The organism is Mucilaginibacter arboris (assembly GCF_009754915.1).
GTDB lineage: Bacteria > Bacteroidota > Bacteroidia > Sphingobacteriales > Sphingobacteriaceae > Mucilaginibacter_A > Mucilaginibacter_A arboris.
Genome location: NZ_WPIK01000012.1, coordinates 57,672 through 115,342 on the forward strand (window position 1 = coordinate 57,672; position 57,671 = coordinate 115,342).

Genomic DNA, 57,671 nt, shown 5'->3' on the forward strand with positions numbered 1-57,671 from the left:
CCAACTGTTCATCGTTTCATCAGGATAAGGCTTAACTTTATTACCAGGCAAAACTTCAACTAAAGCATATTTATAAATAGCAGGCGTCCATAAAGGATAATCTGTAAACAATCTTCCTTTTGCAGAAATGGCTACGCCAGTTAACTGATAAGTTGGATCTGAAAAAACCTGTTCAAGTTTTACAGAAGAATTTCCGTTAGGGTTATCTGCAGCTTTATGCCCTGCATTGTTGCCGGTGGTAGCATCGCTGTTTTTATTCGCATCACTGGCAGAAGGCTGGTTGCCGGTTTTATTGTTGTTACAGGAAGCAAAACCAGCAGCCAGTACAACCATGATGTAAGTTAGTATTTTTTTCATGATGACTAAACCTGATTTATGACGAAAAGGTTTAGAAATTTCGTGATGAAAGGTTTCAATACTTACCAAAATTACCTTATAAAAGAAGCATGTACAAGTAGCTGTAATTTCAATGCCAGCGATATTTAATGGTGATGTTTAAAAAATACCAGATAAATTTGTTTGATAATATGATAAGCGGCAAAGCTCCAGAATAAAATAGCAATACTTTTATTGATTATTTTACTGCTGAGTGCAAATTTATTTTTGATGTAATTAGCAGACTTTGCATAGATATATAAACATAAAAATGCGCCAAGCGCAGAACCTAAACTAAAAATAATCAGTTCAAAACCAGAAGCTTCTATCCATTCGTGAGTAATTAAATAAGTGCCGGTAATTAACCAGAACGGAATTTGCATTGGGTTTAAAAAACCCAGGATAATGCCATATTTAATACTGTCTTTATCTGAATAATTTTGGCTTGGTTCTTCATTTCTGTTGCGCCAGGTTACAAATCCGAGAACACTAAACAATACCACCATTACCCAATCAATAATAGTAGATAAATTCATTTGTTGCGAAAGCCAGCTGGCGCCCTGCATAATCAGCAAAGTGAAAAAAAACTCGATAACCGAAAATGCAGAAATAAAATAAATCCCTTGCCTTAAACCGCGATTTATAGTGATTTGTACAAGCGTTAAATTGATATTTCCGGGAGGAACATAGCCAATAAAATTACAGAATATGCCCAAAAAAAATGTTAGAAAAATCATGTAGCAAAAGTAATCAGGTTTTTTAAAACAGAAAGTTTATTAGGTTTTGATTATAGCAAGCATATTACAATTTTTAGTGTATAAAAGAAGCATATTTATAAAAAAGAAAAAACCGCTCTGTTTAAGCGGTTTTTCTTTTTTATAATATTCTAAAACAGTTATGCCTGTTTAGCAAACTGCGCGTTGATGATCAGTTTTATATCTTCTCCAACTACTATAGATCCGGCTTCTGTAATACCGTCCCAGGTTAAGCCAAAATCTTTACGGTTAATTTTGCCGCTTACTTCAAAACCAGCTTTTAAATTTCCATAAAAATCAGTTGCAGAACCACCTAATTCAACCTTTAAAGTAACCGGTTTGGTTACATCTTTTATGGTCAAATTTCCGGTCAGGTTATATTCATCATCATCAACTTTGGTAAAAGAAGTTGATTTAAATGTGATTTTCGGATATTTTTCAGCATCAAAAAAATCAGCAGATTTTAAGTGTGTATCGCGTGCTTCCTGTGTAGTATCAATACTATCTACATCTAAAGTAAAATCAATTTCTGCGTTTTCAAAACTATCTTCAGGGGCTTCGCAGCTCCCTTCAAATTTTCTAAAAAATCCTGTTACCGTAGAAATTACCAGGTGTTTAACTTTAAACTGAACTTCGGAGTGTAATGGGTCTAAGACCCATTTAGTTGCTGTTGCCATTTTATTATTTTTTAAAGGATTAAATATTACTTACAAAGGAAATAAAAATGATTGTTTAAACATCTTATTTTAAAACAATAAAATTATTATTTGAATGTCAAATAGTTACCGGCTTTAACCGTTCTTTTAAAAATTTTCCGGTGTAAGATTTTTTATCTTTTATCAATTTATCCGGCAGCCCTTCAAAAACCAGGTTTCCGCCCCGGTCTCCGCCTTCCGGCCCAATATCAATTACCCAGTCTGCACATTTAATTACATCCATATTGTGCTCAATTACTACAATGGTATTTCCCTGTTCCAATAAAGCATTAAAAGATTTCAACAGTTTTTTAATATCGTGAAAATGAAGCCCGGTAGTTGGTTCATCAAAAACAAACATGGTTTTACTGGCATTATTTCCTTTAATCAGGAAAGAAGCCAATTTAATGCGTTGCGCTTCTCCGCCAGAAAGTGTGTTTGATGATTGCCCCAATTGCACATAACCCAAACCAACTTCTACCAAAGGTTTTATTTTGTTGAGGATTTTGGTTTCTTTTTCAAAGAATATCTGCGCTTCATCAATTGTCATTTGTAAAATATCAGCAACATTTTTATCCTGATAGGTTATATCCAGCACATGTTGCTTAAAACGTTTTCCGCCACAAGCTTCGCAAGGCAGAAAAATATCAGCCATAAATTGCATTTCTATTTTTACTTCGCCTTCTCCCTGACAAACATCGCAACGTCCGCCTTCTACATTAAAACTAAAAGCTGCCGGTTTTAAGCCCGCTGCTTTGGCTGCCGGCAATGCTGCAAATAAATTTCGGATATCGTCCCAGGCTTTAATATAAGTAACCGGATTAGAACGCGAAGAACGGCCAATCGGGTTTTGGTCTACCATTTCTATTTGTTCTATTTTGTTGATATCGCCTTCAATCCCATCGTAGCCACCTGTTTTTTCTCCCGAATAATTGCCCAGGCTTTTTTGCAAAGCAGGATATAAAATCCGTTTAACCAAACTCGTTTTCCCCGAACCGGAAACGCCGGTAACAACTGTAAGCACACCAAGCGGAAATTTTACATCAATGTTTTTCAGGTTGTTTTCGCGTGCTCCTTTTATCAGTATAAAATCGTTCCAGCTTCTGCGTTGTGTTGGCACCGGAATTTCTTCACGCCTGCTTAAATATTTTCCAGTTAAGCTAATCTCATCCGTTAATATTTCATCGTAAGTTCCCGCAAAAACCAACTCTCCTCCGTGTGTTCCAGCTTCCGGCCCAATATCAATCAAATGATCTGCAGCTTGCATAATTTCTTCTTCGTGTTCTACTACTAAAACAGTGTTCCCCACATCTCGCAAAGATTTTAAAACGGTAATTAAGCGTTGTGTATCACGAGGATGCAAACCAATACTTGGCTCATCCAAAACATAAACAGAACCAACCAAACTGCTGCCTAAAGAAGTTGCAAGATTAATTCGCTGTGATTCTCCTCCGGATAAAGTATTAGAAAGCCGGTTTAAGGTGAGATAACTTAAACCAACATCATTTAAAAACTGTAAACGATTGATGATTTCCAACAATAAACGTTTTGCAATTTTTTCATCCTGCTGATTTAAAGTTAGGTTTTGGAAGAAACCTAAGCACTCGTCCATCGGCATCAAAACAATATCTGTAATGGACTTAGAATTTATCTTGACAAAAGAAGCATCCTGCCGCAAACGGCTGCCTTTGCATTCCGGACAAGTTGTTTTTCCGCGGTAACGCGATAACATTACACGGTACTGGATTTTGTAGGTTTGCTCTTCCAGCTCTTTAAAATAAGCGTCCAGTCCGCGGAAGTATTTATTGCCGCTCCAAACCAATTGCTGCTGTTTTGCAGTTAACTGACTATAAGCACGATGGATAGGAAAATCAAACTTAATGGCATTGGTAACCAAAGCATCGTTCCATTCCTTCATTTTTTCGCTTCGCCAGGGCGCAATTGCGCCATCATAAATGGTTTTGCTTTTATCGGGAATCACCAAATCTTCATCAATACCAATTGTTTTGCCGTAACCTTCGCATCTTTTGCAAGCACCATAAGGATTGTTAAAGCTGAAAAAATTAGGTGAAGGTTCCTCAAAACGAATCCCGTCCAACTCAAAACGATCACAAAAAAACTGGTCTGTTTCCGGTTCTTCTTCTGTTGGTTTATAGCGGAGGTAACAATCGCCCCGGCCTTCAAAAAAAGCAGTTTGAACAGAATCTGCAATCCGGCTTAAAGTTTCTTCTTCGGAATTGATAATCACGCGGTCAACTACAATAAAAACCTGATGATCTTCCTTTAATTGTGCATCTTTTACGTTGGTATCTTCCAGGATTTGTTCTATCCGCGAAACCTTTCCTTCAAACAAAACCCTTTGAAAACCTTTTTGCAGCAAAACAGCCAGTTCTTCTTTTAATGTTCTGTTATTGTGCGGATGCAAAGGGCAATAAACGGTAACAGCCGTATCATTTGGTAACGCGGCTGCAAAATTTACGACATCGGTTACGGTATCTTTTTTAACAACTTGTCCTGATTTTGGCGAAATTGTTTTTCCTATCCGGGAGAAAAGCAATTTCAGGTAATCATAAATTTCGGTAGAAGTGCCAACGGTAGAGCGCGGGTTAGATGTAATTACTTTTTGCTCGATGGCAATAGCGGGCGCAATGCCACGGATGTAATCAACGTCCGGTTTGTTCATCCGGCCTAAAAACTGACGGGCATACGAAGAAAGGCTTTCTACATATCTGCGCTGGCCTTCGGCATAAAGCGTATCAAAAGCAAGCGATGATTTACCCGAACCAGACATGCCTGTAATTACGACCAGTTTATTTTTGGGAATGGCCACGGTAAGGTTTTTAAGGTTATGCACCCTTGCACCTGCTATTAAGATATGGTTTTTTGAATCGGTATCTGTTTCTATATTCATTTAATAATTATCTATGGTAAAAGAAGCATCGGGCTAAAACTGTTTATAAAAAAACAAAAATACCGTTTCATTGATATAAAATACCTCTTCATCGATACAATATACCGATAGATTAATAGAAGCAGGTATTTTTAATTTAATATTTGATTTGTTTTATAATAAAAATTTTATTTTATTTGATATTGTATTTGTTTAAACTCCTTTTAAAAACGGACTATCGATAGAACTCTACTATTTCAAATTTTTTTCACTTAAAAAGAATAAGGTAGGCAGGTCTATGGAGTTTAGAGAGACGAGTGATCAGGAGTTGATCAATCTGTACATTTCTGGTAACGAAGCTGGGTTAACAGAACTCATCCGAAGGTACCAATCAAAAATATATACATCTATTTATTTATTAGTAAAAGACGAATATCTGGCCGAAGATATTTTTCAGGATACTTTTATTAAAGTTATTAATACACTTAAAGCAGGTAAATATAACGAAGAAGGTAAATTTTTACCCTGGGTAGCCCGTATTGCACATAATTTAGTAATCGACCATTTCCGAAGGGAGAAAAGAACACCTTTGGTTAACAATGGAGAGGACTTTGACATTTTTGAAGTTTTGGGCCAGTATGATGAAAGCGCAGAAGACAAAATGGTACGCGAACAAACCTATATTGATTTAAAAAAACTGATCCATTTGCTGCCATCAGAACAGAAAGAAGTTTTGATTATGCGCCATTACGGCGACCTTAGTTTTAAACAGATTGCCGATATTACCGATGTTAGCATTAATACAGCTTTAGGCCGCATGCGTTACGCTTTAAATAATTTAAGAAGGATGATGTTAAGCAAGGAATTGTTACTGAAAGATTAGTATAATTTTTACACTTTATAATATTTTTTTTGGGTTTCCGTTCAAATGCTAACAGACTTTAAAATCTCTACAAGCTTATGACCGAAACCTCTACAAAAAACAATGTAAACCCTGTTAGCAACAACGGTTGTGTAACCGAAGACATGGATGATTTTCCGGATGAATTAGATGCCAAGCACCAGCAGTTGTATTTAACGATAGCAACACATTTAAGCCTGATTCAAATTCATCCGAAAGAAGAAACTGTTCTTAAAATCATTAGCTACTCCAGGGCAAAAAAATAATTTTTCATACAAAACAAAGCCTGTTTCTTTAAAAAATGAACCGGGCTTTGTTGCTATGCTTCTTTTATGGCATAAAAATTTAAATGAAATTTGTATGGAAATTGGAAGGCTAAAATTTATTTAGGTTTGTAACATGCTTAAAACAGATCGTTATAAAGCTTTTGTTGCTTATTTTTCTGCCCATCAACCTAATCCTGTTACAGAACTTCATTACAATTCGCCTTATGAATTATTGGTTGCCGTTATCCTTTCGGCGCAATGTACAGACAAGCGTATCAACCAGGTTACACCCGCCCTTTTTGCCCGTTTTCCAACACCGGAAAGTTTGGCAGCAGCAACAGTTGAGGAGGTTTATACTTACATCAAAAGTGTAAGCTACCCGAACAACAAAGCCAAACATTTGGTTGGAATGGCTAAAATATTAGTTGCAGAATTTAATGGAATTGTTCCGCAAGGCATAGATGATTTACAAAAAATGCCGGGCGTTGGCCGTAAAACAGCTAATGTAATTTCTTCTGTTGTTTATCAGGAACCTGCCATTGCGGTAGATACACATGTTTTTCGTGTGTCGAACCGGCTTGGCCTTACCTTTAATGCAAAAACACCTTTGGCTACAGAAATGCAGTTAATGAAGTATTTGCCGAAAGAATTACTGGGTGTTGCCCATCACTGGCTTATTTTGCACGGGCGTTATATTTGTGTTGCACGAAACCCTAAGTGCGAAATTTGCCCGCTTACCCATTTTTGCAAATACTTCCAGCAGATGAATACAGAAACGGCGTTGAAGAAAAAGGAACTTCAACAGATGCAAAAAGCAAAGCTAATTCAAAAAAACAGAAAACTGAACCCAATTGCTGCCCGGCTTAAAAAATATACCATACCAAATACAGTTGATAGTATTGATTGAATTAAGTATGTTTACTACTTCTTTTATGCCTGTTTTTATTATATTTTTTTGATAAAAAAATTAGCATAATATAATTATTTCATCTACCTTAGCGCCTGAAAAACTAAAATAATGAGTACAGATAAAAATAGTACAGATAAATTAAAAGCGTTACAGCTTACTTTAGATAAACTTGAAAAATCGTATGGTAAAGGTACGGTAATGAAATTAGGCGATACTGCTATTGATCCGGTAGAAGTTATTTCTACAGGTTCCCTCGGTTTGGATATTGCATTGGGCGTAGGCGGTTTGCCAAAAGGACGTGTAATTGAGATTTACGGGCCAGAATCATCGGGTAAAACCACGCTGGCAATCCATGCTATTGCAGAATGTCAGAAAAAAGGAGGCATTGCAGCTTTTATTGATGCAGAACATGCTTTCGATCGTTTTTATGCACAAAAATTAGGCGTTGATATTGAGAATTTACTTATCTCGCAACCTGATAATGGCGAACAAGCTTTAGAAATTGCAGATAATTTGATCAGGTCCGGCGCAATTGATATTATTATTATTGATTCCGTTGCAGCTTTGGTACCAAAAGCAGAGATTGAAGGTGAAATGGGCGATTCTAAAATGGGATTGCAGGCACGTTTAATGTCGCAAGCGTTGCGTAAATTAACTGGCATGATCAGCAAAACCGGCTGTTGTTGTGTATTTATTAACCAATTACGTGAAAAAATCGGTGTCATGTTTGGCAACCCGGAAACAACTACCGGTGGTAACGCCTTAAAGTTTTATGCTTCTGTCCGGTTGGACATTCGCCGTACTTCGCAAATTAAAGATACGGACGAAGTTTCTGGTAACCGGGTAAAAGTGAAAGTTGTAAAAAACAAAGTAGCCCCGCCTTTCCGTTTGGCTGAGTTTGATATTATGTTTGGAGAAGGAATTTCTAAAGCCGGTGAGATTATTGATTTAGGTGTTGAATACAACATCATCAAAAAATCCGGCTCTTGGTTTAGTTATGGCGAAACGCGTTTAGGACAAGGCCGTGATGCCGTAAAAAATATCATCCTGGATAATCCTGAAATGATGGAAGAACTGGAAGTAAAAATCAGGGAAGCAGTTACCGGCGTAGAAGCTGTAACAGAACAAGAATAAGTATACTTCTTATAAAAAAATACCTGCTAAAAGAAGCATCTGATTTAACAGTCAGATGCTTCTTTATTTTCCGCCTGTTCTGGCATACATATAAATAATAGCAAGGATCACTCCTAAAACCAGGACTATTAAACCGGTAGAACGCCTTTTTTTATCCTGCCACATCACCCAAAACAAAAATGCAACTAACGGAACTACAAAAATTGCCCAAAAAATTAAAGAAGCTGTACTCATTTTATCCTATTAAAATTGCATTCTGGCCAAAGGTGCTATTTGTTGGCCAACGAAATCCTGTTTTAAAAATTTATAATATCCGGTCATGGCAATCATGGCAGCATTATCGGTACAATATTCAAATGCAGGAATATAACAGTTCCAATGCTGCTGATCTGCTGTTTGCTGCAATAAATTCCGCAAACCAGTATTAGCAGAAACGCCGCCAGCCAATGCTATTTCTTTTATTTGATATTGATCTGCTGCCTTTTTTAATTTATTGATCAAAATTGTTGCAATTCTTTTTTCGATAGAAGCACAAAGATCATTCATATTCTCTTTTAAAAAATCAGGATTTGCGGCAACTTTATCCCTTACAAAATACAGGAATGCTGTTTTTAGCCCACTAAAACTAAAGTTCAAACCCGGAATTTGCGGTTCAGGAAAATGAAAAGCTTCGGGATTACCGGTACGTGCATATTTATCAATTAAGGGTCCGCCGGGATAAGGCAACCCTAAAATCCGGCTTGTTTTATCCATTGCTTCCCCGGCTGCATCATCCAGTGTTTGCCCTATAATTTCAAAATCAAAATCAGTTTTAACCAATACAATTTGCGTATGTCCGCCAGAAACGGTAAGGCAAATAAAAGGAAATCTGGGTTTAGGCGCTTCAATAAAATTAGCCATAATGTGCGCTTGCATGTGGTTAACTTCTATTAAAGGCAGGTTTCGGGCAAGTGCAAAAGCTTTTGCAAAAGAAACACCAACCAGCAAAGCGCCTAAAAGACCGGGACCGCGGGTAAAACTAACCGCATCAATATCATTTTTTGTAACTTTAGCCGTTAATATAGCTTGCTGAACGGCAGGGATAATATTTTGCTGATGTACACGGGAGGCTAACTCCGGAACAACACCACCATAAGCAGCATGGATACTCTGGCTGGTAATTACGTTACTAACCACAGAGCTATCTATGCAAATGGCGGCAGAGGTTTCATCACAAGAAGATTCTATCCCTAAAATTACAGGCATTTGTTTATTTTATACTAAGCTGCAAAGTTATTAAAAAAGCACTCAAAATAACGTTACTGGTCCTGCTCCTCCTCATTCTGATGCTGGGGCTGCTTGTATTTTCTTTTCAATTTAAGCCGGTACAAACCTGGGCAGCCAAAAAAGCAACGCATTATTTATCAAAGGAACTAAATACAAAAGTTGATATTAAAAGCTTGTATATCAAACCTTTTTCTTCTGTTGTTCTGGAGGGTTTGTATGTTTTGGACAAGCAAAAAGACACTTTATTAAGAACGCCGTTATTAACCGTCCAGCTTAGCGGTTTTTCTGTTTTTAACAGTATTTCCGACCGTAAAATTGATTTTAAAAACATCACGCTTACAGATGGCTCTTTTTACCTGAAAAAACTGAAGAACAAGCATACCAACCTGCAATTTATATTAGATTATTTCAACTCAGGCAGTAACGCTCCAAAAAAGAAAAGTAAACCCTGGACTACCAATTTTGAAAGAATAACCCTGAACAACTTTCATTTTAGGTATAAAAATCAATTGGTAGATACCATAATTAACGGCGTAAACTTTGATGATATTAATTTGACCGGCTTAAATATTGCAACAAGCCATCTCGATTTAAAAAACCATTTGTTTAAAGCAGCTATCGAAAACTTAGCTTTTAAAGAAAAAAGTGGTTTTATCGTACAAAAACTTGCTTCCTTGGTCACGATTGATACCAACCAGATCGAACTGCAAAAGCTTACGCTAAATACGCCTCATTCCAGAGTAAGAAACTATTTCAGGATGGGCTTTAAAAGCTTTGATGATTTTGATAATTTTGAGCATAAAGTGATGATGACGGCAGATTTTAAAGATGCCCATTTATCATCTGCTGACATTGCTTTTTTTGCTGATAAATTGCACCATGTTAAGTTTGAACTTGGATTGGATGGCGTGGTAAAAGGTAAAGTGGATAACCTGAAAGCTAAAAACCTGGCTGTGCAAGCCGGACAGGCAACCTACATTAAGGGAAATTTCAGTATGAAAGGCTTGCCCGATTGGGAACAGACTTTGATGGAGCTGAACATTGAACAGGTTTCGACCAATAAAAAAGACCTCGATCTTCTATACAAGAATTTTGCCGATAAAAGAAGCAGTGCCATTCCGGCAATCGTAGATAAGTTTGGAAACATTAGCTTTAGCGGGCAATTCACAGGTTTCCAGAATGACTTTGTAGCTTATGGGAAGTTTAAAACCAAGCTGGGCAGTTTTAGCTCTGATGTGAACATGAAGATCAAAGGTGATGTGCCAAGTTACAGCGGCAACATTAAAACCTTTGATTTTAATTTCGGAAGTTTATTAAATGAACCTTCTTTAAACCGCGCTACCATTTCTGCCGATGTTAACGGCGCGGGTTTCGATTTAAAGACGCTTACTGGTAAACTGGATGCAAAAATCCAGTCGTTGGATTTTAACCGCTACCGTTACAGCAATGTAAACGTTAACGGTACTTTCCGCAAAAAATATTTTGATGGGGCAGTTTTGGTTAACGATCCGAACTTAAAATTAAATTTTAAAGGAAACGTAGATTTAAACCCTGCTTTACCTGTGTTTCACTTTAAATCGGATATAAAAGGGGCACAATTGAACAAGCTTCATTTTTTAAAAGATACCCTTTCTGTTGATGCCCAGTTTAGTTCTAATTTTTCAGGGAACAGTATTGATAACATCAATGGCAATTTATTGTTAAGGCAGGTAAGGTTAACCAACCCAAGTAATAATTACCTGGTAGATTCTTTGTATTTTGCTGCTGAAGGAACAGGCAGGTCACGGGAACTTACGCTAAAATCTTCTCTTGCCGACGGAAGCTTAAAAGGCGATTACGATTTAAATACCTTGCCGTCCTACTTTAAAACACTGGTAAAAAAATATATTCCTTCGCTTCAAACTAAATTTGTTCCGCCAAAACCTCAAAATTTTGCCTTCCGCCTAAACCTGAAAAATTTAGACCCGATTACAACAATCTTTATCCCGAAATTAAAAATTCCGGAACAGGGAACTTTTGTAGGTAATTTTAATTCTTTCAACAAAACAGCAACGCTAAATGGTTTGATTAAAACAATCCAGTATGATAAAATGGTTTTTCATGATCTTTTGATCGATGAAAGTACGGTGGATGATTTTATTGGTGTAAATATTTCTTTAAGTAAGGTTAATATTACCGACAGCCTTTTTATCAAAGACATCAACATTACCAACTTTTTAAAGCGCGACAGCTTAAACTTCAACATTAAACTTTCTGATAAAAATGCTATTAACCAATTGGATTTATACGGATTGGTTGAATTTGGAAGGGACACTACTGCAAAACTCAAAATTTTGCCTTCAGACATTATTATTGAACAGCAGAAATGGCGCATTGCAGAACAGGTAAGGATCAGGCTGCTGGAAAATGCACGAACACAAATTGCCAATTTTGTATTATCAAACGGCGTACAAAAAATTGGAATTGATGGCTATATTTCTCCTAAACCTGACGATAAGCTCAAGGTTACTTTTGATAATTTCAACCTCGCTTCTTTAGATCAGTTAACCAAATCTGCCGGTATCAAGCTCAGTGGCGTTTTAAACGGAAATGCTGTATTAAACGCAGTTACCAATAATCCGGGAGTAGAATCTGACTTGCATGCAGATTCCATCAGCATTAATAAAACTTTAATTGGCAACCTGAAGCTTTCGGCCCAATTAGATAATGCCAATAAAACAGCATTAGTCAACCTAAATTTACTAAACAAGGGTTTGGAAACATTGAATGTAAATGGCAAATATAACCTGGCAAGTGAGGACAATAAGCTTGATTTTCATGTTAAAATGAACCAGACAGAAGCTGTAATTCTTGACCCTTTGGTAAATGACCTGGTTTCTAAATTAAGCGGGCATATTTCTGCAGATCTTGACATAACCGGTATGCCGGAAAAACCTCAAATTAATGGCAGCATTAGTTTGCAAAATACGGGTTTAACTATTAACTATTTAAAAACCCCTTACATTATTAACGATAATGTTGTTGTTAAAAACAGCATTATAGAAATTAATAACCTGCAACTGAAAGACAACAGGAAAGGCACTGGTATTGTAAATGGTACGGTCAATTTGAATAATTTATCAAACCCTGATATTGAAGCAACTATTGATGCAAGAAACCTGCTGGCTTTAAATACGGCCTTTAAAGATAACCGTTTGTATTACGGTACTGCTTTTACCACCGGAAAATTCAGTTTTAAAGGCCCGACCGACAATATGCGGATCGATATCAAAGCTAAAACGGAAGAAGGCACCGTGTTTAACATTCCGCTTAACTCATCCAGTACAGCGAGCAATTACGATTTTATTACTTACATCAGCAGGAATTCTTCTAAAAATATAAAAAAAGACCGTTCGTTTAACGGCGTAACACTCAATTTTGACCTTACCATTGATGAAAAAACACTGGTTAAAATCACTACAGATTATGGTCAGTTAGAAGGAAGCGGAACAGCCAATAACCTCCAACTGAACATTAACAGTTCCGGTGATTTTGAGATGCGCGGGGATTATTTAATTTCTAACGGAAAATTTGAGTTTACGGCACAAAACTTTATCAGTAAAGTATTCCAGGTAAACGAAGGAGGAACGATCCGCTGGACAGGCGACCCATCCAACGCAGAAATCAACTTAAAAGCAATTTACGAAGTACGTACAGATATTAACGATTTGTATAGGGCCGCAGGGTTACCAAATGCACAAGAAAGCCAGCAAAAACTGGTAGAGGCAGAAATGATTTTGACCAAATCATTAACCCACCCGGAAATTGATTTCAACTTTAATTTTCCAAACGATCCTGCTATAAAAGATGAACTGGCCGCTTATTTAAACGATGCAACCAACCGCAATCAGCAAGCGTTAAGTTTAATTGTAAGACGGAAATTTGCAACCGGAACAGGCGGCGAAAATCTGACCAAAGAAGTTGGCAGCACGGCACAAGATGCTATTAGCGAGTTTGCTTTTAATAAACTGAACAATTTTATTTCGCAATCGAATATTAAAAACTTCGATCTGAATATCCGTTCTTTTAACGATGCCAGTGCATCTTTTCGATTATTTAATAACCGCTTGTTGTTAAACGGAAGTCTGTACAATAACCAGGTAGGAAACGACCTTTTTAATCAGAATACAACAACTCTTTTCAACTCAAATTTCAGTAATTTTACTAAAGATTTTGAAGCTCAGTATTTGATTTCTAAAGACGGAAAGTTAACGGCCAAATATTCTTACCGGGCTTTAAACAGCACGACTTTAAATACCATTAACGACCAATTGGGCCTGCAATATGTTAACGGTTTAGGTTTGGTTTACCAGCAGGATTTTGATTCCTTTTCAGAATTTTTAAGGAATATTTTTAACCGGAGAAGAAACAGCAGAAAAAATCCGGCACCGGGCAGCGGAACTTCCAAAACCAATACTGTATTGGATGATAATTAAAGCTGAACATAAAAAGCAATGCTTCTTTTATCACCTAAAAATTTTAATTGACACTATTTTTTAGGTGATAAAAGAAGCATCCGGAAAAAATCAAAAACTTATATATCTTTTAAAATGGCATGACCCATTTTATCGCGTTTTGTTTTTAAATACGTTTCGTTATGTGGGTTGGAGGAAATTTCTATGGGTAAAGTTTCTACAATTTCCAATCCATAACCTGATAATCCGGTACGTTTTTTAGGATTATTAGTCAGCAGTTTCATCTTGGTGATGTTTAAATCCCTGATTATCTGTGCGCCTACTCCGTAATCGCGCTGGTCCATTTTAAAACCCAGTTGTAAGTTTGCTTCAACAGTATCAAAACCGTTTTCCTGCAAATGGTAGGCTTTTAATTTGTTAATCAAACCAATACCGCGCCCTTCCTGGTTCATATAAACAATCACGCCTTTGCCTTCTTTCTGGATAATTTCCATCGCTTTGTGCAATTGCGGGCCGCAATCGCAGCGGCAGGAACCAAAAATATCACCTGTAATGCACGAACTATGTACCCTTACCAAAACAGGTTCATCCGGTTCCCATGTTCCTTTTACCAGTGCAATATGATGTTCGCCCGTACTCTTTTGGGTATAAGCAATCATATCAAAATCTCCCCATTGGGTCGGCATTTTTACCGAAATTTCTCTTTGGATAAGGCTTTCCGAATTCATCCGGTATTTAATCAGGTTTTCGATAGAAATAATTTTCATATCAAGCTCCTTTGCCATTACCTCTAAATCAGGCATACGCGCCATATCGCCATCCTCTTTCAAAATCTCACAAATCACACCTGCAGGTTCAAAACCAGCTAAAACAGCCAAATCTGTTGCTGCTTCTGTATGGCCGGCACGCCTTAATACGCCGCCTTCTTTAGAAATTAAAGGGAAAATATGGCCTGGCCGCCCTAAATCAGAAGGTTGGGTTGTGGGATCAATAATGGCTGAAATGGTTTTAGAACGATCTGAAGCAGAAATACCGGTAGTGCAGCCGTGGCCAACCAGATCGACAGAAACGGTAAAATTGGTTTCGTGGGAAGCTGTATTATTGCCAACCATCAGATCAAGTTCGAGACGTTGCGCGATAGAACGGACCACCGGAACACAAATTAACCCGCGGCCATAACGTGCCATAAAATTAATTACTACAGGTGTTGCATGATGGGCAGGAATAAAAAAATCACCTTCATTTTCGCGGTCTTCATCATCCACAATAATGATCATTTTACCGGCTTTTATATCTTCAATAGCTTCTTCTATACTGCTTAACATCTTTTTATAATTAAAAAATAGTTTTACGGATAAATGGGATTCAGGACAGGAATGTTTTATCCGTTATACTTAAAAGCAAAACTAAGTATTAATAAAGATGTGGCAGTCGGCAGATTGTCAAATCAACTGATACTGTTTTTAAGGGATAATTCTGGTTGTTCCGTTCCAATTTTTTGCCGGTAAAAGAAGCATCAGGCTGAAGCAGCATCCGAAGAGCCGAAAATTTTTGATTTTTTTTCGATCAGCTTTAAAAATACTTTTTTATAAATATCTACATCAAAAATGGCAGAATCTGTTGCAGCTTTATAAGTTAAAAATATGCCTAAAGGCGTTAAAACAACAATGGCAATCCACATGCCTATTGCCGGAGGAATATGGCCATCTTTAGCTGATTTTTCTCCAATGGTAGAAATGATATGATAAATGAGAAAAAAAGCTACCGAAACAACAACCGGCAAACCTAAACCGCCTTTACGGATGATGGCGCCTAAAGGTGCACCAATTAAAAATAGCACTAAACAGGCAGCCGATAAAGTAAATTTACGCTGATATTCTACAATCATGCTCCGTATGCCTCTCGAGGTATCTTTTTCTCGTTCAACTTTCGAATCTAACAGATCTTTTAAGGCCCTTGCTTCCCCCAAAGCAACATTAACTGCACCTAAGCGTTCGGTTGGTTTAAAAGAGGACAAAACACCTTTATCAATATTATAACCTATCTGATGCAGCTTTCGCTGGTAAGGAACAGCAAAATACTTAACATAAGGCCTGAAAACCTGAAATTCTGTTCTTAATGCACTATCCAGGCCATGCTCTGCAATTTTTCTGGTTTGGGCTAATTGTTTAATATTCATCATCTGGTAAGCGCTTTTAAACTCACTTTCGGATGTACGCTTAAATTTAAGGTTAGAAAGGTCGAACTTCTGTTCCGTTTCTTTAAACCTTAAACGGGTTAATCGCTGCCGCGGGTTAAAACCTTTATCGCCATTGGTTTCTTCGTAACGGATGCCGTTTTTAAGCTTTAACACTAAAAAAGAGTCATCCGGCGTGCGGTACATGCTTCCCTCCTTTGCAAAAACAACAGAATTATTACCGGTAGATTGATTTTTTTCATAAATCATCATATCATAAAGCCTTTGCCCGTCCGGATCTTTTTTTCGGACACGGATAGAATAGCCGGGAAAATTGCTGCTAAAAATACCTTCGGGCAATAAATTGGTTGACTTTTGCTGACGGGCATCGTAGAGTAACGAATAATACTTGAGGTTGGCCACCGGAAGCATATAATCCGAAAACATAAAAGCAGTTATGCTTAATAATGCTACGACAATAACCATTGGGTACATAGCACGGCTTAAAGATACACCTGCCGATTTGATGGCAACCAGTTCATAATTTTCGCCCAGGCTGCCAAAAGTCATAATGGAAGAAAGCAAAATGGCAAGCGGCAGTGCCATAGCCACATTTGTGGCCGAAGCATACATCATTAATTCCAGGATGATATACCATTCAAAGCCTTTTCCTATCAAATCATCAATGTATTTGAACAGGAACAGCATCAGCAAAACAAACATCACTATAAAAAAAGTGACGAAGAATGGCCGTATAAAAGCTTTAAGTATAAGCAGATGTATCTTTTTCACGAATCGTTTTCCTTTTTGACATGCTTCTTTTAGGCACTTAAATTATGCGCCTAATACACTAATTAAATAAGCAATCTGGTTATTCCAGATCAAAGTACGTTCATTTATATTTTCTTCGGTAGCAAAATCAGTAATGCCCAATGCTACATCGTTTGTTAATTCATCCTGAATAATTTCCATTTCAAAATAACTCTGCGGGTCATCGTCCATCCACCTAAACCTAACAAACTTATTTTCTTTCATTCCTAACAACTTGGCATTCTGCTTTTCATCGTCCCATGAAAAAGTATAAATCTGGTCTTTTATGTTTACATCGTCTGCAAACCACTGCGCCAAACCATTTGGTTCGCTTAAAAAGCTGTACAAAATTTTGGGAGATGAATTTATTTCATATTCAATTTTAAATTTTTTCTTATCGCTCATATAACGTTATACGGAATTTTTAGGTTGAAAATGTAAATTTTAACAATTTTTCTTATTAAAACTAATTTCTGATATATTTGCACCTTATTTAAAACGAGGCGGGGTAGCTCAGATGGTTAGAGCGTAGGATTCATAACCCTAAGGTCGGCAGTTCGATCCTGCTCCCCGCTACATTGTTACAAAGCCTTTAAGTTATAAAACTTAAGGGCTTTTTCTTTTAACGAAAACCTTTTCCGGTTTTTACAATTTACATTTTTATTTGAACTATGCTGCTGAAAATTTACCCTGAAAACCCAAATGAAAAAGCCATTGCACAAGTGGTTGAAGTATTGCGAAAAGGCGGACTGGTTATTTATCCAACCGATACGGTTTATGGTATAGGCTGTGATATTACCAACCAGCATGCTATTGAAAAGGTTTGCCAGCTGCGGAAGATGAACTGCAGCAAGGCTAACTTATCTTTTATCTGTTACGACCTTAGCCATATTTCAGATTACATCAAACCTATTGACAATACTGTTTTTAGGGTGCTAAAAAAAGCATTACCCGGTCCGTTCACTTTCATTTTTAATGCGAGCAATTTAGTACCAAAACTATTAAGTTCGAATAAAAAAACGGTCGGTATCCGTATCCCGGATAATAATATCCCGCGCGAAATCGTAAAAGCTTTAGGCAATCCAATCCTCACTACTTCTATCAAAGATGACGATGATATTCTGGAGTATTCAACCGATCCGGAACTCATCCACGAAAAGTATGAAAACCTGGTTGATTTGGTAATTGATGGTGGTTACGGCGATAATATTGCTTCTACAGTGGTTGATTGTACAACCGGCGAGTTTAATATTATTCGGGAAGGCAAAGGCGATTTGCAGCAATATTTATAAGAATATATTTTTCAGCACGATTTTTTCTATATACTATTTGTATTAATCGTGTTACCAATGAAAAATCTATTTTCTATCCTAAAAACAGTAGTAATCTGCTTCCTGATCTACAAATCTTTGTTCTATGCCTTTCTGTTTTTAGTTTCAGGTATGTGGATTATTACTGTTTTACTGCTCATACTGTTTGCTTATCTATGCACCAGCTTATTTACAGAAGGCATCAGAATAAATAATTATTTAAAAAGTTTTAAACAACAGCAAAGTTTTAAACATATTGATTGGAAAGAAAAGTTTTCAAAACCAAACCTGATCAGTAAGATCAGCAAACGCTTTTCTTCGGAAACTGCCTGACAATCAATACAGCCTACATCTATTTACCTTAACATACTTCTTTTATCAGGCATTTTTTTTATGCCATAAAAGAAGTATACAACTTCCATATTATTAAATTTATAAAGCCTTCTGTTAAGGTTTCCCGCCTTAAAACCGAAAAAAATCTTACTTTTGCATCCCGTACACAAGGGTTTGTTTCAGATATAAATCTGCTACAGCCCATCAAGTTAAAGCATGACTAAGTATATTTTTGTTACGGGCGGCGTTACCTCTTCGTTAGGTAAAGGCATTATTTCAGCTTCATTAGCCAAACTTCTCCAGGCCCGCGGTTACCGGGTTACGATCCAGAAATTCGATCCTTATATCAATATCGATCCAGGAACAATGAACCCTTACGAGCATGGCGAATGCTATGTAACAGAAGATGGCGCCGAAACAGATTTAGATCTGGGCCATTACGAACGTTTTTTAAATACGCCTACTTCCCAGGCTAATAATATTACTACCGGAAGGATTTATCAGAACGTAATTAACCGCGAACGCGAAGGCGATTATTTAGGAAAAACAGTTCAGGTAGTTCCGCATATTACAGACGAGATCAAACGTAATTTCAGGATTTTGGGTGAGAATGGCGAGAACGATATTGTTATCACAGAAATTGGCGGAACAGTTGGCGATATCGAATCTTTACCTTTTGTAGAGGCTGTGCGACAGTTTCGTTGGGAAACAGGTTCAAGTAATTCATTAGTAATTCACTTAACCTTAGTTCCTTATCTTGCTGCTGCAGGAGAATTAAAAACAAAACCAACGCAACATTCCGTAAAAATGTTGCTGGAATATGGTATTCAGCCAGATATTTTAGTTTGCCGTACAGAGCATCACTTAAACCAGGAACTGCGTAAAAAAATTGCGCTTTTTTGTAATGTAAACATCAATGCGGTGATTGAATCTATCGATGCTTCTACCATTTACGATGTGCCTTTACTGATGCTGAAGGAACAGTTAGATAAAACAGTTTTAGCTAAATTAAAGCTTTCGCAAAACAAAGAACCCGACCTGGAAAACTGGAAAGATTTTTTAGGCCGGTTAAAAAACCCGACAGGTGAAATCCGGGTTGGTTTGGTCGGAAAATATGTGGAACTGCCAGACGCTTATAAATCTATCACCGAAGCTTTTATTCATGCTGGTGCAAAAAATGAGTGTAAAGTAAACGTTAAATACATTCATTCAGAAGGTTTAACAATAGAAAATGCCTCCGAAAAAATGCGTGGTCTACATGGCGTTTTAGTTGCTCCTGGATTTGGCCAGCGCGGTATAGAAGGTAAAATTGAAGCTATCCGTTACGTACGGGAACATGAAATCCCTTTTTTTGGGATTTGCCTGGGCATGCAATGCGCGGTAATTGAATATGGCCGGAATGTTTTAAAAATAGCTGATGCCAACAGCAGTGAAATGGATGAAAACACACCAAATCCGGTTATTTCAATGATGGAAGAGCAAAAAAGCATCACCAGTAAAGGCGGAACAATGCGTTTGGGCGCTTATCCTTGCGATATTCGTAAAAACACCAAAACAGCTTCTGTTTATGGCAAAACACATATTACAGAACGCCACAGGCACCGTTACGAGTTTAACAATGCTTATTTAAAGCAATATGAAGATGCAGGCATGGTGCCTTCCGGTATCAACCCCGAAAACGGTTTGGTGGAGATTGTAGAATTAAAAAACCATCCTTTTTTCATCGGCTCGCAATTTCATCCCGAATTAAAATCAACAGTTGCTAATCCGCATCCGCTTTTTGTTAACTTTGTGGCCGCTTCTATGGCCTACGCCAAAAAGAAGAATTTAGCTATATAAATAGGTCACTTTAAAAAAGAATGGATAGAAATACATTTACAGGGTTATTCCTGATCCTGGTTATCCTGGTCGGTTCCACATTTTTGCTCAAGCCATCGCAGGAAGAAATCAAAAAAGAACAGCAGCGAAAAACGTTAGATTCCCTCCGTAAAATAAACGGCGGCAAACTGAAAGCACCAACTACAAATGCTTCTTTTACCCCACAAAAAACGGTAATAGCAGATTCTGCTGTATTAAAAGGGCCGTTGGGCAATGCCATTACAGCAGCACCCAAATTAGTAACGTTAGAGAATAAAGAATTAAAAGTTACTTTATCTACACAAGGCGGACGCATTCTTTCGGTAGAATTAAAAAACGAAAAAACGTTTGATAAAAAACCGCTGATTTTACTTAGTCCGGAGCAAAGCAAGTTTGGTTTAAGTTTAAATGTAGAAGGCAAACAGATTCAAACTAACGATCTTAATTTTATACCAAGCGCACCAGCTTTAAATGTTAGCGGAAAGGATTCAAGTACATTAACCATGCACTTAGCTTATGGCGTTAATCAATCCATCGATTATGTTTATTCTTTAAAAGGCGAAGGTTATAAAGTTGGATACACTTTGATATTGAACAACATGAACAATGTTGTAAATGCCAGAAATAACCAGGTTACTTTGGATTGGGAAGCCAGTTTACGCAAGCAGGAACGCGATATGAAAATGGAGCGTACCTACTCCACCGTTTACCTGGAAGATACAGAAGGCGGAATTAATGATTTAAGCTTAACCAAAGACGATCAGAAAAATTTTACTGATAAAAAAATCCAGTGGGTTTCTTTTAAACAGCGATTTTTCTCTAATGTACTGATTACTAAAGACGGCTTTACCAGCGCTGATGTTGCTGTTGCTACTGATATTAACTCTAACGATGTAAAACAGATGTCTGCCAAAATGCAATTGCCTTATTCTGGTGCTGCTTCTGTTAGTTATCCAATGGAGTTTTACTTTGGGCCAAATCGTTTTTCAACATTAAAAGCGCAAGGCTACCATTTGGAGCGACAGATCGATTTAGGCTGGGGGCCATTAAAATACATCAACCGTTTTGCGGTTTTGCCGGTGTTTAACTTCCTGAAAGCTTTTAACTGGAATTATGGATTGATCATTCTGGTATTGACCGTTTTATTGAAACTGGTTTTGTTTCCGCTTACCTACAAGTCATATTTATCGATGGCTAAAATGCGGGTTTTAAAGCCGGAAATGGATGAAATTAAAGGTAAAGTCGGCGAAGATAATCCAACTTTATTACAACAGGAATACTTGAAATTGTACAAAAAAGCAGGCGTAAACCCATTGGGCGGCTGTTTGCCTCTGGTAATCCAAATGCCAATTATCCTGGCTTTCTTCCGTTTTTTCCCAAATTTATTTGAATTGCGCGGACAAAGTTTTTTGTGGATGCACGATCTTTCGACTTATGATTCTGTCATCAGCTTTCCGTTAATTCCGTTTTTAAATTGGGACCACATTAGTTTAATGTGTTTGCTGATGACGATCTCAACCCTAATTCAAACTTATTTTAACAACCAAACTTCGGGTGCAACCGGGCAAATGAAATATATTGGTTACATCACGCCGCTTATTTTCTTTGGAGTTTTAAACAGTTATCCGGCAGGCTTAAATTATTACTATTTCTGCGCCAATATTTTAACGTTCTCCCAACAGTATTTTATCAGGTTGATGGTAGATGATAAAAAAATTCACACTCAGATCCAGGAAAACAAAAAGAAACCGGAAGACCCGAACAAAAAGAAATCGGGCTTTGCTGCAAAAATGGAAGAATTGATGCGCCAGCAAAGGCAAACGCCAGCTATCCAAACCAAAAAGAAATAGTAATTTTTAGGTGATAAAAAGAGCATTGGAATTTGATTTTTGATGCTCTTTTTGTTTAAAGATAATTATCACTTTTGTTATATTAAAAAGATCTTTTTAGAAAGATCTTTTTAGAAAGTTGCTTTGATTGATTCCCAAAAAACTGATGTAGAATATTTGTCTTGTTAAAACAAAAGATGAAATTTGAAAAGATAAAAGCTTGCGTTTTATGAAAACAATTTCTGTAGCTGAGTTTGAAAATAGTTTTTTAGAAGTGATTGAACAAGTAAAATCTGGAGAACAGATTGCTGTTACTTCTGAAAAAGCAGAGCAAATTATCGGTTATTTCCTTCCAGAAATCTCTTTGCAAAAACCTAAGCCTAAATTAGGGTTATTAGAAGGCAAAGCAACAGTAGTATTTCACGATGATTTTAAGATGACTGATGAAGAATTTATAAGTTTATAATTCTCTGAAGGAAATATTTCTCCAATTGTAACTTTTTATTCACACACCAATTTTTATCCTGTAAAAACAGCATATTTAAGCTTTAACGAAAGTTTAAATCATGCAAAAATTATTACTACTGCCTTTACTGTGTTTTTTGTTTGCTACAACGTCGGCACAAACAACAGCTAAAAAACCATTAGACCATTCAGTTTACGATGGCTGGCAAAACATCGCTAATGACCGTATAAGCGATGATGGCAAATGGATTTTATATGTTGTAAAACCGCAAGTTGGCGATGCAAATCTGGTAATTTCCACTTCTAAAAACAGTAATAAAATAACAGTTCCGCGCGCAGACACTGCACGTATTACGGCTGATTCTAAGTATGCTGTTTTTCTGATCCGTCCTTTCTATGCAGCTACACGTTTGGCAAGGATTAAAAAGAAGAGACAGGATGAATTTCCAAAAGATACATTAGGATTACTTGCATTAGGTTCAACACAAATTACAAAAATCCCATCCGTAAGATCATTTAAAATAGCAGAAAAAGCATCAGTAATCGCTTACTTGGCTTCCAGCGATACTTTAAAAAGGCCTGCTGCTTCGGATACTTCACGAAGAGCTGTTGCACAAACTATTGCACCGCCTACCCGCGAAGGCGCTGACCTCACTTTAAAACAATTGTTAAACAACAAACAGCGTACGTTTAAATATGTAACGGACTACCAGTTAGATAAAAACGGCAAAATATTGGTGTACGCTGTTACAGCTCCGCGGAGAAATAATACCATTAAATCGGGCATTTATTTATATGATATTGAAAAAGATGCGGTAAAAACAGTAAGCACAGGCCGTGGCAATTATCGCAATTTAGTATTTGATGAAACTGGTAAACAATTAGCTTTCATGGCAGAAAAAAATCCAGAAAGAGCTTTAGTTAAGCCTTTTAAGCTTTATTATTATAACAGTACAAAAGACAGTGCAGATGTAATTGCAGCAGCCGGATCGGCAGGAATACCTGCTAAATGGACTGTTAGCGGTGATGGTCGTGTTTATTTCAGTAAAAATGGAAGCAGGCTATTTTTTGGTACAGCGCCTATTCCAAAACCGGCCGATACAACTTTGGTTGAGTTTGAACATGCTAAATTGGACATTTGGAATTATAAAGACGATTATCTGCAACCACAACAACTGAATACTTTGCAACGAGATTTGCGCCGAAGTTATCTTGCTGTTATTATTCCTGCAGAAGCTGAACATAAAGTGATACAATTAGCTAATCAAGGCATACAGGAAGTAATGCTACCCGAAAACAATGATGTACGTTATGCTTTAGCTGTTACAGATACCGGTTCTCGAGTACAAGCGCAGTGGGAAGGCGGCGGAAGCCAGGAAGCTTATCTGGTTGATATTAATACTGGTGAGTACAAAAAAATCAATTCGCGTTTAAAATCAAGATATCAAATATCCCCGGGAGGAAATTATGTAATCTGGTTTGATCCAACCAGTCAAAACTGGTTTAGCTATGCTGTTTTTACTGGCAAAAAAACAAACCTGACAGCAAAAACAGGTGTAAAAATGGGTGAAGAAGATAACGATTTACCTACCGATCCTTCGGCTTATGGCGTTTCCGGCTGGACGAGTGGCGATAAAGCATTGTTAGTTTATGACCGATATGACATCTGGAGTATTGATCCTGCAACTGGGACAGCAACTAACTTTACCAAAGGTTTAGGAAGGAAAAATAAGCTTATTTTCCGTTACCCGATCCAAGGTGCAAACAGACGTTTTAACGCTGCCGGAAATGATGAAGAGCGATACATTCCAACTAAAAAACCATTGATGTTATTGGTTCAAAATGAAGAAAATAAACAGTGGGGATATTACAAAAAAGCTTTCGACAGCAACAAAACTCCTGAAAAAATTCTAATGATTCCTTATAGCTTTAGTGCGCTTCAAAAGGCTAAAAATAGCGACGAATACATTTATACCAAAGGTAATTATGAGTATTCACCGGATTTATATGTTTCTTCTGACCTGAAAAAAGAAACTAAAATAAGTGCAATTAATCCTCAGCAAAGCCAATACAATTGGGGAACAGCAGAATTGGTTAATTGGAAAACACCAAAAGGCTATCAGTCTAAAGGAATTTTATACAAACCAGAAAATTTCGATCCGCAAAAGAAGTATCCAATGCTGGTATATTTTTACGAAAAAGTAAGTGAGACTTTAAACAATTACATTCCTCCTGCCCCAACACCTTCGCGTTTACCAATTTCATTTTTTGTAAGTAACGGTTATCTCGTTTTTACACCTGATATTAGTTATGAAAGAGGTCAGCCAGGTGCTTCTGCCGTAGAATTTGTTAATTCTGGTGTTGAAAATTTAAAGAAGAATTCCTGGGTTGACGGCGCGCATATTGGTATTCAGGGACAAAGCTGGGGCGGATATCAGGTTGCTTTTTTGATCACGCAAACCAATATGTATGCTGCTGCCTGGGCTGGTGCACCTGTTGCCAACATGACTTCTGCTTATGGCGGTATCCGTTGGGAAAGCGGTAACTCCCGCGAAAGTCAGTACGAAAGAGGCCAGAGCCGTATTGGTGCTACTTTATGGGACAGCACGCAATTATATATCCGCAATTCTCCGTTATTCCAGTTGCCAAAAGTAAAAACACCAGTTGTGATTATGTCAAATGATGCAGATGGCGCAGTTCCGTGGTATCAGGGCATTGAAATGTTTACCGCGTTGCGTAGATTAAACAAACCAGTTTGGCTATTGCAATATAATGGCGAAGCACATAATTTGGTGCAACGGCAAAACCGGAAAGATATTTCTATTCGTGAGCAACAGTTTTTTGACCACTTTTTAAAAGGTGCACCCATGCCTGTTTGGATGGCCAATGGTGTGCCGGCTGTTGATAAAGGGAAGGATTGGGGATTTGAACTGACGAAACAATAGTTTTATAAGGAGCAGTATTTTTAAAACAAGGCAGGAAAATATTTTCCTGCCTTGTTTTTGTGTTTTATATGACTTGGTACTGTTTAAGCTTTGTTCGATTTATTTTTTATACTTCTTTTATCACCTGAAAAGCAACAAATCTTCATACTTTTTTGTCCAGGCAAAACAATTTACTGGCCTAAAAGAAGCATTACTATTTCCTGATGAAAATTTAAACCAAATCAATTAACCATTTAAAGGTAGTGTTTAACTTTATTTTTTTCTGAAATTATGGGATGTTTATTATTTATTATTAGCGTAAAAGAAGTATAAAGAATAAATTTAAACACCCTCTTCGATACTATTGTAATTAACCTGAACTTAAGCAGTTTTAATTTCTGAATCCTATCAGTTAATTTTTAATTTAAAAGTCCATTTTTTTACAATTTTACTAAAATTCTTTATGTTATTGATAATCTACTGCAATTATTTCGATTTAATACTTAAGTTAGCATAAAATTATATATGAAAGCATCGTTTGTAATAGTTAATTATAATCGAAAAGAAGAAGTATTACTTACTATTTCAAAAACAAAAAATATTATCAAGTTTGATCCGGCTAATTTTGAAATTATCATTATTGATAATGCTTCAACAGATGGTAGTGCAACTGCTATAAAAGATGAATACCCCGATGTTATTTTAATTGAGAATAAAGTAAATATTGGCATTTCAGCCTGGAATACTGGTTTTTCTATAGCAAAAGGAAATTATTTTATAATTCTGGATGACGATAGCCACATAGACAATGGCCTTGAGAAAGCACTTTTATACTTAGATAATCATACAGATATAGGCGTGCTTGCTTTAAATATTACAGGAGGAGCATTTCAAACTTGTAATTGGAATAACCTTGCCGAATATGCAGGATTTATAGGTTGTGGCGCTATTATGAGTAAAGAGTTATATGAAAAAATTGGAGGATATGCAGACTGGATTTTTCTTTACACTCATGAATTCGAATACGCAATACGTTGCAAACAAGCAGGCTACAAAATTATATTTTTTGCAGATTGCCAAGTTACCCATCGTACAAGTGCTATAAATAGAACATCAAAGAGGCTTATTACATTATCCTTTAGAAATGAGCTAGGAATTGTATATAAATATTTTCAAAAAAAGGATAGAACCCTATACTTAACCAGAGTATTTTTTAACAATATAAAGTATATCTTCAGGCACGGTATCAAATCTGTTTCCTGGTATTATAATGGCTGGAAAGAGTTTAATAAACTAAAAAAAGATATACAATTTACACCAGTTAATGACGATGTTCAAAATTTTTATAGTAGGTATTATCCATCTACACAACCATTTCTAAAAATAATATAAATCATAAATGAAAGCCTCCTTTGTATTAGTAAATTATAACAGAAAAGATGAAGTTCTGATTACAATAGCCAAATCATTAGAATTAGTAAAAAACAATCTTAATGATTATGAAATTGTTATTGTAGATAATGCTTCTACAGATGGAAGTGCTGCTGCAATTAACTCAACTTATCCGGATGTAGTATTAATTGAGAACAAGGTAAATACTGGTGCTCCTGCCTGGAATTTAGGTTTTGAAAAAGCCAAAGGTGATTATTTTATTATCATTGATGATGATAGCCACATAGAATCTGGTTTAGAAGAAGCTTTAGTTTATTTGGATAAAAACAAAGATGTTGGCGTTTTGGCACTTAACGTAGTAAGTGGTCCTTACACCAGCAAAATGTGGGATTGGAAAGATGGGCAGGATATAGTTGGCTTTATAGGTTGTGGAGCAATATTAAGGCGTGAAACTTATGAAAAAGTAGGAGGCTATGCAGACTGGATGTTTTTGTATGTTAACGAGTGGGAATACGGATTAAGAGTTATAGATGCAGGATATAAAGTACGTTTTTTTGCCAATAGTGTTGTACAACACAGGGCAAGTGCTGTTAATAGAACATCCAAACGCTTTAGGGTTTATGTTACAAAGCACGAATTAGGAATTGTTTACAAGCATTTTTCTTATAAAAGATGGAATTATTTATTTCGCGTAGTTGTAAATAATTTGAAAACGCTTGGCAAAGGTGATTTTAAATATGCATGGTGGAATATATTGGGAATGTTTGAGTTCTTAAAAGCAAAAAAGCATCTTAAATATACCCCGGTTTCTAAAGATGCACAAGACAAGTTTGCTAATACTTATTTAACCACTCAAAATTCTGCTTTTGGTTTTTTGTTTAAGAAAAATTAGTGTTTTCGTATAATTTTATACCGATAAAAACAGCATCAACTTTCATACAATCTACCTCCAATTTCATACACTTCCAACAAATGCTCCACACCACATTTTAAAGCAAAATTATTTTTCTGATGACCGACCGGAAAATCAAAGCAAACCGGATAATCATATTCTTTTACTTTTTCCAGCACAATTTCGGCTACGGTTTTTCCGAATACTTCATCCGGTTCATCTGGTTTCAGTTTAAAACCTCCTATAATTAAGCCGTGCAAGTGTTCCAGCTTACCACTACGTTTTAAATTGTAAAACATTCGATCGATATTGTACAGGTACTCACCTGTATCTTCCAAAAACAAAATTTTATGTTTAGTATTGATGTCAGATTTGCTTCCTGATAAACTTGTTAGCAGACTTAAATTTCCGCCAACCAGCCCTCCTGTTGCTTTACCTAAACGGTTAAATTCCGAAGCTGGCGAAGTATAACTTAGCTTTTCTCCTGTTAGCGCTTGTTTAATGGAAAGGATTGTTTCTACCTGAATTGGTTCTGCTAAATTCCAATCCGCAGGAAAACTGTTGCACATTTTAGAATGCAAGGTTGCAATATGATAATTGCGATTGATGTGGCTATGCAAAACAGTAATATCACTAAAACCAATGATCCATTTTGGATAAGTTTTAAATTGATGAAAATTTAGCTGGTCGATTATTCGTACGGCACCATAACCTCCGCGGGCACACATAATCGCTTTGATGTTAGGGTTATCCAGCATGTATTGCAGATCTGCTGCCCTTTCCTCATCCGTTCCTCCCAGGGTAAAGCTTCTTTTACCGACTGTTTTTCCGACTTCAACCACAAATCCCCAGCCTTGCATTAATTGAACCGCGGGCTGAATATCTTCTAAAGTGATGTAACCGGCCGGACAAGTTATACCAATCGTATCGCCTTGACGCAAATAAGGAGGTATTTTTGAAGAACGGCTTCCTTCAAAAATAACCGTGTTTCCTATTGCTTTTGCAGAGGACAAAGCGAAGGCGGCCGGTAAAAGCGACGAAAGAAAATGTTTGCGGTGCATAGTTCTAAGCAGGTAAATTACATTTTTTATGCTGATTTGCCTGCTTAATTTTTTACACCGTTTTCTATTTCTTAAAAACGAAAAATAAAATAGGACCGTTATTGAACTGCGGTTTGTATATTGAACAAAAAAATTAAAACTTTAGCCGGAATTTTAACAGGCCCTGATCCTATTTATGAAATACTCAAAACGAATAATACTTCTTTTACCACTATTTTTTATGCTGATAAAAGAAGCATCGGCACAAAGAAAAGTAGATTATACTAAACTCGTTGATCCGTTTATTGGCACCGGCGGACACGGCCATACTTATCCCGGCGCAGTTGTTCCGTTTGGGATGGTGCAATTAAGTCCGGATACACGTTTAGAAGGCTGGGACGGCAGTTCCGGTTATTACGCTACCGATTCTTTGGTTTACGGCTTTTCTCACACACATCTCAGCGGAACCGGTGTTCCTGATTATTGCGATATTTTGTTTATGCCCACCACCGGAAAGCCGCAGTTAAACAACAAGGATTACCGCTCGCCTTTCCAGAAAAAAAACGAGGATGCTTCGCCGGGTTATTACACAACTGTTTTGGATAAATACCAGATTACGGCCGAACTTACCGCAACTACGCGTGTTGGTATCCACCGTTATAGTTTTCCATCCACAAAAGAAGCAAATATTATTATTGATTTGCAGCATCGCGACAAAGTGTTGGATTCCTGGATTGAAGTAGTGAACGACCATGAAGTCCGTGGTTTTCGCCGTTCGTCTTCCTGGGCAAAAGACCAGTCGGTTTACTTCTACGCAAAATTCTCCAAACCTTTTAAAACTGATGGAATTGCTTCCGACGATCAGTTGAAAGAAGGCGAAAAGAAGTTGCAGGGAAAAAATATCAAAATGTACATGCAGTTCGATAATCCTGGAGAAGTAATTGCAAAAGTTGGCATATCTTCCGTAAGCGCAGAAGGCGCATTAAAAAACCTGGATGCCGAAGTTCCGGATTTCGACTTTAAGAAAGTAATGCGTGCAGCAAAAGATACCTGGCAAAAAGAGTTGGCAAAAATTCAGGTAGAAGGCGGCGCACCTGTTGCTATGCCTGTGCCTCAATCTTCTAACATGAATTATGGCGGAGGTTTTGGCGGATATGGCAGGCCTCAACCCAGAACAAAAACGGTTGATTATGCACGTCAAAAGCAAACCATTTTTTATACCGCTTTATACCATTGCATGCTGGCGCCAAATATTTACAACGATGTTGACGGACAATACCGGGGCATGGACCAGCAAATCCATAAAGCAGAAGGTTATAATTATTATACTGTTTTTTCTCTGTGGGATACCTATCGCGCCGAACATCCCTTGCTTCTTTTAATCGATAAAAAACGCAGTTTGGATTTTATTAAAAGCTTTATGGCGATGAACGAGCAGGGCGGATTGTTGCCCATCTGGCCTTTAGCTTCCAATGAAACTTACTGCATGATTGGTAATCATTCTATTCCGGTTATTGTAGATGCTTATGCAAAGGGTTTACGCGGGTTTGATGCCGAAAAAGCATTTAAAATGATGAAAGATGCGGTAAATAGAAACCAGTTCGGGCTGGATTCGTATCGAAAGAACGGGTTAGTTTTGGCGGAAGATGAAAATGAATCGGTTTCTAAAACGCTGGAATATGCTTACGATGATTGGTGCATTGCGCAAATGGCCAAAATGCTAAAAAAAGACCAGGATTATGCCGAATACATCCAGCGGGCGCAATACTGGAAAAATGTGTACAACAAGCAAACAGGTTATGTGCAAACGCGTGCAAATGGTGGCTGGCTTTCTCCATTTAAACCTTCTGATATTGATAATAATTTTACAGAAGGAAACGCCTGGCAATTCTCCTTTTTTATGCCGCAGGATGTAAATGGTTTAATTTCAATGCTGGGCGGAAAAGAAAACCTGGAAAATAAACTCGACGCTTTGTTTGCTGCAAGTTCTGTAATGACTGGAAGAAGTTTGCCTGATATTACCGGAACTATCGGCCAGTATGTGCACGGAAACGAGCCGAGCCATCATATTGCTTACTTGTATAATTTTACAGATGACCCTTACAAAACGCAGTATTATCTCAACAAAATCATGAACATGTTATACAAAGCTGCGCCTGATGGTTTAGCCGGAAATGAAGATTGCGGACAAATGAGCGCCTGGTATGTAATGAATGCTTTAGGTTTTTATAATATTGCCCCCGGTCAGAATAACTTTCAAATTGGTATCCCAATTTTTGATAAGGCAACTATTAATCTTGAAAACGGAAAAAAATTTACCATCAGTTCATCCGGAAACGCAACCAATAGTTATTATCTGCAAGGCATGCAACTCAACAAGAAACCGTATAATAAGCTGTTTTTATCGTATGAAAATATAGAAAATGGCGGCGATTGGGATGTTTTTATTGGCAGGCTTCCAAATAAATTATACATGGAAGATTTGGAAAAACCCGTTTCTGCAATTACCGATAACCTGATTGTTGTAAACCCTTATTTAACAGCTTCAACCAAAACATTTACTAAACCGATAACCGTTACTGCTAATTCTGTGCAAGACAGCGTGCAAATTTATTATACTTTGGATGGCAGCACGCCAAACCTGCAATCAAAGGTTTACACCAGTCCTATAAGTATCAGCAATACCACTACCATTAAAATTATTGCTGCCAAAAACAGCATGCTTAGCAAGGTAGTAACAGGCACTTTCACTAAAATAAAAGAAGACGTAAAGGCAGATGTGCCACACAAAACCGCGTTAACAAGCCAAACGGTTAATTAATCAGTATAAATAACGAAACACAAAAATTGCAGACACGCGTATTTTAATTACTACGTTTGTACACCTTGAAAATTCTGTTTAAATATGTTTGAGCGCTTAAAGAATCCGATATTACGATACTTTGTTTATTTGGTTTATTTCATCATTATACTTTTTTGTGCGGTTGAATTGAACTTTCTATGGCTGTTTGGCCATTCTCCAAATACAGGTGATATTAAAAATCCAACACTTTCTATTGCTTCCGATGTCTATACTGCAGACGGAAAACTGATTGGCCGTTATTACAAGGAAAACCGTTCGCCGGTTGATTTTCAAAAGATTTCGCCCAACCTTATTCACGCTTTGGTTGCAACAGAAGATACACGTTTTTACCAGCATCATGGCGTAGATTTTTATGGCTTGTTCAGCAGTATGGTCTCTACGGCAACCGGAGATCGCCGTGGCGCTAGCACCATCACGCAGCAATTAGCCAAGAACCTGTTCCAAACACGGAAAAAGAAATATCAGGGGCCAATTTCTCATGTTCCGGTTTTAAGCACTATCGCTTATAAATTTAAAGAATGGTTAACAGCTTTTAAAATTGAACGTGCTTACAGCAAAAACGAAATCCTTACATTGTACTTTAATACAGTCCCTTTCGGCAACAATTCTTTCGGCATAAAAACAGCATCACTTAAATATTTCGATAAAAATCCGGATCAGGTTAATCCCGCAGAAGCAGCCACTTTAATTGGTATGCTGAAGGCTACTTCAACATATAATCCTATTAAAAATCCAGGAAAATCGATGGAAAGGCGAAATGTAGTGCTTTCGCAAATGGAAAAATATGGCTACATCAGCAAGGCAGATTTTAGCAATTATAGCGCCAATCCAATCCAGTTGAATTTGAGCTATGTGGAAAACGAATCGCAGGGAGATTCTTATATCCGTTCTGCGGTAGATAAATGGCTGGAGAAATGGTGCAATGATAACGACTATGATTTGTATGAAGACGGCCTGAAGATTTACACAACCATTGATTCCCGTTTGCAGCAATATGCAGAAGAATCGGTTGCCGAAAAAATGAAAATGCTGCAAAAACGTTTTGATGGCGTTTGGGGAAAAGAAAACCCGTGGCGCACATCTGACGGAAAAGAAATTGTTGATTTTCCGCAAAAAGCTGCCCAGCGTTTGCCTATTTACAAAATGCTGGAAAAGAAGTTTAAAAACAATCAGGATTCTGTTGATGCTTATTTTAACCGTAAAAAAAGAATGAAGGTTTTTACCTGGAAAGGCGGCGATCAGGATACTACTTTTTCTACTTTCGATTCCATAAAATATTATGCAAGATTATTAAACACGGGAATGATGACGATTGAACCATCTACCGGAAAAATTAAAGTTTGGGTTGGAGGCATCAATCACCAGTATTTTAAATACGACCATGTAAACCAGGCCAAACGCCAGGCAGGTTCTACGTTTAAACCTTTTGCTTACGTTGCTGCAATTGATAATGGTTTTACGCCTTGCGATAAATTTACTGATAAACCGGTTTCGATTAAATATATTAACAACGAGGGAAAACCAGATGTTTGGGAACCAAAAAATGCTGATTTTCATTTTTCCTATAACGAAATGAGCTTGCGTTGGGCAATGGGGAAATCTGTAAACTCCATTACGGCACAAGTAACCGAAAAAGTAGGCTGGGATAAAGTAGTAGAATATGCGCATAAATGCGGAATTGATAGTCATTTGGAATCTGTTCCTTCTGTTTCTTTGGGTTCTAATGATGTTTCTGTTTACGAAATGGTCCGTGCTTACAGCACTTTTTTAAACAAAGGCCAGCGGATTGACCCGATATTAGTTTCCAAGATTACCGATAACAACGGTAACGTTTTAGCTGAATTTAAAGCAAAAAATACACCTGCGTTAAGCGAAGAAACTGCTTGGTTAATGCTCTATATGTTTCGTGGCGGAATGGAAGAACCGGGAGGAACATCGCAGGCTTTATGGGAATACAACGATTTGTGGAAAAACAACAACAACCAGATTGGCGGCAAAACTGGTACTTCTTCGGATTATGTAGATGGCTGGTACATGGGCATTACCAAAGATTTGGTTACCGGTGTTTGGGTTGGAGCGGATGAACGTAGCGTGCATTTTAAAACTTCTCAAACGGGTGAAGGTTCTCGTACAGCACTTCCAATTTTTGGTTTATTTATGGAGAAAGTTTATGATGACCCAAAATCTGGTTACGGCCCCGGCCCTTTCCCAAAACCCTGGAGCAAAATTACCAAGGAATATAACTGCCCGACACCAAGGCCTAAAGTTGATACCACACGGACAGACAGTAGCACAATTGCGCCTATTGATACCACATCCGTAACCTTGCCCGAAATTGAGCCACAATAATTTTTTATTAATTGAACTTATTGTTTCCGCAGTAGTCTAAAGCCTCATTGTAATACAAACAGGTGCATAAAAAAGTACCGTAAACAAAGCATCTATCCAAAAAGGGTATCTATGGAAAAAACTAACTTATCCACCTACTCCTACAAAAAAATATTTTTTTTCTTGTCCTTTCTGTCAATGCTGTTTTTACTGCATCAAAATGTGCAAGCGCAGTATTTCGGGCAAAATAAAGTAAGGTACAAAAACCTCAAGTTTAAGGTTTACAAAACGCCGCATTTTGAAATTTACTATTATCTAAAAAACGATAGCGTAATTAAACGTTTCGCACAGGAATCAGAGCTTTGGTACACAATTCACCAGCAGGTTTTCCAAGATACTTTCAGAAAAGCAAACCCCATTATTTTATATGCCGATCATCCTGATTTTGAACAAACAACCGCTATTCAGGGAGAAATTGGGGTTGGAACAGGCGGTGTTACAGAAGGCTTGAAAAACCGGGTGGTAATGCCTTTAATGGAAACCAGCCAAACAACACGGCATGTAATTGGGCACGAATTGGTGCATGCTTTTCAATATCATGCTTTGCTAGGCGATAATCCGGGAAATGGTAATGGTAATATTGGAAATTTGGGTAATCTGCCCTTATGGATGATTGAAGGTATGGCAGAATATCTTTCGCTGGGCAAAAAAGATGCTTACACTGCCATGTGGATGCGCGATGCTTATCTCAACAAAGATATCCCGACTTTAAAAGAATTAACAACCAGCAGCAAATACTTCCCATATCGTTACGGTGAGGCATTCTGGTCATTTGTTGGTTCTACTTATGGCGATTCTGTTATTGTACCTTTTTTTAGAAATACAGCTCGTTTTGGTTTGGATTATGGTATCCGCAGAACTTTTGGTTATGATGAAAAAACGCTATCCAGTTTGTGGAAAAACTCTATAGAAGCTACTTATAAACCTTATTTAAAAGATACGGTACAGGTTCCGGTTGGCGTAAGGGTAATTGATGACAAGAACAGTGGTAAAATGAATGTTGCCCCGGCTATCAGCCCGGATGGCAAGTATATTGCTTTTTTATCAGAAAAAAACCTGTTTACCGTTGATCTTTTCCTTGCTGATGCAAAAACTGGTCGGATCCTCAGAAAGCTCACCAGCAAAGTTTCAAACACACATATTGATGAATTTAATTTTATTGAATCTGCCGGAACCTGGTCGCCCGATGGGAAACGTTTTGCTTTCAGTGTTTTTAACGAAGGACGGAACAAGCTGATGATTGTGGACGTAAACAGCGGACATGTTTTACAGGAAACTTCGATGGGGAAAGCCAAACAGTTTAGTAATTTATCCTGGTCGCCAAACGGAAATGATATTGTATTTAATGCACTGGCAGAAGGACAAAGTGATTTATATCTCTATAATATTCCTTCTAAAAAAGTTATCCAGCTTACTAACGATAAGTTTACAGATTATCAGCCAAGCTTTTCCCATGATGGTAAAAAAATAGTCTTTTCAAGTGACCGTACCACTTACGATCAATCATTAACGCAAACTATTCCGTTTAATCTGGCTGTTTATGATCTGGCTACCAAAACCACAACCGACATTACAGTTTTTAATGGTGCAAATAATCTCAACCCAGCTTTTTCTTCTGATGATAAATACATCTACTTTTTAAGCAACCGCGATGGTTTCCGGAATATGTACCGTTATAATCTCGGTACTGCAACTACAGAACAGTTAACTAATTTATTTACTGGCATTTCTGGTATTACCGAGTTCTCTCCTGCTTTAAGTTTATCCGCTAATAATGATGTAATTTATTCGTATTACCGTGCACAAAAATATGCTATTTACAATGCTAAGGCGGCTGATTTTAAACCTGTCCCGGTAGAAAACCAGTCCCTTAATTTTGATGCGGCTTTGCTTCCGCCGCCAAAATCTGTTGGTGTTGACTTGATTAATACTAACCTGAACAATTTTCTGGCTTATCAGAAAATCCCTACAGATTCTATCCATAATATTCCTTTCCGCCCGCAGTTCAAACTGGATTATCTGTCAAGCAGCGGCGTTGGTGCAGGCGTAAGCCGTTTCGGCGCAGGGTTAGCAAGCGGGATACAGGGTTTATTTAGTGATATAGTTGGCCAAAACCAAATTTATGCAGGTGCAGCCGTAAACGGACAAATTTATGATTTTGGCGCACAGGTAGCTTATATCCGTCAGCGCGGACGCTGGAATTTTGGTGTTGGCGCTTCCCATATTCCTTATCAATATGCAACTTATCAGGAAGGTTTAAGTACCATTACACTAAACAACAAGCCAACGAGCGTTTACGAATCCCGCTATGATATTACCCGGACTTTTGAAGATGCTGTACAGGTTTTCACCTCTTATCCTTTTTCTAAAGTTTCCCGTATTGAGTTTGGGACCGGTGCTTCGCATTATTATTACCGTGTAGATCGCTACAGCACGTATTACAATTATTCCACCATCAACAATGAAATTACACCAACTTCGGGTTTATATTCTGAGCATGAGAAGATCTCCCGGGACCAATACCGCCAGGAAACAGGGTATGACCTAAAGCCTTTTTCCTTGTTCCAGGTGAATACTGCTTTGGTTGGAGATAATTCTTATTTCGGTGTTGCCTCGCCTTTGGCTGGTTACCGTTACCGGATTGGAATTGAAGGTGATGTAGGCGATTACAAGTTTTTTGCCCCAACTATCGATCTTCGGAAATATGTGCGTACAAAACCTGTAACTTTTGCCGGCCGTATTTATGGTTATGGCCGTTTTGGCAACAGCAGTGAAGCTTTGTTCCCGTTGTTTATCGGTTATCCTTATTTAATTAGAGGTTATGAGGCCACCAGCTTTTATAATCATAATTCCAGGAATACAGGCAATTTCACCATCGATCAGTTGCAGGGAAGCCGTACCGCTGTAGTTAATTTTGAAGTAAGGTTACCATTTACCGGACCGGAAAGGCTTTCTCAAATCCAGTCTAAATTTCTGTTTTCAGAGCTAAACTTCTTTTTTGATGCTGGTTTGGCATGGAATGCAGGCGATAAAATTGCTTTCAAAAAAGAACCTGATGCAAACCAATATGAAGTTGATGCAAGCGGAAACCCAGTTTACGATAGGTTTGGACAATTGGTTTATCCGGCTGGTTATAATCGCGTTCCGGCTATGTCAACCGGTATTTCTTTGCGGATAAATATTTTTGGTGCTTTTGTGCTTGAACCTTATTTAGCCATTCCTTTTCAACGAACAGATGTACAAAAACCTGTGCTGGGCTTAACATTTGCGCCAGGCTGGTAATGCTTCTTTTATGGCATAAAAAAAGCGGTTAAAATTTTAACCGCTTTTTGTGTAAAAATTAATTATTAAAAACGTTGTATTTCTGAGGGAGAAGGCGTTCCGGGAAACTCGGGCTGAATAATTGGGACCGGATTTTCTTCTGGAACTAAATCTGGTTCTGGCATTTCCGGTGATCGTAAAGGAGCCGGGTTTTCTGTAGGGATTTCTGGTTTAGGGTTCTCTTCCGGCAACTGGTCCGGTGTAACTTCCGGATCTGGTTCTGTATTATAAATTGATTTCGCGTTCATAATGCTTCTTTTATCAGCATAAAACTGGTATAAATGATAAATGTTTTCTGTTAAAACTTATCATCTTTACCCTTTCTACAATTTCATTTCTGTGAAAATTAAACAACAGCTTTACCAACTCTGCGCCGAACAGATCTTATCCAGGATAAAAGATGCTGAAACGGCTATTGCAGAAGCCCGGAAAGCATCCGAAAATGACACTAAAAGCAGTGCCGGCGATAAATACGAAACCGGCAGGGCCATGATGCAGCAGGAAATCGACCTAAACTCGCGGCAGTTGTTAGAAGCAAGGAAATTACAAGCATTGCTACAACAAGTTAATGTGGATACAATTCATACCGAAGCACAAGCCGGAAGTTTAGTAGAAACCGACCAGGAAAACTTTTATTTGGCTGTAAGTGCCGGTGCTTTGTTTATCGATGCAAAACGTTATTATGCTATTTCTGTGGCTTCGCCGATTGGATTACAGCTAAAAGGCAAAAAAGCTGGAGAAATTTTTAAGCTGAATGGTAAGGAGTTTAAGATATTAAAGGTTATGTGAGATTTTAAACAGTTAAGATCAAACCAAATTTTTTGCTAACTTAGAACAAACAAAATAAAAAGCGATGTTGTACGGACAAGTAAGTATAGACCTTGAAGTTATGAGTGGTGCGCCGGTTTTTGCCGGTACAAGAGTTCCTATTCAAAATCTTTTTGATTATTTAGAAAGTGGTGAAGACTTGGCTGAATTTTTAGACGATTTTCCATCAGTAACAAAGGAAGCAGCATTGGCAGTCCTGGAAATGGCAAAACGATCGATTACAACAGAAAAACTGCTCCATGAAAATTTTGCTTGATGAAAGTGTGCCTCGAAAGCTAAAATACGATTTTGAAGGCGAACATCAAGTTGTGACGGTAAGAGACATGGGTTGGTTAGGAAAAAAGAACGGTGAATTACTTAAACTGTTGACAGAAAACCGTTTTGAACTATTTATAACTGTTGATCGAAATTTGCCTTATCAGCAAAATTTACAAAGGCTTCCGTTAACTATTATTGTTTTAAGGGCTAAAAACAACACAAGAGAAATGTTACAAAGGCTAGTACCAAAAATATTTATATGTATTTCAGAAGGCAATTTGCAAAATATTATAGAAATATCTTAACTACCGGTTTTACAATTTTAGTAGGTTGCTAATTTTAGGTGATAAAAAAAGTATTTCTACTTCCGCTTAGATTTCTCCCAAGCCGCACTTTGTTCTCCGAATAAATACCTGAAAATTCCTGCCATAATGGCGTAATTCATCATACCAAAATAATATGGGATAAACAAAGCTTTGATCTTGATCTGCTGCTTTTCCATTAGCCAACCTAATAAAGCTAACGTGTAAAAAAGCACCTGAGCAGTTAAAATCAATTGGTAAATCAGCAAATGTGTTTGTGCAACGATGAAGAAATTTAATATCAAAGAGGCAATCATTAAAAACGGAACAACCGTCCAACGTAAAACACGGTGGCTTATATACTGAAACGATAACAACGGTTGTTTAAACGGCAGCAATAAACTTTTAAGCCAGATGATGGATTGCAAACCACCTGCGGCAATTCTGATCTTTCTTTTTAGTTCTTCTTTAATATTTGCTGAGGAAGTTTCTGTGGCATAAGCTTCCGGCTCATAAACAATGCGATAACCTTTTTTGGCGATTAACATCGAAATCATGAAATCATCAATGATACTATCTGGATGAACAGCTTCGTACAATACTGTTTTTACACTGAACAATTCTCCGGCTGCACCAACAACTGAGTTCAGTTCAGAGTCCCAGACTTTCAGTTTCGATTCGTACTTCCAGTAAAAACCCTCTCCTGCTGTTGCATCTGATGTTTCATCAATCTGCACCCGTTTTTCTCCGGCCACTGCCCCTACTTTTGGATCAGCATAATGGCGGCAAAGTTTTATCAGTGCATCCGGGTTTAAAAAAGTATTGGCATCTGTAAAAACCATCACTTCGGTTGTTACGGCTGCCACTGCCCGCTGTACGGCTGCAATTTTACCCTTCCTTTTTGCTACATGCATTAGTTTTATTTGCGGATAGTGGCTGATAATTTCCGGTGTTTTATCAGTAGAACCATCCGTAACAAACATAAAACGGATCTTATCCGCAGGATAATTTAAAGCGAGCGTATTTTTAATTTTCTCCTCTATAAAATCCTCTTCATTATAAGCGGCAACAATAAGCGTACAACTTGGCAAAGCATTTTCTACTCCAGCATTAATGCTTCTTTTACCGATAAAAAATTGGCGAAGCTTTACCAGAAAAAACAAAACCAAGCCGTATCCTACAAACGCATAAAAAATAAGGAACAGGCTGAACCAGAAAAAGAAAATCATTTCATCTCTGTTGGATAGCCTAAATATTGACTGCTGGTTGGGTTTGTAAAATTCCACCAGATGGAACGGAACATAATACGAACGTAAGCTAAGTTGTTTTCGCGCAAATAAGCAATTAGGTTGCGCGGTGTTACCAGGAACAGAAAGTGCAGGTAAAAGATAACCTGCTTAAAAAATGGTGCATTGCGGCGGATGTACAACATGCGGTTCCGGTTCATAAAATAGGTTTTCAGCATACTGTTTTTACCTGTAGAAACTGATTCTTTATGATAAATTACAGCCTGCGTATCTACCCAAATTTCGTAGCCGGCACGTTTAAAATGATCGCACCAGTCCAGTTCTTCATAATATAAAAAAAATTGTTCCGGCATTAAGCCTGCTTTTCTTAAAGCACATTTACGTACCATCATGGCAGCGCCATGAGCAAAGCCGGTTTTGCCTGTTAAATGGTCGTACTGGCCGTTATCTTTTTCAAACTGACCAATGCACTCGTTACGCGCGCTGTAATAATTCATGCTGGTAAAGCCTGCATATTGTATCACATCGGGCGTATCAAAATATTTTATTTTAGGGGAAATGATACCAATTTGCGGATGCTGCTCCAACTGGTTAGCTAAACGGCCAATTAAACCAGGCGTAACTTCTGTATCGTTATTGATGAGGAAAAGATAATCGCCTGTTGCTTCGCGGATACCTAAATTATTTCCTGCTGCAAAACCCAGGTTCTTTTCTGATCTTACAAAATGTACCCAGGGAAATTTAATCTTCCAGTTTGTGACAGGGTTTTGATCGCTTCCGTTATCAACCACAATCATTTGTATGGCTTGATAATCGTTTTTACTGATAACCGATTGCAGTAAAGCTTCGGTAACTTCAGGTTGGTTGTAATTTACAGTGATGACGGAAACAAGGTGCATAAAAAACGTATAAAGCTTCGTTTAAACAACTAAACGAAACTTTATACGCCACAAAAAAATTTAGGTTGTTAAAAGACAGTTGTTTATACTGCTTTTATCATATTAAACGTTGAGTTTACCTTCAACAGAATCATCAAAAGTTTTACCGATAACCGAAGAAGCAGCTTGTTTAATAAAAGCAATAGCATCGCCGTGTTTGTTGTCCCAGTAATAAGCTTCTGCCGGTACTACTTTTATCACACTAATTCTTGGGTCGTCTTCGCCTTCTGTAAACCAGGCTTTCAAAATCGGGTCCCATAATTCTTTAATTTTGGCTTTGTCGTCGCTCATAAAAGCTTCGCCATAAATATTTAAAAAACCGGAATGGTGGCTTTCCTGAAAAAACAAATGTACATGGTCGTCCTGTTTAATTTCAGAATCTTTATGACTGTCTTTACTACTTAAAAACCACAAATTACCATCATCGTCCACTTTTTGTACCTGCATTGGCCGAACTGCCAGCGGCGAACCTGTTTTAATATTCGTACAGAAAAAGCAGGTTTGTGCACCTTCTGCAATTTCTTTCATCTTTTTTAACGCTTCTGTTCCGGCAAGGCTTTTTAAATTATCTTCCGGCTGATTTGAATTGATGCTATCCATATTTATGTTTTGATTAGTAATTATGGTAACAGGTTTTTACAAAAGCTGTTTGAATATAATTTGCTCGTTTATCGTTTTTTAGTTGATAAAAGAAGCATTGCTCCTATTGTCATTTCTCCCTGCGGTCGAAGTCTTATTTCAATAATATTTTCCCTTTGATTAAGATTTCTCCCTACGGCCGGAATGACAAAATAATGGTAAAAATTCCTCCAATTCTCTTAACGACAGCTTATAATGCTTCTTTTACCGGCAAAAAAAATGCGCCTTCATTTTTATAAAGGCACATTTGATATTGGTTTAGGTTGAAGAATTAATCAACAAAAGGATCAATCATTTTAATGCTTCCATCCGGATTATGGATCAGTTCGGTAACCTTTACATTGCGCAAATGGTTTTTGCCCGAAAGCTGTGTATCATGGTAAAAAAGATACCATTTTCCCTTAAATTCAATGATCGAATGGTGCGTTGTCCAGCCTTGTACTGGTTCTAAAAATGTTCCCTGATAAACAAACGGACCGTAAGGTGTTTTGCCAATAGCATAAGCCAGAAAATGGGTATCGCCGGTAGAATAAGTTAAATAATATTTGCCTTTGTATTTGTGCATCCAGGAACCTTCAAAAAACCGTTTATCATGGTCTTTTCCTAACAATGGTTTTCCGTTTTTATCTACAATAACACCATCGCGCGGTTTTTCTGAAAATTCGAGCATGTTGTTGGTCAGTTTTGCTACTTTAACAGTTAATGCCGGTTTTTCGTCCTGCTGCAAATCTGTTTTAGAACCGTTTGCATCATATTTTCCGTCTTTCCAGCGTTGCAATTGTCCACCCCAAATCCCACCAAAATACATGTAAGTAGAACCATCTGTATCGGTAAAAACAGCCGGATCAATACTAAAACTGCCTGCTATCGGTTTTGGTTCCGCTTTAAACGGACCTGTTGGTTTATTAGAAACAGCAACGCCAATATGGAAAACATCGTGCTTATCCTTCACCGGGAAATACAAATAATATTTACCGTTTTTAAAGGCAGCATCCGGCGCCCATAATTGCTTGCCAGCCCAGGGAATGTTTTTAATATCCAGTGCCACGCCGTTATCGGTTACTTTTCCGCCAATTTTATCCATTGACAAAATATGGAAATCCTTCATGGCATATTGGTCGCCATTGTCATTATCCGGAATGCCGGCATCATAATCATGCGAAGGATAAATATAAATTTTACCGTTAAAAACATGGGCAGAAGGATCGGCTGTATAAATGCTTTTAATCAGCGGCTGCGATAAATAATGCTTTCCGTTTGGTGCTTTTGGTGATGCTGTTTCCGTTTTAGTTTGATTGCTTTTGGCTGAATTTTGAGCAGATGCAGTACCCATAAAGGCAAAGGCAATTACAGTCGGCGCAATTGCGGCAGGAATTTTCAGTTTAATCAGTTTTAACATATAAGTTTCAAGTTGGTTTATAAATGCAATCGATTGCTAAAAATAGGTATTAACAATGAGATGTGCTACAACTAAATAATTTAGAAAGAAAAATAAGCAGGAGTAGAAAGCCAGAGCGGTGAGAAATACTGTTTTTAGCAACCCAAAAATTAGGACAGGGATAAATAGAGGGCAGATAAGATGACGAGCAACCAGCCTGCACCAATAGCAACCCAATAAAACTGATTGGATTTTAGGCTGGCATCTAACTGTTGCTTTAACAAACTCATTGTATTACAAAACTACGTTTGTTGTTTAACGAGATTGTTAAGAAAAAGTTAAAGTTTTTTGGTGGAAAAAATAGAAAAAAAATAAAAATCAGCTCCTATCCAATGCTTCTTTTATCACCTAAAAAATAGTCTGTCTTTGTAATAAATTGAAATAGTTTGAAAAGTAAACGAAGTCTGTTAGGCTATAATACAATGAAGGACATCTAAAAAATTACAGTATGTTTTATAGGAAAAACATACTGTAAAAGAAGTATTGGTGCCCACGGAGAGACTCGAACTCTCAAGAGACAATCCTCAACGGCTTCTGAGACCGCAACGTTTACCAATTTCGCCACATGGGCAGGTTTATCATCAGGAAAAGAAGCTAAATTTTAACAACAATAAAGCTGCTTAACCGCACTCAAACTGTAATAACATTGAGGCTGCAAATATAGAGTAGTTTAGGATAAATGGTATAAATAAAAACATAAATTATCCGTTATCTGCTGCTGTTATCAGCCGTGCATTAGTTCTTTAAGTAACGCAACTTTTTTTGCAACCGGTACATCTGGCACCAATATCACTAATAATGAAATTAAAAACTGGAAGTAAATTGATACAGCCAGCTATAATTTTTGCCGGAAAGAAAACATGGAAACTAAGTTTTATTAGCGGAAGATCAAGGTAAAACAGCCATATTTAAAAATTAGTAACTTGACGATAAAGTATTTACTCCGTTCGTTGCAAAATATTTTAACTTACGGCTTGCAAGCAATTATAAATACTTCTATATTTGCACCACTTTAAAAAACACCAACGTTTTATAAAGAAAGCCGATTCCGTAGCTCAGCCGGTAGAGCATAACACTTTTAATGTTGGGGTCCTGGGTTCGAATCCCAGCGGGATCACCTGATGGGACAACACAGAATTTCTGTCGCTTGTCCCATTTTTTTGCTTTTAATTCCTTATTAATTGTGCATGGTGCAAAGTTCAAGCGATTTAAGATTGTTTACGACTTGGTTTGGAGTTGCTACATTTGATTGGAGGAAAAAATAGTCAGATTTAAATAAAGATTAAATTTGACTGGAAATGAACAAACGGGTTTATAAAGTAGCAACTCCATTTTCCACAAGTACCGATTATAAACACAAAATTTACAGGCATAAAAGAAGCACTATAAACTTTTGTGTTTTGCGGATAGAAATTTAAACAGGCTCTATTTTCTATACAAATTCTCTATGATCTTTTTTAATCATATTATGGAAATTTAACCGACCGGTAGCTTGCCACATTAGCCAATGGAATATTGGAACCATATTGGGTATTAATAGCTTTAATAAATTGGTTGGCTACTACTGCATATCCCCTCGGTGTTAAGTGCACACCATCCAGAGAAAACAAACCACCGGTGATGTAATTTGAACTCAGGCTCACGCCATCAACCACCAAACCATTTGCTTTAATATTATTCAGGAAAGTGTACATATCATTTACTGCAATTCCTTTTGATGCAGCTACTGCTTTAATGGTTGTATTGTACGATATTACAAAGTCTTTTGTAATAGCAACTTCGTTATTATCAAGTACATATTGATTTTCAATCGGTGAATAAGGCGTTAAACCATAAGGCAGCATACCTGCAACGGTACTAACCAGCGTGCCGATTTTTGAAGTAGGAAAAGTAAGCACGATCAGATCATTGGCTGTAGCTGGCCTTGCAGCATAAGTTGTATTGCTATTATCATTATTACTTTTTGCGTTGATGTAAATGGCTTGGACACTTGGACTTGATTTTTGCACAGTTGCTAAAATCAATGCAGGGGTAACTGTATTGAAATAAGGTATCGCTGTAACATCCGGAATGGTTGCCACCACGCCTTTCTGGTTATTTGCAGTAAGCCGACTTATCAACAAGGTATATAAGGAAGCAAAAGTTGCTTTATCCGTCAGCACGTCGCCTACACCGCCGGAAGTTGCGTAGCCCAGAGCATCATTGTTTCCTAACCAGTTGCTAAAAAAAGTAAAAGATTTTGCAGTAACAAAATCAAGATATGTTGTACTATTTGTACCAGCAGCACCGGGCAACAGCCTTTCATAATAACCATTTAAGTTACCATAAGGCGCGTAGGTGATGTTTAGCAATTTTATGCCCGGTACACCATAATTGTTAATGTCGCCGCTATATTTAGTGTAGGTAGTTACGTCACCAAAACCAGGGATAGTTACAAAGCCTCTTATTGCCAGTTTATCGGTTACATTTGCAGTTATAGGCGAGCCGTTGGCATCAAAACCAGTCAGCTTTATATAACCTGAGCCATTAGATTGGGCATCCGTAAATAAAGGCTGTGTAAAAGCACCGCCGCCAATTTGCTGCATTTGCTTGCCAATGATAGATGGATACGAATTTTGCTGTCCTTCCAGGTATAACCCACCATCGGCATAACCTGCAGTAAGTGAATTGCCTACAGCAATATATCTTGAAAAATTTGCAGCACCAGTATTGGGCGCAGGAGTTTTAAACTCTGGTTTGCAGGCAGCAAAGCTTAATATGCCTGCTGCTAAAATGAATATATTTTTAAACTTGTTCATGTATCGTTTTTTTTGATATTACCAGTGATAAGAAAGTGACAGGCCGGGAATGTAAACATCCGACCGAAAAGTACCAGCGAGTTGAGATTCTATATTAGTTTGTGTACGTGAAAACAGGTGCTCAAACTCAAAAGAAATATCTACATCTAACCTATTAGCAATTTTGTACCCAAGTCCACCGGTTAAATAATACCTGTTGGCATCCGGAACTTCAGGCGTTACATAACCATCCGGTGCAGCAGCAGAGGCATAACCCCCTCCTGCCCTAATTGCAAATTTATCGGCTGCTTTATACTCTGCACCGCCTCTCACACTAAAAGCATCTCTGTATAAACGAGGAGAATAGGTGTCCTGTAGGGTGGATGTGTTCGAAGCATAATCAAAAGCAAGCGCTTTATAAACATGCCAGCCAACTAAATTGGCATCCAACGCCAAAGTCCATTGTTTACTTGGATAAAAACCAAAACCTAATGTAGTGGTTGACGGCAGCGGTATGCCCGATGTAAAAGTATTAGGCTGAGGGAAATTAGCCTGAACCGATGCCGGCACTTTAAAAATAGCATTACCGCTGTTAATGGTAGTGTTTACTTTAGACCGATAATCAATACCAATGGTAATTCCAGCTTCGGTTTTGATAAAAACCCCGGCATTCCAGCCGTAACCCTTGCCATTACCTGTAAGTTGCGCCTGTCCGTCGGCACCTGTTGCATCGGCTAAAGGTATCGCTCTGGTCAGGTTAACACTGGCCCGGTTATATACAAACCCACCGCCGATGCTTATAAAATCTGCAAGTTTAATACTTAATGTAGGCTGAAAATAAATTGCTTTCAAGTCGAGGCTTTCCAGTACATATTTACCTTCCCAGCTATTGCCCCAATTGGTTAAACCACCAAAAGGTGTATAAACGCCAAGTCCTAATTTCCACCAGGAGGATTTCGGGCCAAAAACAGCATATCCGGAAAATGGCGTCGCAAGTTTATCCGCATTATGATAAACATCATTGGTTCCCGAAGGGTTGAAAGCTGACTTAAAAAATAGCGGGCTCATACCTGCCTGTATATAATTTTCTGGCAGCATGGCCATTGCACCGGGATTAAAATAAATGGAGGCACCGTCTTGCAGCAACCCGGTCCCAGTATGTCCCATTCCGATCTGTTTCTGACCTGCAAGGTTAACCTGAAAGCCCTGCGCGCATGCAATTACCGGCAAAAATGCTATCATTAAGAGTAGGAGTTTTCTCATAATAAGTAAAAATAGGTTTGATTGTATATTGTTATAATTGGATTTTCGAACATACAATATTTTGGTAAAAATAACCTCGTTTAATTTCAGAAAAAGGGTTGAATTTCGGAGATATTAGTCAAAAAGCCGGAAAATATTTATCCTGCAACTTTATTTCATTTACTGGTAATGCTTCTTTTATCAATACAAATTATATATTGGTAGTTGAAAAACTTAGCAGTTGGTTGATTTTTAGTTGATAAAAGAAGCATCTAAATCAATCATCCAAAATAAACAATTGCTTAAATCCCGTTTAAATTTAATTAATGTATAGTCAATGCTTCTTTTATCCTGCAAAAACTTGTGATGTTCCTGTAATTTTTATTTAAACGTCATCCAAACACCAACTTTTTATCGATAAAAGAAGCATTGTATTTCTTATGCTAAAAATTTAAACAGGCCCATAATTCAACATAAATTAAATATGTTTGGCAAACAGGCTGCAGCGTTCATCTACATGCCTGAAACTTGTAAGGACCGTTATTATTTGAACCTGCATCATTTCACATGAGTAAAAAAGTTGCACAATTAAGCTTTCCAAAGTTTGCTGATTTATATGCAGACAAGGCCATCGGTACTGATTTTTTTATTACAGAAGAGAAACATTTACTGGCTTTAAGCGAATATCCTTATCGCTCCGAAGGATATATTGTTGGGATTTGCACCCGGGGGACTGCCGAAGTGGAAGTGAACTTACAGGTTTACCATGCTAAAAAAAATGCGATATTGCTGGCAACACCCTTTCACATTTTAAGGATTTATAACAGCAGTGAAGATTTTTTATGCCGGTTCGTGGTTTTTTCGAAAGCGTTTTTAACAGAGAATAATATCAACAGTCACTTTTTAGAATCTTTTAGTTATTTCAAAACTTCCTCCACGCCGGTTATTTATTTAGAACATGAAAATGCAAAAGTTTTGCTGGAAGTTTTTACGTTGATCCAGCAGAAACTGCAGCGGGAAGGCCATCCTTATCACACCGAAATAGGCCGAAGTATTTTAACTATGCTTTTATATGAGGTTGCGGCGGTTTATGAGCATCAGCGTGTAATCATCAAAAGCAAGCAAACCCGGAAACAGGAGTTGAACAGGTTATTCCAAAACCTGGTCTTTCATCATTATAAAGAACACCGAAATGTACAATATTATGCTGATACGCTGTGTGTTTCTTCCAAACATCTTACCGAAAGCATTAAAGAGGTAACCGGCAAAACAGCTGGCGAATGGATTGATGATGCAGTGGTTTTAGAAGCCAAAGTTTTATTGAGGAACCTTGAAAGGAGCATTGCACAAGTTGCTGATGAGATCCATTTTCCAGACCAGTCAACCTTTGGTAAATACTTTAAGAAACAAACCGGGCTTTCACCTTCCGAATACCGTATCAAAGCCAATAGTTAAATTAATAAGGTTCAGGCTTGCTGTTTGCTTTGGAAAGGTTACAAATTTCTCAACTGGAATTTTTGACCAAAATCCCCGCAATTCAGCCCTTTTTTTAATTGTTGCTGAAGATAATTTTACACCGGTAAAAGAAGCTCGGGCCAAAACCTTTAATTTGGGAGCTTCAGCCAAAAAACTTATAAAATGAAAATCTTAATTTGTATTTGTCAGGTTCCTGATACCGTGACCAAAATTGTTTTGAAGGATAATAATAGCACGGTAGAAGAGAACGGGACCACTTTTATCATCAACCCTTATGATGAATGGTATGCACTGGTACGTGCATTGGAATTGAAGGAAAGCGGCGCAGCAGAGAGCGTTCATATCATTAATGTAGGCCGGGCAAATGTGGAGCCGGTGATCCGGAAAGCGCTTGCTCTGGGCGGAGATGAAGCAGTTAGAATTGACGCTGACAGCACAGACTCTTATTCAATCGCTTATCATATTGCTGATTATGCCCGTGATAAGGGTTATGATTTAATTTTATGCGGAAAAGAATCCATCGATTACTTAAACGGTGCAGTGGGGCCAATGCTTGCAGAATTGCTGGATATTGATTATATCGGCTTTGCAACCAGTATCAATATTGAAGGAAATTCTGCTGTAGTAAAGCGTGAAATTGATGGTGGCGAAGAAACAGCTACTTGTAATTTTCCGTTGGTGGTTTCCTGTCAGAAAGGAGTTGCAGAAGCACGGATAGCAAATATGCGCGGTATTATGACTGCACGGACGAAACCGTTAAAGGTGGTTACACCAACTGCAATAGCAGCATTAACAACTATTGCTTCTTATGAATTACCGCCGGCAAAAGCGGGTGTAAAATTAATCGATCCAAACCAAATGGACGAACTGGTGAATTTGCTTCATACTGAGGCTAAAGTAATTTAAGGCGTAAATAATTTAAAACTCATGTCAGTAATCGTATTAGTTGAACATACAGAGGGCGTTATCAAAAAGAAAAGCCTCGAAGCTGTACAGTATGCATCAGAAATTGCAAAAAAAATGAATACTACGGCTGCAGCAATTGTAGCAGGAAAAGCAACAGACGAGGAAATGAAAAACCTTGGCCAGTACGGCGCGCAAAAAGTTTTGCATGTTCAGGACGACCGTTTAAACGAATTGCATGCCCGTGCTTTTACTCGGATCTTGGTCACTGCCGCTAAAAAGGAAAGCAGCCAGGTAATCATTACATTGCATGATGTGAATGGATCGTCCATTGCGCCGCGTGTTGCCATTCAGTTAAATGCAGCTTTAATTACAGGAGCGCTTTCTTATCCTGATTTGGAAAAAGGTTTTGTGGTTAAAAAATCGGTTTTCTCAGGCAAAGCATTTGCTTTTGTGCAGGCAGCAAGTGATAAAAAAGTAATTACCCTGATGCCCAACAGTTTTCCGTTAATAAAAAATGAAGGAACTGCAACCATAGAAAAACTGGAAGTTGCCTTTGAAGAAAAAGATTTTGGGGTGAAAGTAAAAGAGGTAAATAAAATTACCGGTGAAATTCCATTGTCTGATGCAGAGCTGGTTGTTTCTGGCGGACGCGGAATGAAAGGGCCTGAAAATTGGGGGTTAATAGAAAACCTTGCTCACGAATTAGGTGCGGCAACAGCCTGTTCCCGGCCGGTTGCAGATGCGCACTGGCGGCCGCATCACGAGCACGTTGGGCAAACCGGTACCACCATTCGGCCAAATTTATACATTGCGGCAGGAATTTCAGGTGCAATCCAACATCTTGCAGGCGTAAGCGGTTCTAAAACGATTGTTGTGATCAACAAAGATCCGGAAGCGCCATTTTTTAAAGCTGCAAACTACGGCGTAGTTGGTGATGTAACGGAAATTTTGCCGCAACTGACAGCAGCTGTAAAAAAATTCAAAGAACAACAACACTAAAATAATCAATGCATATTTATTATGAAGGCCAGGTAATCTGGTCGCAAATAGATGCCAATCAGCACATGCGGCATTCTGCTTATGCTGATTTTGCTGCACAAGCCAGGTTGTGTTTGCTTGAAAGTGTTGGCTTAAACCCAAAAACACTCTTCCAGCAAAAAATTGGTCCGATATTATTTAAAGAAGAGCTTTTTTACCTGCGGGAAGTAGCCATTAACGATTATATAAAAGTTACCTGCGAGGTAATAAAATCCAGGGCCGACGGTTCGCGCTGGGCCATCAGGCATGAGATTTATCGCGGCGACGGCATAAAAGCTGCGATCATCCATGTAGAAGGTGCCTGGATCGATATGGAAAAACGCAAGCTGACTGTTCTGCCTTCGGACCTGAACAACCTGTTTCTGCATTCGCCCAGAAGCAGTGATTATGTCGAAGAAATCCCCAAACCTAAATCAACCTAAATAAATGATACATTTAAAAGAGCGGGATTGCGATAAAAGAAAGCAAGGAGCAAAAGAATGTCGGCAGAAACTTCTATAAACGGATACATTAAAAGTATAGATCAATTAAAGCAACTTAACTTGTAATTATATAAAGTTTTGGTTTGATAATTACAATGCTTCTTTTATCGATAAAAAATTGAAGCTTGTATATGTAGTTATAAAACGTTGCTAATTTTAAGGCGATAAAAGAAGCATGTAAAAAAGTTAAAATTTTTTTGATCAAAGTTGATTTTGAATACCGAACTTTTGACAAATCATTCCGAAATACAGACCTTTTTTACGCCTTTTTAAACATGATATTTGTTTAAAGAAACCTAATAGTAAACTAATTTCCATTTTAACAATAGCTTCTTTTATAAACAGTGATTTAAAGCTTTCGTAATCCACAAATCATTATTTGTGATTTTTTAAAATTTCCTTTATAAAAAGGATAATGTTTTTACAATATAAATTATGAAAATATACCATCTAAAAAAGCGTTTAATATTGTGTTTATCGATCTTGATTTGTACCCTATTATCATTCAAAATTGCACATGCACAAAATGACAAGATTGAAGGACTTTGGTACAATGATATCAAGACGGCGAAAATTTTAATATCCAAAGGGAGCAACGGTAAATTTAGTGGCAAAATTGTTTGGTTAAAAGAACCAATGGAAAAAGGAAAGCCAAAAGTTGATGAAAATAATCCCGAAGAAAAGTTGCGCAACCGACCGATTATAGGCTTGCAAATACTTTCTGATTTTGAAAAAGATGGCGACAACAAATATGTTGACGGAACAATTTACGATCCTAAAAATGGTAAAACCTACAGTTGTAAAATAACCTATAAAGGAAAAACTTTGGATATCAGAGGTTACATCGGCATTTCTTTATTAGGAAGAACTACTGTTTGGGAACGCACCAGTTAAGCTTCTTTTATTTGCTAAATATTGTATGGACCCGAAAAGAATTATAAAAAAAGTAGCTGTGCTTGGTTCTGGTGTAATGGGCAGCAGGATTGCCTGCCATTTCGCCAATATTGGGTTGCAGGTTTTGTTACTTGATATTGTACCGAAAGATGCTGCAAATAACCCTGCTTCCAGAAATAAGCTGGTAAACGAAGCATTAAATGCAGCATTAAAATCGAACCCCTCTCCTATTTATTTGAAGGCCTTTGCTAATCGCATCATAACCGGAAATTTCGAAGATGACCTATCTAAAATTGCTGATTGTGATTGGATTATTGAAGTAGTGGTAGAACGGTTGGACATCAAGCAAAAAGTGTTTGAAAATGTAGAAAAATTCCGCAGACAAGGCACATTGGTTACTTCCAATACTTCAGGGATTCCAATCCATTTAATGGCTGAAGGCAGAAGCGAGGATTTTAAAAAACATTTCTGCGGAAGCCACTTTTTTAATCCGCCGCGCTATTTAAAACTGCTGGAAATTATTCCAACAAAAGATACTTTGCCAGAAGTAGTTAAATTTTTACTGAATTACGGCGAGAAATATCTGGGCAAAACTACTGTTCTTGCTAAAGACACGCCTGCATTTATTGGTAACCGCATCGGCGTTTTTAGCATCATGAGTATTTTGCATTATGCAGAAAAAACCGGGATGAGTATCGAAGAAATTGATAAACTGACCGGACCGGTAATTGGCCATCCCAAATCAGCCACTTTCCGAACCAGCGATGTTGTTGGTATTGATACAATGGTACACGTTGCAAATGGTTTAAGCCAGAACGTACCTGATGATGAAGCAAAAGCCTTGTTTCAAATACCAGATTTTGTAAATAAAATGGTTGCCAATAACTGGCTGGGCAGCAAAACCAAACAAGGATTTTACAAAAAGGAGAAAGTTAACGGTGCAGACGCTTTTTATACGCTTGATTTAAAATCGCTTGAATATCAGCCTGCGCAGAAAGTAAAGTTTCCTTCACTTGAAACTACAAAAACAGTTGATAATTTGAAAGACAGGATGAACATCTTGTTTGCAGCAAAAGACAAAGCCGGAGATTTTTACCGCACAATTTTTTATCAGCTTTTCGCCTACTCCAGCAACCGTATTCCTGAAATTTCGGATGAGATTTATAAGATCGATGCCGCTATGAATGCAGGCTTTGGATGGGAAACCGGGCCATTTGAAAAATGGGACGCATTAGGTTTAGAAACCACAGTTAAACAGATGGAAACTGCCGGTTATCCGCCAGCAAAATGGGTTTATAAAATGCTTCAAAGTGGTGTAACAAGTTTTTACAAAGTTGAGGACGGAAAGCGTTTGTATTACGATATTTCTTCAAAAACTTATCAGGTTATTCCAGGTACTGAAGATTTTATTTTGCTTGACAACATCCGCAGCACAAACACCATCTGGAAAAACAGCGGAACTACAATTATTGATCTTGGTGATGGTATTTTAAACCTTGAATTTCACACTAAAATGAACACCATAGGCAGTGAAGTAATTGAGGGCATAAACAAAGCAATTACGATAGCCGAGCAAAATTATAAAGGTTTAGTTATCTCTAATGAAGGAACTAATTTTAGTGCCGGCGCCAATGTCGGAATGATTTTCATGGCTGCTGTTGAGCAGGAATTTGATGAATTGAACATGATTATCAAGGCTTTTCAAAATACCATGATGCGGATTCGGTATTCATCAATTCCGGTTGTAGCTGCACCTCATCAGATGGCTTTAGGCGGCGGTTGCGAGCTTTGTTTACATGCTGATAAAGTTGTAGCTCACGCCGAACTATATATGGGTTTGGTGGAATTTGGTGTCGGCTTAATCCCCGGCGGAGGTGGCACAAAAGAATTCGCGCTTCGTTTATCAGATGAATTACAATCAGGCGATATCGAACTGAATACTTTCCGCGATAAATTCCTAACCATTGGCCAGGCTAAAGTTTCTACTTCTGCTGATGAAGCTTTTGATTTGGGATACCTCAAAAAAGGCCGGGACATGGTTGTAATTTCAAGGAACAGGCTTCTCTCCGAAGCAAAAAAACAATGTTTAATGATGGCTGAAGAAGGTTATGTACAACCTGTCCAACGCAAAGATATCCGGGTTCTGGGCAACCAGGCGCTTGGTTTGGGTTATGCCGGGGCTAATGCTATGTTCAGCGGTAATTATATCAGCGAGCATGATGTTAAAATCTCACAAAAATTGGCTTATGTACTTGCAGGAGGCAACTTATCACAGCCAACTTTAGTGAGCGAAGAGTATTTACTGAACCTGGAACGGGATGCTTTTGTATCGCTTTGTGCCGAACGGAAAACGCTGGAACGGATACAATCCATTTTAACAGGCGGAAAAATATTAAGAAACTAAATTTTATCAGAACAAAAATGAATGCATATATAGTTGCAGCCTGCCGAAGTGCTGTTGGAAAAGCAAATCGCGGCGGGTTCAGGTTTACCCGGCCGGATACGCTGGCTGCGGATGTAATTAAACATCTGATTGCTTCTGTACCAAATGTTGATAAAGAGGAAATTGATGATGTTATAGTTGGAAATGCCACGCCAGAAGCCGAGCAAGGCTTAAATGTTGCCCGTTTGATTTCTTTGATGGCTTTAGATACAGACAAAGTTCCGGGAATGACTGTGAACCGTTATTGTGCTTCAGGCCTGGAAACCATTGCCATTGCTTCTGCAAAAATCCACAGCGGAATTTCAGATTGCATCATTGCCGGAGGTGTGGAAAGTATGAGCTTATTGCCAATGGGAGGCTGGCGCGTAGTGCCTAATGTTGATGTTGCCCTCGCCCATCCGGATTATTACTGGGGAATGGGACTAACAGCTGAAGCAGTAGCCAAAGAGTTTAAGATTAGCCGGGAAGACCAGGACAAATTTGCTTATCAGTCTCACCAAAAAGCAATCCGCGCAATAGCAGAAGGAAAATTTAAAGACCAGATCGTTCCGGTTAATGTAACAGAAGTTTATGTGGATGAGAACGAAAAAAAGAAAAAAAGGGAGTTTTTGATCGATACAGACGAAGGCCCGCGTGCGGATACATCAATGGATGCGCTGTCTAATCTCAAACCTGTTTTTGATGCGCGAGGCGTTGTAACCGCTGGCAATTCATCCCAAACCAGCGATGGCGCAGCCTTTGTAATGGTAGTAAGCGAGCGTTTTTTAAAGCAAAATAATTTAGAACCGATTGCGCGGCTGGTTAATTATGCGGTTGCCGGAGTCCCTCCGCGCATTATGGGGATCGGACCGATGGAAGCCATTCCGAAAGTGTTAAAAATGGCTGGGATGAAGCAGGACGATATCGAATTAATAGAGCTAAACGAAGCATTTGCTTCACAATCATTAGCAATTATTAATGGTTTGGATTTGAATCCGGAAATTGTAAACGTGAATGGGGGTGCCATTGCGCTTGGCCACCCGCTGGGTTGCAGTGGCGCTAAACTCTCTGTGCAGCTTTTTGATGAAATGAAAAAACGGGACCAGAAATATGGCCTGGTAACCATGTGTGTAGGGACCGGCCAGGGTGCGGCAGGAATATTTGAGCTATTAAAATAAGCTTTTTAAAAAATATTAAATCAAGAATTATGAGCGTAGCAGTAGAAAACAAGCTTTTAAAAGGTGGTGAGTTTCTGATCAAAGAAACAAACGCAGAAGATATTTTTATCCCGGAAAACTGGGATGAGGAACAGTTGATGATTGCACAAACCTGTCAGGATTTTGTGGACCAAAAAGTAGTTCCAAACCTAAACCGTATTGATGCACAGGAAGATGGTTTAATGGTTGATCTGGTTAACCAGGCCGGCGAACTGGGTATTTTAAGCGTTTCTATTCCCGAAGAATATGGCGGTTTTGGCAAAGACTTCCCTACGGCTATGCTCATCAGTGAAAAAACCGGCCCGGGTGCATCTTTTTCTGTTGCCGTGATGGCGCATACCGGAATTGGCACGCTGCCAATTCTTTACTATGGGAATGAAGACCAGAAAAATAAATACATCCCGAAACTGGCTTCCGGTGAGTGGAAAGGCGCATATTGCCTTACCGAACCGAGCGCTGGTTCTGATGCAAATTCTGGCAAAACACGAGCAACGCTTTCTGCCGATGGGAAGAATTACCTTATCAACGGACAAAAAATGTGGATCACGAATGCAGGTTTTGCCGATGTATTTACCGTTTTTGCCAAGGTTGATCATGACGAAAACCTAAGTGCTTTTATCGTTGAAAAAGGGTTTGAAGGGCTTTCCCTCAACCCCGAAGAACATAAAATGGGTATTAAAGGAAGTTCAACCCGCCAGGTATTTTTTAACGATTGCAAAGTGCCCGTTGAAAATATGCTTTCCGAAAGAGGTAACGGCTTTAAAATCGCTGTAAATATTTTAAACCTCGGCCGGATCAAATTGGGTGGCGCTGCTTTAGGGGCGTCAAAATCTGTGATTACGCAATCTATCCGTTATGCCAATGAACGTGAGCAGTTTGGCCGTCCGATCTCTAAATACGGAGCGATTCGTTACAAACTTGCTGAACAGGCCATTCGTGCTTACGCAGCAGAATCAGCAATGTACAGAGCAAGCCAGAATATTGAAGATGCCACGCACCATTTGATTGAAAACGGCATGGAAGCTTCCAAAGCAAAACTTAAAGGCACAGAACTTTTTGCCATAGAAGCAGCGATCATTAAAGTTCATTCCTCAGAAGTGCTGGATTATATTGTAGATGAAGGCGTACAAATTTACGGCGGAATGGGTTACAGTGCAGAAGCGCCCATGGACCGCGCCTATCGTGATAGCCGCATCAACCGGATTTTTGAAGGTACGAACGAAATCAACCGCATGTTAACGGTAGATATGATGCTGAAACGTGCCATGAAAGGTGAACTCGACCTGATGGGGCCAGCACAAAAAGTAGCCGGAGAATTGATGAGTATCCTGGATTTTAACATGGCTGAGGAGGAAGATATTTTCAGCAAAGAAAAAAAATACATTGCCAATTTTAAAAAAGCAGTTTTATTGGTTGCCGGTGCTGCAGTGCAAAAACTAATGATGAACCTTGCCAAAGAACAAGAAGTTTTAATGTATCTGGCCGATATGCTGATTGAAACTTACGTGAGCGAATCTTTACAGTTACGGGTTGAAAAATTGCTTGGACAACGCGGCGAAGAAAGTGTGAAAACGCAGATCGATATGATGCAGGTTTACATACGCGATGCAGGCGATAAAATTTTAAAAGCGGGCAAGGAAGCTTTAAATTCTTTTGCCGAAGGCGATGAACGCAGGATGATGATGGTTGGTTTAAGGCGTTTTACCAAAACTGATGACATCAATACTACAGCAGCACGACGACGGATTGCCGCACAACTGATAGAACAAAATAAATACTGTTTTTAGCGCCTGTTTTTGGTTAATCCTTTTTATCCTAATAATCAGGATCAATGATGCTTCTTTTATCACCTAAAAATTAGTGTTTATATTTGATCTACTGATTTTTAGGTGATAAAAGAAGCATCGAAATAAATCCAATTTAAACAATCGTTACAAACTTGAAACTTTTATTTCTGATCTTTTAAATTATGCTTTCATGAAGAATGCAGCCAGGTTATTTGATTGTATTGATATTCAGAAACAAACTCCGAAAGATGATCTTTTGAACGGTAAATTCAACGGCGTTTGGAAATCGTACAGCACAGCAGAGATGCACGAAAAGGTTTATCAGTTAGCGGCGGCATTTCTTGAAATGGGCATTTCAGCCGGAGACGGAACGACTGAAGGCAGGGATAAAGTTGGTTTGATCAGCAATAGCAGGCCCGAATGGCTGATTGTTGATTTGGCCGTTCAACTCATTGGTGCCATCTTGGTGCCGCTGTATCCCAACACGGGCATTAAAGAAATTGAACAAATTCTGCTGGAAGTGGAAATGAAGTG

General features: G+C 38.1%; 45 protein-coding genes and 3 tRNA genes (2 of these 48 cut by a window edge). 30 read left to right on the forward strand and 18 right to left on the reverse strand.

Annotated elements, in window-relative coordinates; genetic code table 11:
- The 4 genes from GO621_RS13705 to uvrA form a co-directional block, all read right to left on the reverse strand.
- Window positions 1–357, reverse strand: the 5' portion of a protein-coding gene (locus GO621_RS13705; protein ID WP_198170249.1) for an L-dopachrome tautomerase-related protein. Its footprint begins 834 nt before the window's first position; the window shows 357 of its 1,191 coding nt (coding positions 1–357); its start codon is at window positions 355–357; its stop codon lies beyond the left edge, outside the window.
- A gap of 125 nt (window positions 358–482) precedes the next feature.
- Window positions 483–1,112 carry a LysE family translocator gene (locus GO621_RS13710; protein ID WP_157567989.1) on the reverse strand — a complete coding sequence of 210 codons (630 nt, stop codon included), beginning with the start codon at window positions 1,110–1,112 and terminating at the stop codon, window positions 483–485.
- 158 nt (window positions 1,113–1,270) lie between these two features.
- Window positions 1,271–1,807: a YceI family protein gene (locus GO621_RS13715; RefSeq protein WP_157567991.1), complete on the reverse strand. Its 537-nt coding sequence runs from the start codon at window positions 1,805–1,807 to the stop codon at window positions 1,271–1,273.
- A gap of 97 nt (window positions 1,808–1,904) precedes the next feature.
- Window positions 1,905–4,736, reverse strand: coding sequence for an excinuclease ABC subunit UvrA (gene uvrA, locus GO621_RS13720; RefSeq protein WP_157567993.1), 2,832 nt, complete (start codon window positions 4,734–4,736; stop codon window positions 1,905–1,907).
- 277 nt (window positions 4,737–5,013) lie between these two features.
- On the opposite strand from uvrA, the gene GO621_RS13725 reads away from it, so the two are divergent.
- From GO621_RS13725 to recA, 4 genes are all read left to right on the forward strand, one after another.
- A complete protein-coding gene (locus GO621_RS13725) occupies window positions 5,014–5,598 on the forward strand; it encodes an RNA polymerase sigma factor (protein WP_157567995.1) in 585 nt (194 codons plus the stop codon).
- Between the two features lie 77 nt (window positions 5,599–5,675).
- Window positions 5,676–5,882 carry a hypothetical protein gene (locus GO621_RS13730; protein ID WP_157567997.1) on the forward strand — a complete coding sequence of 69 codons (207 nt, stop codon included), beginning with the start codon at window positions 5,676–5,678 and terminating at the stop codon, window positions 5,880–5,882.
- Window positions 5,883–6,015: 133 nt separating this feature from the next.
- Window positions 6,016–6,789, forward strand: a complete 774-nt coding sequence (gene nth / locus GO621_RS13735; protein ID WP_157567999.1) for an endonuclease III — start codon at window positions 6,016–6,018, stop codon at window positions 6,787–6,789.
- A 111-nt stretch (window positions 6,790–6,900) separates the two neighbouring features.
- A complete protein-coding gene (gene recA / locus GO621_RS13740) occupies window positions 6,901–7,926 on the forward strand; it encodes a recombinase RecA (protein WP_157568001.1) in 1,026 nt (341 codons plus the stop codon).
- A gap of 63 nt (window positions 7,927–7,989) precedes the next feature.
- Here recA and GO621_RS13745 read toward each other — a convergent pair whose 3' ends face one another.
- Window positions 7,990–8,160: a hypothetical protein gene (locus GO621_RS13745; RefSeq protein ID WP_157568003.1), complete on the reverse strand. Its 171-nt coding sequence runs from the start codon at window positions 8,158–8,160 to the stop codon at window positions 7,990–7,992.
- 9 nt (window positions 8,161–8,169) lie between these two features.
- On the reverse strand, window positions 8,170–9,171 hold the full coding sequence (gene tsaD / locus GO621_RS13750; protein WP_157568005.1) for a tRNA (adenosine(37)-N6)-threonylcarbamoyltransferase complex transferase subunit TsaD: 1,002 nt from the start codon (window positions 9,169–9,171) through the stop codon (window positions 8,170–8,172).
- Between the two features lie 80 nt (window positions 9,172–9,251).
- Between tsaD and GO621_RS13755 the strand changes: the two genes are divergently transcribed.
- Window positions 9,252–13,667, forward strand: a complete 4,416-nt coding sequence (locus GO621_RS13755) for a translocation/assembly module TamB domain-containing protein (RefSeq protein ID WP_157568007.1) — start codon at window positions 9,252–9,254, stop codon at window positions 13,665–13,667.
- 98 nt (window positions 13,668–13,765) lie between these two features.
- On the opposite strand, the gene GO621_RS13760 is transcribed toward GO621_RS13755, so the two are convergent.
- From GO621_RS13760 to GO621_RS13770, 3 genes are all read right to left on the reverse strand, one after another.
- Complete coding sequence (locus GO621_RS13760) at window positions 13,766–14,971, reverse strand: bifunctional 3,4-dihydroxy-2-butanone-4-phosphate synthase/GTP cyclohydrolase II (RefSeq protein ID WP_157568009.1); 1,206 nt, start codon at window positions 14,969–14,971, stop codon at window positions 13,766–13,768.
- A 191-nt stretch (window positions 14,972–15,162) separates the two neighbouring features.
- Entirely contained in the window at window positions 15,163–16,614 is a 1,452-nt protein-coding gene (locus GO621_RS13765) for an LptF/LptG family permease (RefSeq protein WP_317163448.1), read from the reverse strand.
- Between the two features lie 42 nt (window positions 16,615–16,656).
- Window positions 16,657–17,037, reverse strand: a complete 381-nt coding sequence (locus tag GO621_RS13770; protein WP_157568012.1) for an START-like domain-containing protein — start codon at window positions 17,035–17,037, stop codon at window positions 16,657–16,659.
- Window positions 17,038–17,134: 97 nt separating this feature from the next.
- On the opposite strand from GO621_RS13770, the gene GO621_RS13775 reads away from it, so the two are divergent.
- The 9 genes from GO621_RS13775 (at window position 17,135) to GO621_RS13815 (ending at window position 27,634) form a co-directional block, all read left to right on the forward strand.
- A tRNA-Met gene (locus GO621_RS13775) sits at window positions 17,135–17,208 on the forward strand.
- A 95-nt stretch (window positions 17,209–17,303) separates the two neighbouring features.
- On the forward strand, window positions 17,304–17,924 hold the full coding sequence (locus GO621_RS13780; protein WP_157568014.1) for an L-threonylcarbamoyladenylate synthase: 621 nt from the start codon (window positions 17,304–17,306) through the stop codon (window positions 17,922–17,924).
- A gap of 57 nt (window positions 17,925–17,981) precedes the next feature.
- A complete protein-coding gene (locus tag GO621_RS13785; RefSeq protein WP_157568016.1) occupies window positions 17,982–18,275 on the forward strand; it encodes a hypothetical protein in 294 nt (97 codons plus the stop codon).
- A 216-nt stretch (window positions 18,276–18,491) separates the two neighbouring features.
- On the forward strand, window positions 18,492–20,114 hold the full coding sequence (locus GO621_RS13790; RefSeq protein WP_157568018.1) for a CTP synthase: 1,623 nt from the start codon (window positions 18,492–18,494) through the stop codon (window positions 20,112–20,114).
- A gap of 20 nt (window positions 20,115–20,134) precedes the next feature.
- A complete protein-coding gene (gene yidC / locus GO621_RS13795; protein WP_157568020.1) occupies window positions 20,135–21,982 on the forward strand; it encodes a membrane protein insertase YidC in 1,848 nt (615 codons plus the stop codon).
- 208 nt (window positions 21,983–22,190) lie between these two features.
- Complete coding sequence (locus GO621_RS13800; RefSeq protein WP_157568022.1) at window positions 22,191–22,427, forward strand: type II toxin-antitoxin system Phd/YefM family antitoxin; 237 nt, start codon at window positions 22,191–22,193, stop codon at window positions 22,425–22,427.
- A 100-nt stretch (window positions 22,428–22,527) separates the two neighbouring features.
- On the forward strand, window positions 22,528–25,371 hold the full coding sequence (locus GO621_RS13805) for an alpha/beta hydrolase family protein (RefSeq protein WP_157568024.1): 2,844 nt from the start codon (window positions 22,528–22,530) through the stop codon (window positions 25,369–25,371).
- 504 nt (window positions 25,372–25,875) lie between these two features.
- A complete protein-coding gene (locus GO621_RS13810) occupies window positions 25,876–26,742 on the forward strand; it encodes a glycosyltransferase family 2 protein (RefSeq protein WP_157568026.1) in 867 nt (288 codons plus the stop codon).
- 7 nt (window positions 26,743–26,749) lie between these two features.
- Window positions 26,750–27,634 (forward strand): glycosyltransferase family 2 protein, encoded by an 885-nt coding sequence (locus tag GO621_RS13815; protein ID WP_157568027.1) that lies wholly within the window; start codon window positions 26,750–26,752, stop codon window positions 27,632–27,634.
- Between the two features lie 35 nt (window positions 27,635–27,669).
- On the opposite strand, the gene GO621_RS13820 is transcribed toward GO621_RS13815, so the two are convergent.
- Window positions 27,670–28,695, reverse strand: a complete 1,026-nt coding sequence (locus tag GO621_RS13820; protein WP_157568029.1) for a S66 peptidase family protein — start codon at window positions 28,693–28,695, stop codon at window positions 27,670–27,672.
- 220 nt (window positions 28,696–28,915) lie between these two features.
- Between GO621_RS13820 and GO621_RS13825 the strand changes: the two genes are divergently transcribed.
- The 3 genes from GO621_RS13825 to GO621_RS13835 all read left to right on the forward strand — a co-directional run bounded on the left by GO621_RS13825 (window position 28,916) and on the right by GO621_RS13835 (window position 37,207).
- Entirely contained in the window at window positions 28,916–31,495 is a 2,580-nt protein-coding gene (locus GO621_RS13825) for a GH92 family glycosyl hydrolase (RefSeq protein ID WP_198170250.1), read from the forward strand.
- An 84-nt stretch (window positions 31,496–31,579) separates the two neighbouring features.
- Window positions 31,580–33,886, forward strand: a complete 2,307-nt coding sequence (locus tag GO621_RS13830) for a penicillin-binding protein 1A (RefSeq protein ID WP_157568033.1) — start codon at window positions 31,580–31,582, stop codon at window positions 33,884–33,886.
- Between the two features lie 111 nt (window positions 33,887–33,997).
- Complete coding sequence (locus GO621_RS13835) at window positions 33,998–37,207, forward strand: DPP IV N-terminal domain-containing protein (RefSeq protein ID WP_157568035.1); 3,210 nt, start codon at window positions 33,998–34,000, stop codon at window positions 37,205–37,207.
- 65 nt (window positions 37,208–37,272) lie between these two features.
- Here GO621_RS13835 and GO621_RS13840 read toward each other — a convergent pair whose 3' ends face one another.
- Complete coding sequence (locus tag GO621_RS13840) at window positions 37,273–37,494, reverse strand: hypothetical protein (RefSeq protein WP_157568037.1); 222 nt, start codon at window positions 37,492–37,494, stop codon at window positions 37,273–37,275.
- A 91-nt stretch (window positions 37,495–37,585) separates the two neighbouring features.
- Between GO621_RS13840 and GO621_RS13845 the strand changes: the two genes are divergently transcribed.
- From GO621_RS13845 to GO621_RS13855, 3 genes are all read left to right on the forward strand, one after another.
- The gene (locus GO621_RS13845) at window positions 37,586–38,035 is read left to right on the forward strand and encodes a 3-oxoacyl-ACP synthase (protein ID WP_198170251.1); all 450 of its coding nucleotides are present in this window, start codon (window positions 37,586–37,588) and stop codon (window positions 38,033–38,035) included.
- Between the two features lie 64 nt (window positions 38,036–38,099).
- Window positions 38,100–38,330: a DUF433 domain-containing protein gene (locus GO621_RS13850; RefSeq protein WP_157568039.1), complete on the forward strand. Its 231-nt coding sequence runs from the start codon at window positions 38,100–38,102 to the stop codon at window positions 38,328–38,330.
- Window positions 38,314–38,637, forward strand: coding sequence for a DUF5615 family PIN-like protein (locus GO621_RS13855; protein WP_157568041.1), 324 nt, complete (start codon window positions 38,314–38,316; stop codon window positions 38,635–38,637). Before GO621_RS13850 ends, GO621_RS13855 begins: the two co-directional genes overlap by 17 nt.
- 56 nt (window positions 38,638–38,693) lie before the next feature.
- On the opposite strand, the gene GO621_RS13860 is transcribed toward GO621_RS13855, so the two are convergent.
- The 5 genes from GO621_RS13860 to GO621_RS13880 all read right to left on the reverse strand — a co-directional run bounded on the left by GO621_RS13860 (window position 38,694) and on the right by GO621_RS13880 (window position 43,467).
- Window positions 38,694–39,863: a glycosyltransferase family 2 protein gene (locus GO621_RS13860; protein WP_157568043.1), complete on the reverse strand. Its 1,170-nt coding sequence runs from the start codon at window positions 39,861–39,863 to the stop codon at window positions 38,694–38,696.
- Entirely contained in the window at window positions 39,860–40,780 is a 921-nt protein-coding gene (locus tag GO621_RS13865; RefSeq protein ID WP_157568045.1) for a glycosyltransferase family 2 protein, read from the reverse strand. The genes GO621_RS13860 and GO621_RS13865 overlap by 4 nt, the downstream gene beginning before the upstream one ends.
- Before the next feature lie 102 nt (window positions 40,781–40,882).
- Complete coding sequence (locus GO621_RS13870) at window positions 40,883–41,419, reverse strand: pyridoxamine 5'-phosphate oxidase family protein (protein WP_157568047.1); 537 nt, start codon at window positions 41,417–41,419, stop codon at window positions 40,883–40,885.
- A 310-nt stretch (window positions 41,420–41,729) separates the two neighbouring features.
- On the reverse strand, window positions 41,730–42,857 hold the full coding sequence (locus tag GO621_RS13875; protein WP_157568049.1) for a glycoside hydrolase family 43 protein: 1,128 nt from the start codon (window positions 42,855–42,857) through the stop codon (window positions 41,730–41,732).
- 523 nt (window positions 42,858–43,380) lie between these two features.
- Window positions 43,381–43,467: transfer RNA gene (locus GO621_RS13880), tRNA-Leu, on the reverse strand.
- A gap of 473 nt (window positions 43,468–43,940) precedes the next feature.
- Here GO621_RS13880 and GO621_RS13885 point away from each other — a divergent pair.
- A tRNA-Lys gene (locus tag GO621_RS13885) sits at window positions 43,941–44,013 on the forward strand.
- 349 nt (window positions 44,014–44,362) lie between these two features.
- Here GO621_RS13885 and GO621_RS13890 read toward each other — a convergent pair.
- Both GO621_RS13890 and GO621_RS13895 read right to left on the reverse strand, forming a co-directional pair.
- Complete coding sequence (locus GO621_RS13890; protein ID WP_157568051.1) at window positions 44,363–45,694, reverse strand: SGNH/GDSL hydrolase family protein; 1,332 nt, start codon at window positions 45,692–45,694, stop codon at window positions 44,363–44,365.
- 18 nt (window positions 45,695–45,712) lie between these two features.
- Complete coding sequence (locus GO621_RS13895; RefSeq protein WP_157568053.1) at window positions 45,713–46,936, reverse strand: OmpP1/FadL family transporter; 1,224 nt, start codon at window positions 46,934–46,936, stop codon at window positions 45,713–45,715.
- A 546-nt stretch (window positions 46,937–47,482) separates the two neighbouring features.
- Between GO621_RS13895 and GO621_RS13900 the strand changes: the two genes are divergently transcribed.
- From GO621_RS13900 to GO621_RS13940, 9 genes are all read left to right on the forward strand, one after another.
- Window positions 47,483–48,370: a helix-turn-helix domain-containing protein gene (locus tag GO621_RS13900; protein ID WP_157568055.1), complete on the forward strand. Its 888-nt coding sequence runs from the start codon at window positions 47,483–47,485 to the stop codon at window positions 48,368–48,370.
- A gap of 183 nt (window positions 48,371–48,553) precedes the next feature.
- Window positions 48,554–49,297 (forward strand): electron transfer flavoprotein subunit beta/FixA family protein, encoded by a 744-nt coding sequence (locus GO621_RS13905; protein ID WP_157568057.1) that lies wholly within the window; start codon window positions 48,554–48,556, stop codon window positions 49,295–49,297.
- Between the two features lie 21 nt (window positions 49,298–49,318).
- On the forward strand, window positions 49,319–50,296 hold the full coding sequence (locus tag GO621_RS13910) for an electron transfer flavoprotein subunit alpha/FixB family protein (protein WP_157568059.1): 978 nt from the start codon (window positions 49,319–49,321) through the stop codon (window positions 50,294–50,296).
- A gap of 8 nt (window positions 50,297–50,304) precedes the next feature.
- Window positions 50,305–50,757 (forward strand): acyl-CoA thioesterase, encoded by a 453-nt coding sequence (locus GO621_RS13915; RefSeq protein WP_157568061.1) that lies wholly within the window; start codon window positions 50,305–50,307, stop codon window positions 50,755–50,757.
- A gap of 495 nt (window positions 50,758–51,252) precedes the next feature.
- Complete coding sequence (locus GO621_RS13920; RefSeq protein ID WP_157568063.1) at window positions 51,253–51,711, forward strand: DUF2147 domain-containing protein; 459 nt, start codon at window positions 51,253–51,255, stop codon at window positions 51,709–51,711.
- Between the two features lie 25 nt (window positions 51,712–51,736).
- Window positions 51,737–54,115, forward strand: coding sequence for a 3-hydroxyacyl-CoA dehydrogenase/enoyl-CoA hydratase family protein (locus GO621_RS13925; RefSeq protein ID WP_157568065.1), 2,379 nt, complete (start codon window positions 51,737–51,739; stop codon window positions 54,113–54,115).
- A gap of 17 nt (window positions 54,116–54,132) precedes the next feature.
- Window positions 54,133–55,311 carry an acetyl-CoA C-acyltransferase gene (locus tag GO621_RS13930; protein WP_157568067.1) on the forward strand — a complete coding sequence of 393 codons (1,179 nt, stop codon included), beginning with the start codon at window positions 54,133–54,135 and terminating at the stop codon, window positions 55,309–55,311.
- Between the two features lie 29 nt (window positions 55,312–55,340).
- The gene (locus GO621_RS13935; RefSeq protein WP_157568069.1) at window positions 55,341–57,137 is read left to right on the forward strand and encodes an acyl-CoA dehydrogenase family protein; all 1,797 of its coding nucleotides are present in this window, start codon (window positions 55,341–55,343) and stop codon (window positions 57,135–57,137) included.
- A 190-nt stretch (window positions 57,138–57,327) separates the two neighbouring features.
- On the forward strand, window positions 57,328–57,671 hold the start of the coding sequence (locus GO621_RS13940; protein ID WP_157568071.1) for an AMP-dependent synthetase/ligase. It continues 1,501 nt past the right edge of the window; the window shows 344 of its 1,845 coding nt (coding positions 1–344); its start codon is at window positions 57,328–57,330; its stop codon lies beyond the right edge, outside the window.

Bases quoted from the DNA above. Each gene is read 5' to 3' on its own strand.
- GO621_RS13800 (WP_157568022.1), top strand. From the start codon at position 22,191: ATGAAAACAATTTCTGTAGCTGAGTTTGAAAATAGTTTTTTAGAAGTG.
- GO621_RS13855 (WP_157568041.1), top strand. From the start codon at position 38,314: ATGAAAATTTTGCTTGATGAAAGTGTGCCTCGAAAGCTAAAATACGAT.
- GO621_RS13770 (WP_157568012.1), bottom strand. From the start codon at position 17,037: ATGAGCGATAAGAAAAAATTTAAAATTGAATATGAAATAAATTCATCT.
- GO621_RS13725 (WP_157567995.1), top strand. From the start codon at position 5,014: ATGGAGTTTAGAGAGACGAGTGATCAGGAGTTGATCAATCTGTACATT.
- GO621_RS13850 (WP_157568039.1), top strand. From the start codon at position 38,100: ATGTTGTACGGACAAGTAAGTATAGACCTTGAAGTTATGAGTGGTGCG.
- GO621_RS13910 (WP_157568059.1), top strand. From the start codon at position 49,319: ATGTCAGTAATCGTATTAGTTGAACATACAGAGGGCGTTATCAAAAAG.
- GO621_RS13760 (WP_157568009.1), bottom strand. From the start codon at position 14,971: ATGTTAAGCAGTATAGAAGAAGCTATTGAAGATATAAAAGCCGGTAAA.
- GO621_RS13890 (WP_157568051.1), bottom strand. From the start codon at position 45,694: ATGAACAAGTTTAAAAATATATTCATTTTAGCAGCAGGCATATTAAGC.
- GO621_RS13930 (WP_157568067.1), top strand. From the start codon at position 54,133: ATGAATGCATATATAGTTGCAGCCTGCCGAAGTGCTGTTGGAAAAGCA.
- GO621_RS13710 (WP_157567989.1), bottom strand. From the start codon at position 1,112: ATGATTTTTCTAACATTTTTTTTGGGCATATTCTGTAATTTTATTGGC.
- GO621_RS13820 (WP_157568029.1), bottom strand. From the start codon at position 28,695: ATGCACCGCAAACATTTTCTTTCGTCGCTTTTACCGGCCGCCTTCGCT.
- GO621_RS13755 (WP_157568007.1), top strand. From the start codon at position 9,252: ATGCTGGGGCTGCTTGTATTTTCTTTTCAATTTAAGCCGGTACAAACC.
- GO621_RS13745 (WP_157568003.1), bottom strand. From the start codon at position 8,160: ATGAGTACAGCTTCTTTAATTTTTTGGGCAATTTTTGTAGTTCCGTTA.
- GO621_RS13805 (WP_157568024.1), top strand. From the start codon at position 22,528: ATGCAAAAATTATTACTACTGCCTTTACTGTGTTTTTTGTTTGCTACA.
- GO621_RS13895 (WP_157568053.1), bottom strand. From the start codon at position 46,936: ATGAGAAAACTCCTACTCTTAATGATAGCATTTTTGCCGGTAATTGCA.
- yidC (WP_157568020.1), top strand. From the start codon at position 20,135: ATGGATAGAAATACATTTACAGGGTTATTCCTGATCCTGGTTATCCTG.
- GO621_RS13925 (WP_157568065.1), top strand. From the start codon at position 51,737: ATGGACCCGAAAAGAATTATAAAAAAAGTAGCTGTGCTTGGTTCTGGT.
- GO621_RS13825 (WP_198170250.1), top strand. From the start codon at position 28,916: ATGCTGATAAAAGAAGCATCGGCACAAAGAAAAGTAGATTATACTAAA.
- GO621_RS13810 (WP_157568026.1), top strand. From the start codon at position 25,876: ATGAAAGCATCGTTTGTAATAGTTAATTATAATCGAAAAGAAGAAGTA.
- GO621_RS13730 (WP_157567997.1), top strand. From the start codon at position 5,676: ATGACCGAAACCTCTACAAAAAACAATGTAAACCCTGTTAGCAACAAC.
- GO621_RS13915 (WP_157568061.1), top strand. From the start codon at position 50,305: ATGCATATTTATTATGAAGGCCAGGTAATCTGGTCGCAAATAGATGCC.
- uvrA (WP_157567993.1), bottom strand. From the start codon at position 4,736: ATGAATATAGAAACAGATACCGATTCAAAAAACCATATCTTAATAGCA.
- GO621_RS13905 (WP_157568057.1), top strand. From the start codon at position 48,554: ATGAAAATCTTAATTTGTATTTGTCAGGTTCCTGATACCGTGACCAAA.
- GO621_RS13785 (WP_157568016.1), top strand. From the start codon at position 17,982: ATGAAAAATCTATTTTCTATCCTAAAAACAGTAGTAATCTGCTTCCTG.
- recA (WP_157568001.1), top strand. From the start codon at position 6,901: ATGAGTACAGATAAAAATAGTACAGATAAATTAAAAGCGTTACAGCTT.
- GO621_RS13860 (WP_157568043.1), bottom strand. From the start codon at position 39,863: ATGATTTTCTTTTTCTGGTTCAGCCTGTTCCTTATTTTTTATGCGTTT.
- GO621_RS13900 (WP_157568055.1), top strand. From the start codon at position 47,483: ATGAGTAAAAAAGTTGCACAATTAAGCTTTCCAAAGTTTGCTGATTTA.
- tsaD (WP_157568005.1), bottom strand. From the start codon at position 9,171: ATGCCTGTAATTTTAGGGATAGAATCTTCTTGTGATGAAACCTCTGCC.
- GO621_RS13865 (WP_157568045.1), bottom strand. From the start codon at position 40,780: ATGCACCTTGTTTCCGTCATCACTGTAAATTACAACCAACCTGAAGTT.
- GO621_RS13780 (WP_157568014.1), top strand. From the start codon at position 17,304: ATGCTGCTGAAAATTTACCCTGAAAACCCAAATGAAAAAGCCATTGCA.
- GO621_RS13830 (WP_157568033.1), top strand. From the start codon at position 31,580: ATGTTTGAGCGCTTAAAGAATCCGATATTACGATACTTTGTTTATTTG.
- GO621_RS13790 (WP_157568018.1), top strand. From the start codon at position 18,492: ATGACTAAGTATATTTTTGTTACGGGCGGCGTTACCTCTTCGTTAGGT.
- GO621_RS13840 (WP_157568037.1), bottom strand. From the start codon at position 37,494: ATGAACGCGAAATCAATTTATAATACAGAACCAGATCCGGAAGTTACA.
- GO621_RS13815 (WP_157568027.1), top strand. From the start codon at position 26,750: ATGAAAGCCTCCTTTGTATTAGTAAATTATAACAGAAAAGATGAAGTT.
- nth (WP_157567999.1), top strand. From the start codon at position 6,016: ATGCTTAAAACAGATCGTTATAAAGCTTTTGTTGCTTATTTTTCTGCC.
- GO621_RS13870 (WP_157568047.1), bottom strand. From the start codon at position 41,419: ATGGATAGCATCAATTCAAATCAGCCGGAAGATAATTTAAAAAGCCTT.
- GO621_RS13935 (WP_157568069.1), top strand. From the start codon at position 55,341: ATGAGCGTAGCAGTAGAAAACAAGCTTTTAAAAGGTGGTGAGTTTCTG.
- GO621_RS13875 (WP_157568049.1), bottom strand. From the start codon at position 42,857: ATGTTAAAACTGATTAAACTGAAAATTCCTGCCGCAATTGCGCCGACT.
- GO621_RS13715 (WP_157567991.1), bottom strand. From the start codon at position 1,807: ATGGCAACAGCAACTAAATGGGTCTTAGACCCATTACACTCCGAAGTT.
- GO621_RS13835 (WP_157568035.1), top strand. From the start codon at position 33,998: ATGGAAAAAACTAACTTATCCACCTACTCCTACAAAAAAATATTTTTT.
- GO621_RS13920 (WP_157568063.1), top strand. From the start codon at position 51,253: ATGAAAATATACCATCTAAAAAAGCGTTTAATATTGTGTTTATCGATC.